At 42.9% G+C, this 57,671-nt stretch carries 56 protein-coding genes and 1 tRNA gene (2 of these 57 cut by a window edge); 44 read left to right on the forward strand and 13 right to left on the reverse strand.

The annotated features are described in order from the left end of the window. The 5 genes from ACYUCY_RS17055 to rne form a co-directional block, all read right to left on the reverse strand. Positions 1-62, reverse strand: the 5' portion of a protein-coding gene (locus ACYUCY_RS17055) for a hypothetical protein (RefSeq protein WP_460227737.1). The gene continues 265 nt to the left of window position 1, outside the view; the window shows 62 of its 327 coding nt (coding positions 1-62); it begins with the start codon at positions 60-62; its stop codon lies off the left edge, out of view. Between the two features lies 1 nt (position 63). Then, positions 64-441 (reverse strand): sulfurtransferase complex subunit TusD, encoded by a 378-nt coding sequence (tusD, locus tag ACYUCY_RS17060; protein WP_460227738.1) that lies wholly within the window; start codon positions 439-441, stop codon positions 64-66. 81 nt (positions 442-522) lie between these two features. Then, positions 523-1,185 carry a Bax inhibitor-1/YccA family protein gene (locus ACYUCY_RS17065; RefSeq protein ID WP_460227739.1) on the reverse strand — a complete coding sequence of 221 codons (663 nt, stop codon included), beginning with the start codon at positions 1,183-1,185 and terminating at the stop codon, positions 523-525. 265 nt (positions 1,186-1,450) lie between these two features. Then, positions 1,451-1,538 (reverse strand) — tRNA-Ser (locus ACYUCY_RS17070). 106 nt (positions 1,539-1,644) lie between these two features. Then, positions 1,645-4,563, reverse strand: coding sequence for a ribonuclease E (gene rne / locus ACYUCY_RS17075; protein WP_460227740.1), 2,919 nt, complete (start codon positions 4,561-4,563; stop codon positions 1,645-1,647). Between the two features lie 921 nt (positions 4,564-5,484). Here rne and rluC point away from each other — a divergent pair. The 15 genes from rluC (at position 5,485) to ACYUCY_RS17150 (ending at position 17,677) form a co-directional block, all read left to right on the forward strand. Further along, a complete protein-coding gene (rluC, locus tag ACYUCY_RS17080) occupies positions 5,485-6,462 on the forward strand; it encodes a 23S rRNA pseudouridine(955/2504/2580) synthase RluC (RefSeq protein WP_460227741.1) in 978 nt (325 codons plus the stop codon). A gap of 1 nt (position 6,463) precedes the next feature. Beyond that, on the forward strand, positions 6,464-7,099 hold the full coding sequence (locus ACYUCY_RS17085) for an HAD family hydrolase (RefSeq protein WP_460227742.1): 636 nt from the start codon (positions 6,464-6,466) through the stop codon (positions 7,097-7,099). Positions 7,100-7,248: 149 nt separating this feature from the next. After that, entirely contained in the window at positions 7,249-7,788 is a 540-nt protein-coding gene (locus tag ACYUCY_RS17090; protein WP_460227743.1) for a YceD family protein, read from the forward strand. Between the two features lie 84 nt (positions 7,789-7,872). After that, entirely contained in the window at positions 7,873-8,052 is a 180-nt protein-coding gene (rpmF, locus tag ACYUCY_RS17095) for a 50S ribosomal protein L32 (RefSeq protein WP_460227744.1), read from the forward strand. A 2-nt stretch (positions 8,053-8,054) separates the two neighbouring features. Continuing rightward, entirely contained in the window at positions 8,055-9,071 is a 1,017-nt protein-coding gene (plsX, locus tag ACYUCY_RS17100) for a phosphate acyltransferase PlsX (protein WP_460227745.1), read from the forward strand. 32 nt (positions 9,072-9,103) lie between these two features. Further along, positions 9,104-9,535, forward strand: a complete 432-nt coding sequence (locus tag ACYUCY_RS17105) for a PaaI family thioesterase (protein ID WP_460227746.1) — start codon at positions 9,104-9,106, stop codon at positions 9,533-9,535. Positions 9,536-9,641: 106 nt separating this feature from the next. Beyond that, positions 9,642-10,385: a 3-oxoacyl-ACP reductase FabG gene (fabG, locus tag ACYUCY_RS17110; protein WP_460227747.1), complete on the forward strand. Its 744-nt coding sequence runs from the start codon at positions 9,642-9,644 to the stop codon at positions 10,383-10,385. A gap of 185 nt (positions 10,386-10,570) precedes the next feature. Then, positions 10,571-10,807, forward strand: a complete 237-nt coding sequence (gene acpP, locus ACYUCY_RS17115; protein ID WP_460227748.1) for an acyl carrier protein — start codon at positions 10,571-10,573, stop codon at positions 10,805-10,807. A gap of 397 nt (positions 10,808-11,204) precedes the next feature. Continuing rightward, the gene (gene fabF / locus ACYUCY_RS17120; RefSeq protein WP_460227749.1) at positions 11,205-12,443 is read left to right on the forward strand and encodes a beta-ketoacyl-ACP synthase II; all 1,239 of its coding nucleotides are present in this window, start codon (positions 11,205-11,207) and stop codon (positions 12,441-12,443) included. Between the two features lie 195 nt (positions 12,444-12,638). After that, complete coding sequence (pabC, locus tag ACYUCY_RS17125) at positions 12,639-13,508, forward strand: aminodeoxychorismate lyase (protein WP_460227750.1); 870 nt, start codon at positions 12,639-12,641, stop codon at positions 13,506-13,508. Then, on the forward strand, positions 13,498-14,532 hold the full coding sequence (gene mltG, locus ACYUCY_RS17130; RefSeq protein ID WP_460227751.1) for an endolytic transglycosylase MltG: 1,035 nt from the start codon (positions 13,498-13,500) through the stop codon (positions 14,530-14,532). Before pabC ends, mltG begins: the two co-directional genes overlap by 11 nt. Before the next feature lies 1 nt (position 14,533). After that, positions 14,534-15,169, forward strand: coding sequence for a dTMP kinase (gene tmk / locus ACYUCY_RS17135; protein ID WP_460227752.1), 636 nt, complete (start codon positions 14,534-14,536; stop codon positions 15,167-15,169). Positions 15,170-15,190: 21 nt separating this feature from the next. Then, positions 15,191-16,216 (forward strand): DNA polymerase III subunit delta', encoded by a 1,026-nt coding sequence (locus ACYUCY_RS17140; RefSeq protein WP_460227753.1) that lies wholly within the window; start codon positions 15,191-15,193, stop codon positions 16,214-16,216. Positions 16,217-16,387: 171 nt separating this feature from the next. Then, the gene (locus ACYUCY_RS17145) at positions 16,388-16,741 is read left to right on the forward strand and encodes a PilZ domain-containing protein (RefSeq protein ID WP_460227754.1); all 354 of its coding nucleotides are present in this window, start codon (positions 16,388-16,390) and stop codon (positions 16,739-16,741) included. A gap of 144 nt (positions 16,742-16,885) precedes the next feature. Next, entirely contained in the window at positions 16,886-17,677 is a 792-nt protein-coding gene (locus ACYUCY_RS17150) for a TatD family hydrolase (RefSeq protein ID WP_460227755.1), read from the forward strand. 2 nt (positions 17,678-17,679) lie between these two features. On the opposite strand, the gene ACYUCY_RS17155 is transcribed toward ACYUCY_RS17150, so the two are convergent. Further along, complete coding sequence (locus ACYUCY_RS17155) at positions 17,680-18,765, reverse strand: MJ1255/VC2487 family glycosyltransferase (protein ID WP_460227756.1); 1,086 nt, start codon at positions 18,763-18,765, stop codon at positions 17,680-17,682. A gap of 67 nt (positions 18,766-18,832) precedes the next feature. Further along, on the reverse strand, positions 18,833-19,348 hold the full coding sequence (locus ACYUCY_RS17160; RefSeq protein WP_460227757.1) for a phosphatase PAP2 family protein: 516 nt from the start codon (positions 19,346-19,348) through the stop codon (positions 18,833-18,835). 150 nt (positions 19,349-19,498) lie between these two features. Between ACYUCY_RS17160 and ACYUCY_RS17165 the strand changes: the two genes are divergently transcribed. The 9 genes from ACYUCY_RS17165 to ACYUCY_RS17205 all read left to right on the forward strand — a co-directional run bounded on the left by ACYUCY_RS17165 (position 19,499) and on the right by ACYUCY_RS17205 (position 28,120). Next, complete coding sequence (locus ACYUCY_RS17165; RefSeq protein ID WP_460227758.1) at positions 19,499-20,125, forward strand: dUTP diphosphatase; 627 nt, start codon at positions 19,499-19,501, stop codon at positions 20,123-20,125. A 256-nt stretch (positions 20,126-20,381) separates the two neighbouring features. Continuing rightward, entirely contained in the window at positions 20,382-21,365 is a 984-nt protein-coding gene (locus ACYUCY_RS17170) for a malate dehydrogenase (RefSeq protein WP_460227759.1), read from the forward strand. A gap of 114 nt (positions 21,366-21,479) precedes the next feature. Then, positions 21,480-21,953 carry a thioredoxin-dependent thiol peroxidase gene (gene bcp, locus ACYUCY_RS17175; RefSeq protein ID WP_460227760.1) on the forward strand — a complete coding sequence of 158 codons (474 nt, stop codon included), beginning with the start codon at positions 21,480-21,482 and terminating at the stop codon, positions 21,951-21,953. A 391-nt stretch (positions 21,954-22,344) separates the two neighbouring features. Next, positions 22,345-23,331, forward strand: a complete 987-nt coding sequence (locus tag ACYUCY_RS17180) for a helix-turn-helix domain-containing protein (protein ID WP_460227761.1) — start codon at positions 22,345-22,347, stop codon at positions 23,329-23,331. Positions 23,332-23,591: 260 nt separating this feature from the next. After that, positions 23,592-23,930: a preprotein translocase subunit YajC gene (gene yajC, locus ACYUCY_RS17185; RefSeq protein ID WP_460227762.1), complete on the forward strand. Its 339-nt coding sequence runs from the start codon at positions 23,592-23,594 to the stop codon at positions 23,928-23,930. A gap of 174 nt (positions 23,931-24,104) precedes the next feature. After that, on the forward strand, positions 24,105-25,109 hold the full coding sequence (locus tag ACYUCY_RS17190) for a 1-aminocyclopropane-1-carboxylate deaminase/D-cysteine desulfhydrase (protein WP_460227763.1): 1,005 nt from the start codon (positions 24,105-24,107) through the stop codon (positions 25,107-25,109). A 15-nt stretch (positions 25,110-25,124) separates the two neighbouring features. Then, a complete protein-coding gene (locus ACYUCY_RS17195) occupies positions 25,125-26,495 on the forward strand; it encodes an alanine/glycine:cation symporter family protein (RefSeq protein ID WP_460227764.1) in 1,371 nt (456 codons plus the stop codon). A 23-nt stretch (positions 26,496-26,518) separates the two neighbouring features. Continuing rightward, positions 26,519-27,439 (forward strand): 5'-nucleotidase, encoded by a 921-nt coding sequence (locus tag ACYUCY_RS17200; RefSeq protein WP_460227765.1) that lies wholly within the window; start codon positions 26,519-26,521, stop codon positions 27,437-27,439. A gap of 147 nt (positions 27,440-27,586) precedes the next feature. Further along, complete coding sequence (locus ACYUCY_RS17205; protein WP_460227766.1) at positions 27,587-28,120, forward strand: universal stress protein; 534 nt, start codon at positions 27,587-27,589, stop codon at positions 28,118-28,120. Positions 28,121-28,139: 19 nt separating this feature from the next. Here ACYUCY_RS17205 and ACYUCY_RS17210 read toward each other — a convergent pair whose 3' ends face one another. Then, positions 28,140-28,925, reverse strand: a complete 786-nt coding sequence (locus ACYUCY_RS17210; RefSeq protein WP_460227767.1) for a sulfite exporter TauE/SafE family protein — start codon at positions 28,923-28,925, stop codon at positions 28,140-28,142. Positions 28,926-29,088: 163 nt separating this feature from the next. Between ACYUCY_RS17210 and cysB the strand changes: the two genes are divergently transcribed. Continuing rightward, on the forward strand, positions 29,089-30,063 hold the full coding sequence (gene cysB / locus ACYUCY_RS17215) for an HTH-type transcriptional regulator CysB (protein WP_460227768.1): 975 nt from the start codon (positions 29,089-29,091) through the stop codon (positions 30,061-30,063). Positions 30,064-30,154: 91 nt separating this feature from the next. On the opposite strand, the gene ACYUCY_RS17220 is transcribed toward cysB, so the two are convergent. Further along, positions 30,155-30,490 (reverse strand): hypothetical protein, encoded by a 336-nt coding sequence (locus ACYUCY_RS17220; protein WP_460227769.1) that lies wholly within the window; start codon positions 30,488-30,490, stop codon positions 30,155-30,157. A gap of 42 nt (positions 30,491-30,532) precedes the next feature. Next, positions 30,533-31,261 carry a phosphoadenylyl-sulfate reductase gene (locus ACYUCY_RS17225; protein ID WP_460227770.1) on the reverse strand — a complete coding sequence of 243 codons (729 nt, stop codon included), beginning with the start codon at positions 31,259-31,261 and terminating at the stop codon, positions 30,533-30,535. Between the two features lie 480 nt (positions 31,262-31,741). On the opposite strand from ACYUCY_RS17225, the gene thrH reads away from it, so the two are divergent. Further along, on the forward strand, positions 31,742-32,359 hold the full coding sequence (gene thrH / locus ACYUCY_RS17230) for a bifunctional phosphoserine phosphatase/homoserine phosphotransferase ThrH (RefSeq protein ID WP_460227771.1): 618 nt from the start codon (positions 31,742-31,744) through the stop codon (positions 32,357-32,359). A gap of 14 nt (positions 32,360-32,373) precedes the next feature. Here thrH and pabB read toward each other — a convergent pair whose 3' ends face one another. After that, the gene (gene pabB / locus ACYUCY_RS17235; protein WP_460227772.1) at positions 32,374-33,840 is read right to left on the reverse strand and encodes an aminodeoxychorismate synthase component I; all 1,467 of its coding nucleotides are present in this window, start codon (positions 33,838-33,840) and stop codon (positions 32,374-32,376) included. 217 nt (positions 33,841-34,057) lie between these two features. Here pabB and ACYUCY_RS17240 point away from each other — a divergent pair, with 217 nt between their 5' ends. The 5 genes from ACYUCY_RS17240 to ACYUCY_RS17260 all read left to right on the forward strand — a co-directional run bounded on the left by ACYUCY_RS17240 (position 34,058) and on the right by ACYUCY_RS17260 (position 39,847). Then, entirely contained in the window at positions 34,058-34,360 is a 303-nt protein-coding gene (locus tag ACYUCY_RS17240) for a Rieske (2Fe-2S) protein (RefSeq protein ID WP_460227773.1), read from the forward strand. A 148-nt stretch (positions 34,361-34,508) separates the two neighbouring features. Next, entirely contained in the window at positions 34,509-35,999 is a 1,491-nt protein-coding gene (locus ACYUCY_RS17245) for an efflux RND transporter periplasmic adaptor subunit (RefSeq protein WP_460227774.1), read from the forward strand. Positions 36,000-36,053: 54 nt separating this feature from the next. Further along, positions 36,054-36,851, forward strand: a complete 798-nt coding sequence (locus ACYUCY_RS17250; protein ID WP_460227775.1) for an ABC transporter ATP-binding protein — start codon at positions 36,054-36,056, stop codon at positions 36,849-36,851. Then, on the forward strand, positions 36,851-38,083 hold the full coding sequence (locus tag ACYUCY_RS17255; protein WP_460227776.1) for an ABC transporter permease: 1,233 nt from the start codon (positions 36,851-36,853) through the stop codon (positions 38,081-38,083). Before ACYUCY_RS17250 ends, ACYUCY_RS17255 begins: the two co-directional genes overlap by 1 nt. Before the next feature lie 288 nt (positions 38,084-38,371). Then, positions 38,372-39,847: a sodium:solute symporter family protein gene (locus tag ACYUCY_RS17260; protein ID WP_460227777.1), complete on the forward strand. Its 1,476-nt coding sequence runs from the start codon at positions 38,372-38,374 to the stop codon at positions 39,845-39,847. Positions 39,848-39,880: 33 nt separating this feature from the next. On the opposite strand, the gene ACYUCY_RS17265 is transcribed toward ACYUCY_RS17260, so the two are convergent. Next, positions 39,881-40,159 carry an EscU/YscU/HrcU family type III secretion system export apparatus switch protein gene (locus tag ACYUCY_RS17265; RefSeq protein WP_460227778.1) on the reverse strand — a complete coding sequence of 93 codons (279 nt, stop codon included), beginning with the start codon at positions 40,157-40,159 and terminating at the stop codon, positions 39,881-39,883. Further along, complete coding sequence (gene fliK, locus ACYUCY_RS17270; protein ID WP_460227779.1) at positions 40,156-42,183, reverse strand: flagellar hook-length control protein FliK; 2,028 nt, start codon at positions 42,181-42,183, stop codon at positions 40,156-40,158. The genes ACYUCY_RS17265 and fliK overlap by 4 nt, the downstream gene beginning before the upstream one ends. A gap of 220 nt (positions 42,184-42,403) precedes the next feature. Between fliK and ccmA the strand changes: the two genes are divergently transcribed. The 13 genes from ccmA to ACYUCY_RS17335 form a co-directional block, all read left to right on the forward strand. Further along, a complete protein-coding gene (gene ccmA / locus ACYUCY_RS17275) occupies positions 42,404-43,054 on the forward strand; it encodes a cytochrome c biogenesis heme-transporting ATPase CcmA (protein WP_460227780.1) in 651 nt (216 codons plus the stop codon). Then, a complete protein-coding gene (ccmB, locus tag ACYUCY_RS17280) occupies positions 43,051-43,791 on the forward strand; it encodes a heme exporter protein CcmB (RefSeq protein WP_460227781.1) in 741 nt (246 codons plus the stop codon). The genes ccmA and ccmB overlap by 4 nt, the downstream gene beginning before the upstream one ends. 10 nt (positions 43,792-43,801) lie before the next feature. After that, positions 43,802-44,548 (forward strand): heme ABC transporter permease CcmC, encoded by a 747-nt coding sequence (gene ccmC / locus ACYUCY_RS17285; protein WP_460227782.1) that lies wholly within the window; start codon positions 43,802-43,804, stop codon positions 44,546-44,548. Between the two features lie 69 nt (positions 44,549-44,617). Further along, positions 44,618-44,806, forward strand: a complete 189-nt coding sequence (gene ccmD / locus ACYUCY_RS17290; RefSeq protein ID WP_460227783.1) for a heme exporter protein CcmD — start codon at positions 44,618-44,620, stop codon at positions 44,804-44,806. A 48-nt stretch (positions 44,807-44,854) separates the two neighbouring features. Then, the gene (locus tag ACYUCY_RS17295) at positions 44,855-45,319 is read left to right on the forward strand and encodes a cytochrome c maturation protein CcmE (RefSeq protein ID WP_460227784.1); all 465 of its coding nucleotides are present in this window, start codon (positions 44,855-44,857) and stop codon (positions 45,317-45,319) included. Beyond that, entirely contained in the window at positions 45,309-47,366 is a 2,058-nt protein-coding gene (locus ACYUCY_RS17300) for a heme lyase CcmF/NrfE family subunit (RefSeq protein WP_460227785.1), read from the forward strand. Before ACYUCY_RS17295 ends, ACYUCY_RS17300 begins: the two co-directional genes overlap by 11 nt. Positions 47,367-47,374: 8 nt before the next feature. Beyond that, entirely contained in the window at positions 47,375-47,899 is a 525-nt protein-coding gene (locus ACYUCY_RS17305) for a DsbE family thiol:disulfide interchange protein (protein WP_460227786.1), read from the forward strand. Then, complete coding sequence (locus ACYUCY_RS17310; protein ID WP_460227787.1) at positions 47,860-48,315, forward strand: cytochrome c-type biogenesis protein; 456 nt, start codon at positions 47,860-47,862, stop codon at positions 48,313-48,315. Before ACYUCY_RS17305 ends, ACYUCY_RS17310 begins: the two co-directional genes overlap by 40 nt. Positions 48,316-48,375: 60 nt before the next feature. After that, entirely contained in the window at positions 48,376-49,659 is a 1,284-nt protein-coding gene (gene ccmI, locus ACYUCY_RS17315) for a c-type cytochrome biogenesis protein CcmI (RefSeq protein ID WP_460227788.1), read from the forward strand. Between the two features lie 204 nt (positions 49,660-49,863). Then, positions 49,864-53,373: a chromosome segregation protein SMC gene (gene smc, locus ACYUCY_RS17320; RefSeq protein WP_460227789.1), complete on the forward strand. Its 3,510-nt coding sequence runs from the start codon at positions 49,864-49,866 to the stop codon at positions 53,371-53,373. Between the two features lie 105 nt (positions 53,374-53,478). After that, positions 53,479-54,810, forward strand: a complete 1,332-nt coding sequence (gene zipA / locus ACYUCY_RS17325) for a cell division protein ZipA (RefSeq protein WP_460227790.1) — start codon at positions 53,479-53,481, stop codon at positions 54,808-54,810. Positions 54,811-54,909: 99 nt separating this feature from the next. Further along, on the forward strand, positions 54,910-56,967 hold the full coding sequence (gene ligA, locus ACYUCY_RS17330) for an NAD-dependent DNA ligase LigA (RefSeq protein ID WP_460227791.1): 2,058 nt from the start codon (positions 54,910-54,912) through the stop codon (positions 56,965-56,967). A 49-nt stretch (positions 56,968-57,016) separates the two neighbouring features. Beyond that, on the forward strand, positions 57,017-57,671 hold the 5' portion of the coding sequence (locus tag ACYUCY_RS17335) for a transglycosylase SLT domain-containing protein (RefSeq protein ID WP_460227792.1). Its footprint extends 14 nt past the window's final position; only the first 655 of its 669 coding nucleotides appear in the window; its start codon is at positions 57,017-57,019; the stop codon falls past the right edge of the window.

Below are 57,671 nucleotides of genomic sequence, written 5' to 3' on the forward strand. Positions count from 1 at the left end.
ATAGCTTCTAGGGCGAGTGGTTTTTGCGGGGCTTGCGAGAGTACGAAAAGCAGTGGTTCCATTTTAATTCCCAAAGCTGATGATGCGATCGGAATGAATACTGGCGTCGATCAATTGGCCGAGTCCGCCAATTTGAAAGCCTGGCATTAATACTTTTTCTCTTGCTAGCGAGTCTGAATCGGCTTCTAAGGCCGCTTGAGTGACGCCGTGTTTGTCCGCAGAGGCTACACAAACGATCGCGTCAATATCGTTTGCCGTAATTAATTCTTGCCAGCGAAGCGATAGTGGTGAAACGTTAGCAGCATTCAGGACACCTTCCGAGAAGAAAAACAAACGATAAATACTATGGCCTTGGGAGATAATCGTTTGCGCGAAACGAAACCCTGTTTCAGATTTTTCGCTATCCAAAGGTGAGCAATATATCGCTATTGTGAATTTCATCGTAAGGATTGTTTGAAGTAAAAAACAAAAAGCCCCGCAAAAGCGAGGCTAAAAATTGTTGAATCAGTATTTTACGATGATCTAATCGTTAGTAAAACTTAAAATTAGGTGTAGCAAGCTGGTGAAAACATTGTACAGGGCAACGAATAGCATAACTGTCGCTGTAATGTAATTAGTTTCTCCACCGTGAATAATTTTGCTTGTGTACCAAGCGATCACGCCAGAAGATAGCAGTAAAAACATGCTACTAACCGCTAAAGACAGACCTTGTACTTGGAAAAAGACGTTTGCAATACCAGCGACGAAAGCCACCAATAAGCCAGTCATTAAAAACCCACCCATGAATGAAAGATCTTTGCGGCTAACCAATACATAACCCGACAAGCCGAAAAATATAACGGCGGTACCGCCAAGAGCCATAAGGATTGGTTGCATTCCTGCGCTAGCAGCTACCAAGCTTAAAACCGGGCCGATTGTGAAACCAAGCCAGCCGGTTAAAGCGAAGACCCAAAAAATACCCATTACGCTATTTTTCGTTTTCTCAACCATCCATAAACAGATGAAATAAGGTAGCAACATCCAGAGTCCCATGAATGGGGCGCCAATTACGGCTGATATCCATGCAGTCAGCGCGCTAAAAGCAAATGTGGCAGAAAGAAGGATGTACGTATTACGTAGAACCTTGCTAATTTCAAGGGATCTAACACCACCCGTAGCTTGTGATTCTGAGTAAAGTTCCTGCATTGCTATTTTCTCCGGTATGTATCAAATAAAAAGTATCAAACAGTGTGTAACAACTATCAGCAAAATTGATTTCGCCCATCATACAAAGCTCCCACCCAAAATCAAGTGAATTGAGAGGCGCTAGGTCGAGAGGTGAATTGTTAAGGGTTAGATGGGGTTTAAGTGATTTGGTTTCAATGGTGTAACAAAGAAAATAGTTTTACTAACCCGACAAAATGTATGGTTGTTTGAGAGTAAGGGAGGGTTATTTAATTGCAGGGTTAAATGGCGGTGGGGCAGGGATTCGAACCCTGGGAGCTATTACACTCAACGGTTTTCAAGACCGCCGCTTTCGGCCACTCAGCCACCCCACCGGAAGAGGCGCAGATTATACAGCGCTTAACTAGACTAGCAAGCGCTGAAATCCAACTTATTTTGAACAAATTTTCTCTTTTAGATCAAAGCAAAATTGTTTTTTATTTAACCAGTTTGTTGCGGGTTTTGATCGATGTCTTTGGTCTCCATAGAGACATTTTGCCCAGTTGATTTAGCTTTGTTAGCACGAGGATCATTGCTTGGTCGAGTAATTTCTCGAGGCTTATGTTCCACAGCCGCTAGCGTAGATGTATCCAAAGGTTTCCCCGTTTGAAGCGGTCTCGCTTCAGTAACTATCTTGATCGCCTGGACTGGCTTTGGATTGCTGCGAGGATCATTTGAAGCGCGCACGCCGGATGAAGCGGTTTGTCTGACGTCGCGTTCTTCGTTCACTTCCTGAGTAAGGTCTGCGTTTGAGGCAACTTCATTTTCCTGTGTAATGGAATTGCTATCGGGTTCTGATTGTTTTAACGCTGAATGAATAGCTTCTTTCGTCTCGACAATTTGTTCGATTTCAGAAGCGCTGATGACGGTTTCGTTAACAATAGCCTGCGAGTCTTCTTCAACTGGGCTCGAGATTTCGTTAGTACTATCAGCTACACCCTCTACTTCCGGTGTTGCTACCGCCGCAGCAATATTTTCCGATTCGGTCTGGGTCTCGATATTAACTTCTCTCGCGACGGGAGAAATTTCGGGACTTTGTTCAACGTTAGTTGCTTCAGTGCTTGTAACTTCAGAGTTTGTCAGTTCAGGCTTTGTTGCTTCGGAGTTCTTAGCTGTTGGCTTTGAGTCCTGAGAAGCCGGCGATTTCTCTGGGGGGTCGTTAACGATCATGCTGTCTAGAATTGGATCGACTTCCTGAGTAACCGAAAGTGGTACCGTGTCGTTGGTTTTATTTTCAACGGGTGGTTTGTCGCCTTGTTTCGCTTGCGAATTGTCAGGTCGAGGTGCTTTGTTCTCCGACTGCTGACCTGTGTTTTCCGTTAGGTCTTCACGGCGTCCGCGACGACGAGGTTGTGAGCGACCTCGTTTTTCAGCAGGCCTTTTCGCTGGTCGATTCGCATTGTTATTTTCTTTGTTATTACTGTTGTTGGAATTATTAGAGCCGTTGTTGTTCGAGTTTTCACCAGAATTTGGTTGCTCATCTTTCGCATTGGCATTTTGTTGATTACGGCCGCCACGGTTGTCTTGACGATTTCTGTTGTCGTTTTGACGGTTTCGATTTCGGTTGCGGTTTCGATTTTGCGAGCGATTGTTGTTTCTGTTGCCATCGCGGTTGTTATTACGCCCGGATTGATTGGGTTTATTCTGACTCTTAGTTTTATTTTCCGGCTCTTTGTCAGAACTGAATAGCTCACTAAGTGATTTTAGTATTTTGCTTATCAACCCAGGTTCTTCAGGCTTGGCGCGAACTGGCGCAGGCTGCTCAGGTGCAACTTGTTGTACGGCTGGCCGTGATATTTTTTGCGGGCTTGCTGTAGGAGGCGTTTCTGGTTCAGAATCATCGGCCGCACCGGAAATTTTGTAACTTGTTTCTAAGGTGTCACTGTCATCATCACGCAATCGTTGGACTTCGAAATGAGGTGTGACCATGTCTTCTTTAGGAACAATAACCACGCGAATATTATTTCGATTCTCAATCATCGAAATGGTTTTTCGTTTTTCATTTAATAGATAAGTTGCGACGGAAACCGGTGTTAAAGCGCGAATTTCAGCACTACGATCTTTCTGCGCTTCTTCTTCGACGAGGCGAAGTATTGAAAGCGCAATAGATTTTGTTGATCGAATGGTGCCTTGCCCGCTACAACGAGGACAAACTTTAGAGGTTGTTTCACCTAAAGAGGGGCGTAGACGTTGCCTAGACATTTCTAATAGGCCGAATCGGGAGATTTTCCCAACCTGAACTCTGGCTCGGTCCATTTCGAGGGCGGCTTTAATTCTATTCTCAACTTCACGTTGGTTACGAGTTGCTTGCATATCAATGAAGTCGATTACGACTAAACCACCCATATCACGCAAGCGCAATTGTCGGGCAATCTCGTCAGCAGCTTCGAGATTGGTCTGCAAGGCAGTGTCTTCGATGTTCGCGCCTTTGGTCGCACGGGAGGAATTGATGTCGATTGAAATTAACGCTTCGGTGACGTCGATAACAATTGATCCGCCCGAGGGGAGTTTAACTTCGCGCTGGTAAGCAGTTTCGATTTGCCCTTCAATTTGGTAACGGTTGAAGAGGGGAACGTCGTCTGAATAGAGTTTTACTCGGTTTTTAAAGTCAGGCATGACCTGATGGATAAATGCCGATGCAAGGTTTAAGGCATCTTGCTGGTCAATCATGACTTCGCCAATGTCTTCGCGAAGATAATCACGAATAGCTCGAATCACGACATTGCTTTCTTGGAATAAGAAATGCGGTGGTTTCGAATTAGAGGCTTCTTTTTTAATTTCTTCCCAGATTCGAACCAGCCAATCTAAGTCATATTGCAATTCTTCGGTACTACGGCCAACGCCTGCGGTACGAATAATAGCTCCCATGCCGTTAGGTACTTTAATACCATTAAAGGCTTCTTTAAGCTCAGAGCGATCATCACCTTCGATTCTGCGAGATATGCCACCAGCTCGTGGGTTATTCGGCATTAAAACCAAATAACGGCCTGCAAGACTGGCGAAAGTGGTTAAGGCAGCGCCTTTATTGCCGCGTTCTTCTTTGTCGACCTGGACGATAACTTCCATGCCTTCCTTAATGACATCTTTAATCTTAAAGCGACCTTCGATGTCTTTAGGCTGTTTAACGAAGTATTCGCGAGAAATTTCTTTTAAGGGAAGGAAGCCGTGACGCTCAGCGCCGTAGTCGACAAATGCTGCTTCTAGGCTAGGTTCAACACGTGTGATTTTGCCAAGATAAATGTTGGCTTTTTTCTGTTCACGAGTTCTATTTTCGATATCAAGGTCGTAAAGCCATTGGCCGTCGACTAGGGCAACTCTCAATTCTTCGGGTTGAGTTGCATTTATTAACATTCTTTTCATGTGCTACTAATACTCTTGAGGCACAACTGAAAACAGAAAATAAAATAAATGTTAGGGCAATTGAATGCCAACTAGTCAAAAACAATTGAGAGAATTTTCAGGAGGGTGTGGACTTTAAGTATAAAAGCGGACTTCTGTGAAGTGAGAATCAATTAATTAGTATCAGCAATTTGATAAATTCGCAGTTATGTTGATGTGCGAAATTATCTGCTCTTATTCATAAAGCCGCGTTAATGCCTAGTATTCTAGCATTGGGCAGCCGACTCGCCCGTATACTGGGCTGTCTAAGAGCGATAGATTGATAACTTGATTCTTTCACTAAGCAATAATACCTTGCTCGCTTTTATTGAGTACTTTGGTCAATAAATCTAAATTACGAAAATAATATGAATAACTAAATTAGCTCGTAATTTGAATTTTATTTAAATCTGATAACCAGTCCAATTAAACTTCGATCAATTTTCGAATGGATCAAAGTGTTGTTTTGAAAATTTTCTTCGTTTTAAATTCTATTTAATTTTTCGTTTACGCTGTGCATTTTAAAATTACAGTTTGCTTAGACAATTTATAAATACAGCAAACCGGTGTGTTTAACTTTTCATGGGAAATCTACATTTGAAATTCCCTTGCATGTTACGCACTAGTTTGGGTTCTTAACTTCATCCAGTAAGTGTCAGGATCTATATTCAGTTGGGCCATTGTTATTCACAAAACCAGCCAAATTATAAACCTGTACCGGGAAGTCTAATTCGATGACTCAATGCATCTATCCAAAAAGTACGGGTAACAGCGCCGGTAACTATAGCAGCAAAAGCTAAGTTGTTCAATTTCAAGGATTTAGCGGGGTCAATCTAAAAACAAAGAGATCGCCTCGGTGCTGATTCGGCTGCTAAGGGATAGCCATGCTGTTATTATGCCGCGATGGAAACAACTAGCTCTTCAGTACAATTGGTCACGATAGATTCTGACCAAGATGGCCAAAGAATCGATAATTTTTTAATTGCGAGACTGAAAGGCGTTCCGAGATCCCGTATCTATCGAATCTTGCGCAAGGGAGAGGTTAGGGTTAACAAGGGTCGCATAAAGGCGGAGTATAAAGTTTGTGCAGGAGATATCGTAAGGATTCCGCCCATTCGGATGGCTCAGAGTGATACGAAACCTAAGCCATCGGAAAAATTACTCCTAACAATCGCAAATTCCATCATTTTCGAAAATGATGATTTAGTCGTCGTCAACAAAGCGTCTGGCATCGCTGTGCATGGTGGGAGCGGGATAAGCTTAGGGCTGATTGAATTGCTGCGTTTTCATTTTCAGAATCAGCGCCTAGAGCTGGTTCATCGTATTGATCGAGAGACCTCTGGTTGTGTCTTGATCGCGAAACGACGCAAAGTTCTAACCGAATTGCAGAATCAATTTAGAGAGAAAACCATTGAAAAGCATTATTTGGCATTGGTTTCCGGCAAGTGGCCAAATACAACACGCCAGATTGATGCTCCTTTATTAAAGAATCAATTAGAAAGCGGGGAAAGGATTGTAAAAATTAGTGGTGAAGGGAAAGCCTCTTTGACTGAATTTCGAGTGCTTAAGCGTTTTAAAAAAGCCACACTCGTCGATGCAAAACCAATAACTGGCCGAACCCATCAAATCAGAGTTCATTGCCGATTTGCTAAACATCCGATTATTGCAGATGAGAAATATGCCAATGAAGAAAGTGATAAAAACACCAAGTTATTAGCGATAAAGCGCTTGTTCCTACACGCAGCGACGCTTGAATTTACTTTACCTGGAGGTTCTGAACGCTTAAAAATAGAAGCGCCTCTTCCTGCAGATTTACAAAATGCTTTGGACCGTATCGAACTAAACGAAAACGCCTCGAAGCTTCACAATGGATTAACTTGAAATGCTTTACATCTTTGATTGGGATGGCACGTTGTGTGATTCTCTCGATAAAATTGTTGCCTGTACCTTGGCGGCGGCGGATGAGATTAATATCCAGCGGCCGAGTGAAGATGCTGTGCGAAATATTATTGGATTAAGCCTGCATAACGCCATTAGCCAAATTTTCCCTAATATCACTTCAAAACAACTCACGCTTTTGCTGGAGAGCTATTCGCGGCATTTCGTGTCAGATTCATTCACTAAAACAGAGTTTTATCCCGGTGTTGAACAAACTTTGGATCGACTACTGAACGATGGCCATCATTTGGCCATTGCGACGGGTAAGTCGCGAAAGGGCTTGGATCGGATATTAAAGGAAATGGGGTTGATAGAATTTTTTCACGGTAGCCGCTGCGCTGATGAGACCAGCTCCAAGCCTGATCCTCATATGCTCGAAGAGCTTTTGGAGGAGTTTAAGGTAGGGCCTGAACAGGCCGTAATGATAGGCGATACCGAATATGATATGGCGATGGCGCAACAGCTCGGGATGCCTCGAATAGCGGTAAGTTATGGCGCACACCATATCGATAGATTGAAGGTCTATGAGCCGGTACTTTGTGTTGATCAAATTGATGAGTTGTTGGTTTGGCAAAATTGAGGTGTTTATATAAATTATGGCAAAAAAGTCTATTAAAACCTTAAATTGGGCGATGAGAACCGCCATTTCGACGCATATCAAAGAAATTAGCCAAGAATCAACCAATTATCTTTGACAGCTAATAATCATCTCCCTATCATTGCGCCGCTATGTCTGGGCCCCCTAAAAACAACCGTATTCCTCGCTGGGTAGATCCTAAAAAGTTCGCTCAACAAGATGTTGTTTTAGAAGGTGATATTCCGCCAGACGCGATGCCTAGATTGGCCGAAGTGATCATCGATTTTGAATCCCCAATCTACGCTAAGCTTACATTTGAGCTTGATGAGAGCAGAAGGCGGATACTAACGGGAAGCTTGTCAGGTACTGTGAATGTTAAGTGCCAGCGTTGTTTAGAAGCTATGCCCCTGGCTATCAAAACCGATTTAAATTTAGCGGTGGTCATCAATGATGATCAAGCGAAGCAGCTGCCAAGGCAGCTTGAGCCTTGGCTAATCGATAAAGACGCCAGTGAAGTTGATTTGCATAGCGTGCTAGAAGACGAGCTTTTACTTTGTGTGCCTATGGTGGCTTACCACGAAGAGGCCTGTATAGAGAGTGCGTTATATTCGAGTCATTCGAATAGTGAAGAGATGCCAAGTAAAAAGCCTAGCCCTTTTGAAATGCTTGGCCAATTAAAGACAAAAAAATAGATTACTTAACGGTTATACATAGTGATCTACATCGAAACCAGTTTGTATTGAAATTTGTAAAAGATTTAATTTAAGGAGTCATTCATGGCCGTTCAGAAGTCCAAAAAAACTCGCTCTAAGCGTGGCATGCGCCGAGCTCACGATTCACTATCTGCTGCGACGTTATCTATCGATCCAACTAGTGGCGAAAAACATCTTCGTCACAACATTACTGCTGATGGTTTTTATCGCGGTAAGAAAGTCATTGAGACTAATGACGATTAGGTTTGTCTACCCCAATAAGAATTGCAATTGATACGATGGGTGGGGATCTTGGTCCTGACCCAATCGTTAGCGCCGCTTTACAACTTCTCGACTCCCTTTCTTCTATACATACCGTTCTTGTTGGTGATGAACAGCAAATCTCGCCATTACTAAAACCCCTCAAGCAAGAAACTTTAAATCGAATTGAGCTTGTTCATGCAAGTGACGTTGTTTCGATGTCTGATAAACCCTCGGTGGTGCTCAGGCACAAACAAAATTCCTCGATGTGGATTGCGCTTGATTTAGTGAAAGAGAAAAAAGTTGATGCTTGCGTTAGCGCTGGCAATACCGGTGCATTAATGGCGATGGGTAAATACTTGCTGAAAACATTTCCGGGTATTGAGCGACCCGCAATTTGTAAACCCGTGCCATCGAGCAAAGGACAATGTTATTTATTAGATTTGGGTGCGAATATAAATTGTACGGCGGAACAGCTGGTGCAATTTGCGTTCATGGGATCAGTACTAGCGATGGTTAGCGATTCAAATCCGAAGCCTAGTGTGGGTTTGTTAAATATTGGCGAAGAAAATATTAAGGGTATAGAGCAAGTGCGAGTTGCCGCCGATATATTAAACACAAGCGATCAAATAAATTACGCAGGATTTGTTGAAGGTAACGACATCTATACAGGTGATGTCGATGTTATTGTCTGCGACGGATTCGTTGGCAATATTGCATTAAAAGTCAGCGAAGGCGCGGCGAAATTTCTAGCGGAAAATATTAAGGCAGCATTTACAAAAAGTTGGTATGGGAGACTGGCGGGTTTATTTGCGTACCCCGTCGTTTCTAGCTGGCGAGAAAAATATAATCCTGTTCGCCATAACGGCGCTTGTTTTTTGGGCTTGCAAGGAACCGTGATCAAAAGCCATGGTGGAACTGATGCCTTAGGCTTTTACCATGCTTTGTTAATGGCCGTAAATCATGTCAAGAATCAAATTCCGGAAAAAATCAATTTACAATTCGAAGAGTTGTTTGTTTAATTTTGGACGGCTAATTTTAATAAAGAGTATTTATGAGTGAAGCTAATATTCCCAGTGACTATGTCCCGCTAAATCGAGAGAGCCCTTACATACAGATGATAGGGCCAGTTCATCAGATAGTTAAAGATGACGGATTTCAATTGGGATTGCGTGTACAGAAAAAGCATTGTAACGTGCGAGGCAATTTGCACGGTGGGGTAATCAGTGGTCTTGCAGATACCGCTATGGGATATAATCTCGCATATTCTGAATCGCCAACGATTTCTTCGGTTACAGTAAATTTGTCTGTCGACTATATCGGACGGGTTTGTGAAGGCGACTGGTTGGAAGCACATACAGAGATCCAAAAAAAGGGCAAGAGGATCGCATTTTTAGTTTGTTCGCTTTATGTTGGTGCAAATTTAGTGGCGCGTTCGAATGCGGTTTTTAATATTTTAACGAAAAACATTCAGCAATCCTTTTAGAGCTAATGAAAAATCAGGTGTTTTTCAGAAAGATTTTTTATTTAATCGGATTGATGAGAAAAAATGAATCATCCTCCAAATTTATAAACCTTTGAGAACCATGATCATGGATTTACAAGATAAAATTGTTGTAGTTACAGGTGCAAGCCGAGGAATTGGCGCAGCGATTGCAGATCAACTTGGATTGGCGGGTGCAAAAGTAATTGGAACCGCAACCACTCAAAGTGGTGCAGATAAAATATCTCAGCGTTTTACTGAAAAAAATATTAGTGGTGTTGGTAAGTGTTTGAATGTTGTAGAACCTTCGGCTATCGATACGTTTATAAAAGATGTTCAGACGGAATTTGGTGCACCACAAATATTGGTTAATAATGCTGGAATAACCCGAGACAATCTTCTTATGCGTATGAGCGAAGAGGAGTGGGGTGATGTTATTGATACCAACTTAAACGCGATTTTTAAACTGAGCAAGGCATGCTTAAGAGGGATGATGAAGGCGCGATGGGGGCGAGTAATCAATATTAGCTCCGTGGTCGGATCAATGGGGAATGCGGGCCAAACTAACTACGCGGCGACTAAAGCCGGGATAGAGGGCTTTTCTAGAGCCTTGGCAAAAGAAGTTGGTTCAAGGGGGATTACAGTAAATGCCGTTGCGCCAGGTTTTATCGGTACGGATATGACCCATGAACTGCCTGAAGCACAAAAAGAATTGATATTATCGCAGATCCCATTAGGCCGTTTAGGAGATCCAAAAGAAATCGCTAGTGTGGTTAGTTTCTTGGCAAGTGACGCTGGAGGCTATGTTAGTGGCGAGACTATTCATGTAAATGGTGGTATGTATATGTCGTAACTGTCTGATTTTTAAGTAAAAAATACCAAAGTTTCAAGTTTTTTGGTCAGATGCGTTACAACGGCATAAAAATAGATGTAAAATGCGCGCTCAAATTGGGCCGCCCTTCAATATAGTTTCAATTTGTATAATTTTAATACGAGGCGGTTTCGCCGGATTCTGTCGACTAGGAGTTGAAATACGTTATGAGCAGCATTGATGAACGAGTAAAAAAGATCGTTGCTGAGCAACTGGGTGTTAAAGAAGAAGATGTTAAGAATGAAGCGTCATTCGTTGAAGATCTTGGTGCTGATTCTTTAGACACGGTTGAGTTGGTAATGGCACTTGAAGAGGAATTCGAAACTGAAATTCCTGATGAAGAAGCAGAGAAAATCACCACTGTTCAACTCGCGATTGATTATATCAATAAGAATTTGGCGTAATTTTTAATTACCTAAATTCTATTGTTGCCAAAAAGCCGTATCTATCTTGAATAGTACGGCTTTTGCTTTTTGGTCTTTAATTAAATTATTTTTAATTTTGTAAAATTAAAAATAATGGCGCATATGTTCAGTTACCTTTGCTTAAAGCTCTGTAAAATGAGCTGAGTTTGTTTGGTGCTGCTTTAAAAATTTTAATAAAAATTGCTATCAAAGTTGTTGCCGAAGAAGATATCTGATACTTGTTTCTTTTTTATTTTTTTTGGGAAAATTCCGTTGGGAGTTTTCCAAAAGCTCGATAGCTTAGTTTTATATTTGGTTCATATTGAGGGCATAAAAAGACGCCCGTAAAGAATGGAAAAAAATACCAATATGTCGTGTAGATTCGTCGGAGGCTAACTTGTCAAAACGAAGGGTAGTAGTTACAGGCCTTGGAATGGTTTCTCCATTAGGTAACGATGTCCAGACTACTTGGGATGGCATTGTAAATGGCCGCAGTGGCGTTCTTCCAATTAGCAAATTTGATCCTTCAAAGTTTACTACGCACTTTAGCGCTTCGGTAAACGATCTGGATGTTGAAAAATACATTCCCCTTAAAGACGCCAAAAGAATGGATCCGTTCATTCAGTACGGTGTCGTTGCCGGCATTCAGGCAATGGAAGATTCCGGTTTAAGCATAACCCCAGAAAATGAAACCCGTATTGGCGCTGCTGTCGGAGCGGGTATCGGTGGTATAGGCTCGATCGAAGAGATGGCCCATGTCATTGAGAAAAGAGGGCCGCGGAAGCTGTCTCCGTTTTTTGTCCCGGGCGCGATAATCAATATGATCTCTGGGAATCTTTCAATTAAATACGGTTTTAAAGGCCCCAATATTGCCGTCGTTACTGCATGTACAACGGGTACACATAATATTGGTTTGGCAGCACGTATGATCCAATATGGTGAGGCAGATGCCATGCTAGCAGGTGGAGCGGAAATGGCTTGTACACTTGCAGGATTAGGAGGCTTCGCGGCTGCGAGAGCTCTGTCAACGCGTAACGATGATCCCCAATCCGCAAGTCGACCCTGGGACAAAGATCGAGATGGCTTTGTTTTAGGCGATGGCGCTGGCGTGTTGGTTTTGGAAGAGTATGAAGTGGCAAAAAAACGTGGTGCAAAAATCTACGCAGAACTTGTTGGCTTTGGTATGAGTGGTGACGCTTACCATATTACCTCGCCAGTTGAGACTGGAGATGGTGCTGCGTTATCAATGACCAACGCACTACGCGATGCGAACTTATCGGCGGACTCCATAGATTACGTCAATGCTCACGGGACATCGACCCAGCTGGGTGATTTGGCAGAGTGTAACGCGGTTAAAAGTGTCTTTGGTTCTAGTGTCGACAAGCTTGCGATAAGCTCAACCAAATCAATGATTGGGCATTTGCTAGGTGCTGCTGGTTCTGTAGAGGCGATTTTTAGTATTCTCGCGATTTGCGACAATGTTGCGCCGCCAACAATAAACCTCGATTCCCCTAGCGAAGGCTGTGATTTAAATTTCGTCGCAAATACCGCGCAAGAACGGGATATAAAGTTAAGTCTTTCAAATTCATTTGGGTTTGGTGGCACTAATGGCTCGTTAATTTTCAGCCGAGTATAGTGGTGTTTCCTAAAATTAACTTGGTTTGCCCTTTGAATAAAATCGACTTTTAATTCTAATTTAAAATATTTTTAAGACGATGCCCAAAATATCGCAAAAAGAATATTTGTCTCTTCCAAGAAATGCCGACCCAACTCGGCATTTTTTTCGCCAACTGATAAGGTATCCTCTTTTCTTTAGAGGTGGGCGAGAAACATGCTAGATTTCATTCCCGTTGTCTCAGTTAACGGACGGATAGATTCTTCGCTTGTAGCCCACGACAGAGGCCTAAGTTATGGTGATGGCCTGTTTGAAACCATGATCATGCAAAATTCTGTGTTGCCATTTATTGACATTCATTTGTCCCGCCTAAACGAGGGTGTTGCACGATTGCAAATCGACTTCGATCAGAAAACCTTAAGTCAGTATATATCTCACTTACTGGTGGTTGGAAAAGAGAGAGGAGTTGAAGAAGCTGTATTGAAAATTGTTGTTACTCGTGGTGTAGCGGGGAGAGGCTATCAGCCCAGTATCACAGTTCCCGCGACAATAATTTTAGGCTTATACCCAATACCCTTAATTCCTGAAAGTTTTTATTCGCAAGGCGTCAATGTATTTGTTTGTGATTATCGTTTGCCAAAAAATAAAAAATTAGCGGGCATAAAACATCTTAATAAACTAGATTATGTGTTAGCGAGTTTAGAGTGGCGCGATCAAGATTTTCAAGAAGGCTTGCTTTTTGATAGTGATAATAATTTAGTGGAGGCAAATAGCCGAAATGTATTTTTGTTGTCCGATGGAAAACTATTCACGCCTTCCTTGGAGAGTTCTGGAGTGGCGGGAACACTACGACGAATGGTTATAGAAAAGTACGCTAATTTTTTAAACATAGAAGTTATAGAAAAACAATTAAGTTTGGAGAGTTTGCTTACCGCGGATGAAGTTTTTTTATGTAACAGTGTTACTGGATTTTGGCCCGTCAAAGCAATAATGGGATCTGAAATTCAGCAAACGGGCATGGCTGCTCAATTACAACAATTATTTCAAGACGATATTCTCGCTAGGGTCGGCGCCAATGTTGCGTAAAATATTCCTTATTTCATTTGTTTTTCTGTTGTTAGCATCGGCAAGCGTTTTCTATCTAGGAAAGCAATGGCTAAATCAACCGATTGGATTTCCAGAGCAAGGTTTTAACTATTTTGTTGAGCCAGGGTCTTCGCTGACAAGCACGACACTAAATTTCAACGCCCAGGGCTATATTGATTTCCCCTTATTGCTAGCTCGATATGCGAGAATTGTTGACAAAACCGATATTCGCGCAGGTGAATATCGGTTTTCACAAGATGACACACCACTTAGTTTTTTGGAAAAATTAGTAAGAGGCGATGTTGTTGAGTATCAAGTAACGCTGGTAGAAGGGTGGACATTTAAGCAGGCACTTAAGCATTTGCATACGCAGGAAAAACTTGTCATTAAATTAATTGATGAAAATGCTCTAAATGATTTTTACACAAGCTTGGCCCTTGAAAAAGGACATCCAGAAGGATGGTTTTTTCCTGACACATACCAGTATATTGCGGGCATGTCGGACCTGCAAATCCTTGAGCAAGCGCATCTTCGCATGCGTGATGTATTGGCGACAGAGTGGGCTAATAGGCTTGGCGAATTACCTTATAAGTCATCATACGAAGCTTTAATAATGGCATCGATAGTAGAGCGAGAAACCGGCGTTCCTTCAGAACGTGAGCAAATAGCTGGGGTATTTGTCCGTCGTCTAGAAAATAATATGCGCTTGCAAACGGATCCTACGGTTATCTATGGCTTGGGCGATCAGTTTTCTGGCAATATTCGCCGTCAACATTTAACCCAAGCAACTCCCTATAACACCTATGTAATAAAAGGTTTGCCGCCGACTCCAATCGCATTGCCGGGGAAGGAATCAATTTACGCGGCGCTTCATCCAGATAATGGCAACGCACTCTATTTTGTTGCCAAGGGTGATGGTAGTCATCAGTTTTCATCAACCTTAGAAGAGCACAATCGAGCGGTAAGAGAATTCCAGATTCTTCGCCGTGCTAAAAATTATCAATCAAGGCCCGAAAATAATTAGAATGAAGAACGGAAGGTTTATTACTCTCGAAGGCACTGAAGGCGTCGGTAAGTCAACGAACTTACAGTACGTTACCGAATGCTTGCGCAAAAAAAATATTGACGTTGTATTGACGAGAGAGCCGGGAGGAACGCCAATCGCAGAATTAATTCGGGAATTGATTCTTGCCAAGCACGACGAAAAAATGTGTGACATGAGTGAATTACTATTGGTTTTTGCCGCAAGAGCGCAACATTTAAATCAAGTTATATTACCGGCTTTGCAGCGTGGCGCTTGGGTGTTAAGTGATAGATTTACCGATGCAACCTATGCGTATCAAGGTTATGGCCGCGGCTTATCGATGGATGTAATCCAGCAGTTGGAAAATTTAGTTCAAAACACAATAAGGCCCGATCTAACAATATTATTAGATATTGATGTTGAAACCGGTTTGCAGCGTGCAAGTGAAAGAAGCGAACCAGATCGTATTGAACTTGAAGAACGACAGTTTTTTGAAGCGGTTCGTCATGGCTATCTTGAATTAGCAAAGAAAAATCCGAAGCGTTACGTGATCATCGATGCGAGTAAAGAGCTTGTAGAGGTTCAAAAATCTATTCATGAAAAGCTTGTTTCTTTTGTCGACCGCAGTCAGCAATAATTACTTAAAAGGTTGCTCTTCTTGACTTCATCATCACTCGCAGAAACATATCTACCTTGGCAAAAAAATCTTTGGGATTCACTTTTTGCGCAAGTTGATGCGAGTAGATTACCTCACGCCCTATTATTCTCTGGTGTGGCTGGACTTGGCAAAAGGCAATTGGCTATTGCTTTTGTACAAGCTTTATTGTGCAAAGACAAAAGCCAGACGATTGCTTGCGGAAATTGTAAGAGCTGCTTGTTATTTCAGTCAGATACTCATCCGGATTTTCTTTTGCTGGAACCTGAAGGAACAAGTAAAGCAATTAAAGTTGATCAGATCCGTGATGTTGTGAATTTAATAGGCAAGACAGCTCAGCAGGGCGGATATAAATGTGTCGTGATTCATCCCGCCGAAGCGATGAACAATAACGCATATAATGCCTTGCTGAAATCCTTGGAGGAGCCGCAAGGAGATGCTTACATAATTTTGGTTTCCGCCTCTCCCAGTCGCCTACCGGCAACCGTAAGAAGTCGGTGTCAGAATATAAACTTTACCAAGCCCGATGAGTCAATTGCTCTCAAGTGGCTACAATCACAGATTGAAGGAGATCCCAAAGCACTCCTTGATGAGTTTGCTGGCGCTCCTTGCGCGGCCTTACTGGCTCACCGCGAAGGTAAGCTCGCCCTCAAACAAAGTTTGGCGGACACCTTGGCTCGCATTATTTCGGGGTCAATGTCAGGCTCCGAAGCGAGTAAGTCATTAGCGGCTATGGAGGTGATCGATATATTCGATAACGTCCTTGCGTGGATAGGCGAAGTACTGGCTTTTCAGCTAGCAGGGCAGGCCGCGCGACACCCGTCCTCCAAGACCCTGCTACCGAGCCTAGCCATGGTGAATAGCGATTGGCTGTTTCGGTTTCGTGACAAGCTTCTAGAGACTAAGCGGCTTTTGGAAAGCAACGCGAACCCAAATAAACAATTAGTGATTGATGAGTTATTGATGGATTTACAAGCAATGACCGCACGCAGATCGGGCCGAAATGTTTCAGCTCGTCGCTCGCTTTGACACTTCGGGCATTTTGGGTGTGACTAAAGGAAATAAATGCCATAATTTCGGCGCTGTATCACAAATATTCTGGGGGCATCTAATAGCGCTTACCGAATATCAGCGGCTATACTTACTGAAATATCCACTAATCTAGTTTCATTCATATAAATATCGAGCGAAAACACGAAAATGAAAGGTCTTGGAGGCGGTGCCAGAAACGGCATTCTATCACTGACAATTAAAGACAAGGCGGTGCTTTACGCCGCGTTTATGCCATTCCTTAAAAATGGTGGGCTTTTTATTCCCACGAGTAAGAATTATAAGCTCGGCGATGAAGTTTTCATGTTGCTGAATTTAATGGATGAGGCAGAGAAAATCCCAGTGGCTGGAAAGGTTGTGTGGGTGACACCCAAAGGTGCTCAAGGTAATCGTGCTGCTGGAATTGGCGTGCAATTTAGCGATCAAGAAAATACCGCAACGGATAAAATTGAAACCTATCTCGCAGGCTCATTGGATTCCGATCGACCTACCCATACTATGTAAATCCGCGTTTCAACGCCTTCTATTTTTTATCTTCGAGTTAACTAGATCCCGAACTAATTATCGATTTTAATGTTTGCTTCAAGTACATTCTTGTGCAGCTATGCCGACCCAAATATTCCTTCATTACGATAAAAACTAATTTTTATGCTCATAGACTCCCATTGCCATCTGGACCGCCTCAATCTTGATGCTCACGGTGGAAAACTATCCAACATTATTGATTCAGCCAGTGCGCGGGGCGTTGAAGGAATGTTGTGTGTTGCGATTAGTTTAGAAAACAGAGAAAACGTCGTAAAAATTGCAGAGCAAAATAAACACGTAGTGGCTTCTGTTGGTGTTCATCCATTGGATATTGAGAAAGGTCTTGCGACCTGCGATCAGTTAATAGAATGGAGTAAACACGAGAAAATTGTTGCGCTCGGTGAAACAGGCTTAGATTATTATTACTCTGATGAGAGTAAAGTGTCGCAACAAGAAAGCTTTGTAATTCATTTGAATGCCGCCTCGAAATCCCAATTGCCAGTTATAGTACATACGCGTTCCGCTAAAGAAGATACCTTGGCATTGATAAGAGAACACGGAAATGTAGAAAGCGCGGGCGTCTTGCATTGCTTCACTGAAGATTGGGAGATGGCTAAACGGGCGTTAGATCTGAATTATTTTATTTCGATCTCAGGTATTGTTACTTTTAAAAATGCGGAAGAATTGCGAGATGTCGTTAGGAAGACACCAATCGATCGATTGTTAGTTGAAACTGATTCTCCGTACTTGGCTCCAGTACCTTATCGAGGAAAACCAAACCAACCTGCATATGTGCGTGAAGTGGCGGAATACGTAGCCGAGCTAAAAAATATGAGCTATGAAGACTTGATTCGTATAACAGCGGAAAATTTCTTTGCGTTATTTCCAAAATCTGTATCGTGGCTGAAAAAATAAAATTAAACGTTGCGCGCCATTAATAAGCTTTGCTTTTTGTAGGGTTGGAATGTTTTAAGATTCCCGCTATCAGTTTCGCTCCACAGCTTTTCGATTAAATCATCCATTTTGTCTAGTTCACCAGAAACGATCCATTTTGCGATTTCCTTCGCAACGTTGGGGTATTCGACTTTCCTTCCTTCAAATTCCATTAACCACTTGTCTACAAGCCTTGCGCTTAGTTTGTTGGCGGCGATTCCTAATTCTAATTTCTCTAGTGCGAAGGCGTTGGATGTTTGCTCCATCTGCCCATGCAATGGTTTCACTAACAATTTTTTGCCAAGAGATATTGCTTCGCTGGCGAGTTCGAAGCCAGCGTTGCTGATAACGCCATTTGATTTTGCCAGATCGATTTGAAAATTTTCTTTAGAGATAGGATTCAGCTGAATATTGCCTATTATTTTCTTTTCTTCAAAGTCACCATAGTAGCTAAATGTAAAATTCTCAAAGTTCTGAAAAAGCGCGATGATATCGCTGGGGTTCTCAAAGGGTAAATAAACTACCATAGAATTTTTTTGAGTTTCGACAGATTCCCTCCAAGTTTCCACTATTGGCGGTAAGATGGGTTGTTGAAAGTGATACCAGTGAAGCCCTACACTGATGTTGGTAGGTGCAAATTTTCTCATAATATAGCGTGTTAAAATGTTGTCACCTTTTTTGGGAATAGGGAAGTCGAATGCATATTGATGCCCTAGACCAAGACACCTTATGTTTTTTCGTCGTGCAGCCCAGGCGGACACCGGTTCAAAATCTGAAATAACTAAATCGTAATCTTCGACAGGGAGTGAACGGATGTCACGCAGTAGTTGAATGGGTTTAGCGTTGAATATGGTTTGGATAGGTTTAACTTTTCCTTTCACGATAACAAAAGTTAGGCCATCAAGGCATTTCCAATTACCAAAATCTCCCATCGAAAAATATTTTTCGGCCTGCCTGCCACTAAACACATAGTCGACTCGCACGCCTAAGATTCGGAGCTGTTTGCTCATCGCCCTAGCTCGGGTTAGGTGTCCATTGCCAGTACCTTGCACGCCATATAGGATTTTCAAAGTGTCACATACCTCGTTGAATCGGTTTATAAAATTTCATTTTTGCGATTCGAGGAATCCAAGGTCGTTATGCAAGCTGAACACAAACAAAAATCGCGATTGAGCTGCCGAGTACTGCGCCGGCTACCGTATCCGTAGGGAAGTGAACGCCCAACATAACGCGGGACCATGCAACACTGCAGGCCCACGGATAAAGAAATATGCCAGCGAGGGGAAAATATAAAGTACACAGGGTACTCATTAAAAATGCCGCCGAGGTGTGGCCGGAAGGAAAGCTAAATTTATCGGATGCTTGTATGATGCTTTTGAAACCGGGGATTACCTCCGGCGGGCGATTGCGACGAACGCGGTTTTTTAAAAAAAAGTAAATAGCTCGCTCAGTTGTAAATGCTACAAATGCAATCGTGAAAAATGTCTGGTAACCCAAATAGAGCATGAGCAAACCAAATACAACATAAAGGTAACCATCGGCAGTGTGAGATATACTTCGACTAATTGGTACGAGCAGTTTTCGACTACGTCTTTGTTGGCACCAGTCGAAACTGAAGTAATCGAATTGTATTGCGCTATCTATTAAGCTCATAGGGCGACCTCCATTTAAGTCATGATCCCTTAGCCTGATGAAACATTTGTGATAATATCGTTTCAATTCGATGACACTTAAGAATAAAAATATATAACCAAAACCCAATTCTACGAAAATCTAATCCTATAAAAACAATCGAGTCGTTATATGCAGCAGAAAATTCAAATCATGCTAGATCTTCAAGATTCAATGAATAGCAAAGTTAATCCCGATTGGCGGACTAAGAACTTTGAGTGGTATCGGGCGATTTGGATTGAGTGTGCCGAGATGCTTGATCACTACGGTTGGAAATGGTGGAAAAAACAGGATCCGGATATCGATCAGGTTATTTTGGAACTCATTGATATTTGGCACTTTGGGTTGAGTATTTTACTGCTTGAAGGTAAGGACGCTTTGGCAATAAAGGAAGAGGTTGAACAGTCATTGTCCCGGAAAACTAAAACTAACGCGAAAGAGTTTCCAGTTGAATTAGAAGCGTTTGTTTTAAGTACATTAGAAAGTAAATCATTTAATGTCGATGCCTTCATCAAAGTGATGAATACAATTACCTTAAGTTTCGATCAGCTTTATGCCGGTTATGTTGGCAAAAATGTGTTGAATTTCTTTCGCCAAGACAACGGTTATAAAGATGGAAGTTATAGAAAAGTTTGGGCAGGAAGGGAAGACAACGAACACCTAGTTGAATTACTGTCTGAACTAGATGTTGCGCAAGCAGATTTCAAAGATCGTTTGTATTCTGGGCTCGAAGCCAGGTACTTAAAATTTAAGCGTTAATAGGTGAGGTTTTAAAGGCTCATAAATCTGCTGGAGCTGTTTTAGAAGCCGTTGACGGCTTGTCAGTGGTAAGACTTGATTCGACAGAAAGTTATCTTGGGTAGTGAAATTTCTGGCTAATTCCCTATAATGCCCACCGCGTTAGTCAAGCGTGATGAGCCCCACATAGCCTTCAAGCGGGGCTGCGGTTTTGATCAGTTAATCAGACGTCAGTTTTAACAGACTTCCTTCCTACATCTCAAAATGGAGAACCATTGTGAAAGCACCCGTTCGTGTAGCCGTCACCGGAGCGGCAGGCCAAATAAGTTATTCGCTTCTATTCAGAATCGCCGCCGGCGATATGCTTGGCAAAGATCAGCCTGTCATTTTACAAATGTTAGAAATAACGCCTGCTCTAGGTGCGCTTAAAGGTGTCGCTATGGAGCTCGATGATTGTGCATTTCCTTTGCTAGCTGGAATAGTGTGTACTGATGATCCCAATGTCGCATTTAAAGACGCAGATTTCGCTTTGTTAGTGGGTGCTCGTCCTAGAGGGCCTGGTATGGAGCGTAAGGATTTGCTAGCAGCTAATGCAGCAATTTTCTCTGTTCAAGGTAAAGCGATCAACGACAATGCGTCGCGTGACATTAAGGTGTTAGTAGTTGGTAATCCCGCAAACACCAATGCGCTAATCACCCAAAGAAATGCTCCCGACATCGACCCAAGACAATTCACAGCGATGACACGATTAGACCACAATCGTGCTTTGACGCAGCTCGCTCAAAAAACGAGTACTTCGATCAATGACATCACCAAGCTAACGATTTGGGGTAATCATTCTTCTACTCAGTATCCAGACATCCATCAAACTAACGTGGATGGTAAGCCTGCGATGGGTTTGGTCGATCAAACATGGTATGAAAATGACTTCATTCCAACTGTACAGCAGCGCGGCGCAGCAATTATCGACGCAAGAGGCGCATCAAGTGCTGCTTCAGCCGCCAATGCTGCGATTTTCCATGTTCGCGACTGGGCACTGGGTTCGCCCGCAAATGATTGGGTGAGCATGGGGATATACAGTGATGGCAGTTATGGGATCACTGAAGGGCTCATTTATTCTTTTCCTTGCACCTGTAAGGATGGCAAGTGGGAAATCGTTCAGGGCTTAGAAATTAATGATTTTTCACGTAAGAAAATGGAAGCAACGGAACAAGAATTGAAAGAAGAGCGAGACGCAGTGAGCGATTTACTTCCCAAGTAATCGTTCGTATTAATAGGCATTGCTCAAACACCCATAACGCGCCAACCACAATTGGCGCGTGTTAAACAGAGCCCTGATAACTCGGGGAATTAAAGTAAGAAGCTGAGATTGGTCATGACGGTAGTGAAGGTAGGAAATCTTGCTCCAGCATTTAATTTGCTCAATCAAGACGGCAAGAAAGTGCAACTGAAAGACTTCAGAGGTAAAAAAAATGTTGTGCTTTATTTTTACCCTAAAGCCTTAACTCCCGGCTGTACCACGCAAGCCTGCGGGATTAGAGACAGCAAGAAGGAACTTGCGAAACGGAACTGCGTTGCGTTTGGGATCAGTCCTGATCCAGTTGACAAGTTAGCTAAGTTCGCCGAAAAGTATTCGCTAAATTTCGATTTACTTGCCGACGATGGCCACAAAATCGCTGAGAAATATGGCGTTTGGGGTGATAAGAAGTTCATGGGGCGCGAATACGTCGGCTTAATTCGGACCACCTTCATCATTTCTAAGCAAGGCAAGACCATTAGAATTCTCGATAAATTCAAGACTAAAACGCATCACGAAGATGTACTTCAAGCCCTGGATGAGTTGAGCTAATTCTTTTCAAATTACCTTTCTAAATTAACAACCCTAGTTTTTATTCCTTTATATTTTCTCCAGAAAACTCCGAAAATTTGACATCTAAAAATCGAGTGCTATAACTTTTTATTATAAAAATAGAAGAGTTATTCAAAAGACTTGATTCATAAATACCACGTTTACACAAAATCAAAGCCTCAGCGGCTACGACGTTTAGGTTCAAGGGTTAGTGCATATTTCGAGTCAGGAATCCCAAGCTAAAAGTATTGTCATCGAATACAACATCCTGGCGCCCGCAAGACTGGTTAACGGAGCCTATAACGAATAGTTTAGGCATCAAATAAAAACGATAAATTTTATTGATAGGTAGCGCACTACGCATGTTTGTGGGGCGTATGGGTTGCGGGTTATGGAGTATAGATTTTCTTCTTTAGTTGCCATGGATCAACCGAGTCATAAACAACAAATAGAACTAGAGCTAGAGAAATATAATTTTAGTCAGTTTTCCGATCGTTTGAAATTTCTACATAGTCAGTTAATTTCTCCTCAAAGTGAAACAGCGACCCAATCCGAATTGTATTTAAAAGCGGGTTGCAGGATGTTTGCGGTTGAAACAGGCTTCATAGCTTACGCAATGGGTGCTGCGGCCAGAAAAACCATGGTTTTTAGGCAAAATAAGCGCTTGATTGACGACAATTTGAATGATGCAGAGGAAAAGATTTTTGATAGCTTGATTGAACGCGATCACGTTTTGACCAGTTCGCTGACGAATACCGGTGTAGAGGGGGGCGCGTTGACGTATAATGCATCACCAACTCGACACTATATTGGAGCTCCGATCTCAGTTGTCGGGACAAAATATGGGGTTTTATGCTTTTTAAGTACGCTGAGTACCTCGTTCACTACTCAAGATATTGAAACAGTACAATTAATGGCTGAAGGAGTCGCACGAATGATCGAGCTTCAAAATGCGCCAGAAAAAAATAAAGTAGAAGAAATTCGTGGGTTTGCGACGGCGGGCGTTAAATCGCTTGATCAATACGTCCGACAAGCTCGTATCCCTGAGGCTTATGGCGTGTCAGGTCGGGTAGTAGAAGTACTGCAACGGAGAATAGGCAAGCAGCCATTGGCAATAGATTTTATTGCGGAAGAGCTGACTTTATCTAAGCGCACCTTGCAACGCCGCTTGCAACAACAGCAAGTGAATTTTGCACAATTGCGAGATCAAGTTCGATTTCACTATTCAATTGATTATCTGATTCATCAAACCTTGAGCATTGATGGTATTTCTGCGGCGCTGGATTTCTCTGATAGAACCAGTTTTACTAATGCTTTCAAGCGTTGGACGTCCTTATCGCCAAGTACTTTTAGAAAGTTGTTTCGCGATTACGCGTAAGTTTCAAGTATTCTCTCCAGGTTGTTAGTATCTTCTTCAAAAAGCACTTAGCGTTCTAAGTGCTTTTGTCATTTCTGCGTTTCCCAGCTAACTCATCCAGTATCGAAGTTCAGTGGCTTTGGGGCCCATCCCTAGAGAGCCATACGACTGCAATCTGATCGTTGCCCGGTCGGGATAAAACAAGTAGAGTATGCCGCCTTGAAACATGTGATCAAAAGCATGGAAATTGGCCCTTACAATCTTACAGAGGTATTTTCTTGATGGATTTTTTTATCCCAGCGGCGATGGCGCAGGCCCAAACCGGCGGACAGGCAGCACAAAGCACCTGGTTTATGCCAGTAATGATGGTTGGTTTGTTCGGATTTATGTATCTATTTATGATCCGACCACAGCAAAAGCGTCAAAAAGAGCACAAAGAACTTATTTCTGCTGTCGGAAAGGGCGATGAAGTTTTGTTAAATAGCGGTTTAATTGGCAAGGTCACGAAAGTCGAGGGTGATTATATCGTTCTGCAAGTCAGTGATAATACCGAATTGAAATTCCAAAAAATTGCGGTACACGCTGTTTTACCGAAAGGCACTTTAAAGTCTATTTCTTAATAATAGAGAAAGCATGAGCCTGGCCGAGCTAGGCGTGTTTCTTCTCCAATATTCCTTAATAAGCCGCGCTTACTTTTAGTTAGTGCGGCTTTTTGATTTTTAAATCTTAACAATTCCCCAGTAAGGCTTTATTCTTGATGGCTAATTTTTAGCGTTCTAATTTGAGGCTATTCCATGTTTGAGTATCCGAGTCGAATAAGACTTGCCCAAACGCCGACCCCCCTGCAAGCACTTGATCGAATTTCGGAACAATTAGGCGGTCCGCGAATTTGGATAAAGAGAGATGATTTAACCGGTTCCGCATTGAGTGGAAATAAAATACGGAAGTTGGAATTCGTCGTTGCTCAAGCCTTGGAAGAGGGTTGCGATACTTTGATTACTTGCGGAGGTTTGCAATCCAATCACTGTAGAGCGACTGCAATCGTAGGTGCACAATTAGGTTTGAATGTGTGCTTGATACTGAGGGAGGAAGGGAGCGCCGAGCCAGATGGTAATCTCTTGTTGGATCATTTGGTTGGCGCAAATATAAAAGTTATCCCCAGGCGAAATTATTTTAAAAACTTAAATCAATACTTTGAGCAATATTCTCAAGAATATATGGCGGAGGGAAGTAAACCTTTTTCAATTCCGACTGGTGCTAGTGATGAAATTGGGATTTGGGGATACATTGCAGCCTGTGAAGAATTAAAAAAAGATTTTTCTGATAATAATATCTCGCCGCGATTTATTGTGTGCGCCTCTGGATCAGGAGGTACACAAGCTGGTTTAACCGCAGGTGCCGCGATGCAAAAATTGGGTTCTGAGGTGATCGGATTTGCCGTTTGCGACGACGAAAATTATTTTATCAAAAAAGTAAATGAGGATTTATCAGCATGGTATCAGCGTTATGGTCTTAATAATAAAATTGATTGTGATATTAATAAACTAAAAATAAGTGTCAACGATAATTACATTGGCCCCGGGTATGCACAAGCGGAGCAAGAAATCTTTAATACGATAAATTATGTTGCCAAAACAGAAGGTATTTTCTTAGACCCTGTTTATACCGGAAAAGCTTTTTATGGTTTGATGTCTGAAATAAAAGCGGGGAATTTTAGCAACCAATCAGATGTTGTTTTTGTGCACACCGGTGGCGTTTTTGGTTTATTTCCACAGCGAAAAAATTTTTCCTTCTACTAATTTTTTGGAGTACTCATGGCAACATTCGAAAGTGTATTAGGCATGCTAAACGGTTTTGCATGGGGCCCCTGGATGCTTGCACTCATTCTAGGTACTGGGTGTGTGTTAATGGTTTTGCTTAAGGCGATACCTTTACGCAAAATTTTCTATGGTTTCAAACAGCTTGCTCTAGGAGGAAAATCGCGGGGTGAAGGCGATATAACTCCTTTTCAGGCACTCATGACCTCATTGTCGGCAACTATTGGTACGGGCAATATCGCTGGAGTTGCAACAGCTATTGGTCTTGGAGGCCCTGGTGCTTTGTTTTGGATGTGGTGCAGTGCCTTGGTTGGGATGGCAACCAAATATTCAGAAGCCGTTTGCGCAGTTCATTTTCGCGAGACTGACGAAGATGGGATGCATATCGGTGGGCCCATGTACTACATCAAAAATGGACTAGGAAAAAATTGGATTTGGTTAGGAACTCTTTTTGCGGTCTTTGGGTCGCTTGCCGGTTTTGGCATCGGGAATGCGGTTCAAGCACACTCAGTTGCCGAGGCGATGGGCGTTGCTTTTGGTATTCCAAAAGTTGTTGTTGGTTTTGTGCTGGCGATTTTGGTGGGTTTAGTTTTAATTGGTGGCATAAAAAGTATAGCGAAAGTTGCATCAAAAATAGTTCCATTGATGGGAATCACTTACGTTTTTATTGGCTTAGTTGTATTGGGCATGAATATCACTGAAATTCCGAGTGCAGTCCAATTAGTTGTTCACAGTGCGTTTAATCCTGTTGCGGCACAAGGTGGCTTTGCTGGCGCGGCGGTGATGTTGGCGATTCGATACGGTGTTGCTCGCGGTGTTTTTTCAAATGAAGCGGGCTTGGGGAGTGCACCTATCGCTCATGCAGCGGCAAAAACGGATAGCCCGGTAAGGCAAGGCGTGATCGCAATGCTGGGCACATTTATCGATACCCTAATAATTTGTTCTATTACCGGTTTAGCAATCATCGTCACTGGGGTTTGGTCCGGCGATGCAAAAGGCGTGGAGATGTCGCAAGCCGCATTTTTGGCTGTGATTCCTCATGGAGACAAGATCGTTTCCCTTAGTTTGGCCGTTTTTGCTTTTACAACAATTTTAGGTTGGAGTTACTACGGCGAGCGTTGTGCCCAATTTCTATTCGGCACGAAAATCGAATTGCCTTATAGAATTTTATGGGTGTCAATGATTCCTGTAGGCGCAATCGTATTACATCTGGATTTAGTTTGGACGATTGCCGATACCTTGAATGGTTTTATGGCGATACCAAATCTAATCGCGTTGTTGTTGCTGTCCGGTGTTGTTGTTCGTTTAACAAAGGAATATTTTAAAAATAGTGATCATTCTCAAAAAAGCAGTGAAATGACGGAATAAACTTCATAAGTTGGAGAACGATTATGCCCAGTAATTTTGGAAGTAAACTTGTTATCGCGATTTCTTCACGCGCGCTTTTTGATCTAAATGAAAGCAACGACGTTTATGAGAAACAAGGCCTTGATGCTTATTCAAAATATCAGATCGAGCATGAGAACGAAATTCTAGCTCCTGGCGATGCTTTTCCGCTGGTGCAAAAATTGTTGCGAATTAATGAGCGTCTTGGTGGTGAACCTCGTGTTGAAGTTATTTTGTTGTCTCGGAATAGTGCCGATACGGGTTTAAGAATTTTTAATTCGATCGAACATTATAATTTAACCATATCGCGTGCGGTTTTTTGCAGCGGTGAAAGTCCTTATCGTTATGTTCATCCCTTTGGCTGCCATTTGTTTTTGTCCACGCACGGTGAAGACGTTCGCAGCGCACTTGATCACGGGATTGCGGCGGCTACTTTATTCGCTTCGAAGAATAGATCCGATCATGGTGAACAGCTACGTTTCGCTTTTGATGGCGATGCTGTTTTATTTTCGGATGAGGCAGAACAAATATTTAAGCGTGAGGGCTTAAAAGCGTTTACTACGAGCGAAAAGGCCGCTGCAAAAAATCCTTTACTCGGTGGTCCTTTTAAAGATTTCTTGTCAGCCTTGCATGGATTACAAGCAGAGTTTAGTCGTGATGAAGCGCCAATTCGGACGGCGCTCGTAACGGCCAGGTCTGCACCAGCTCATGAGCGTGTGGTTAGAACTTTGAGAGATTGGAATATCCGAATAGATGAATCTTTATTCTTAGGCGGCTTGGAAAAAGGCCCTTTTTTAAGAGCTTATGGAGCTGACGTGTTTTTCGATGATCAGCGTCAGCACTGTAATTCTGCTAGTGAGCATGTGGCCACTGGTCATGTGCCTCATGGGATTGCCAATGAACAGTTTGTTGAAAAAGATCGATAGATTGAGTCCAAAATTATCTATCAATAAGGCAACGTTGTTTTGAGTCAGTGCTATGCTTTTTAAGATATAGAGCTATATACGGTGACAGAATTGCTGAAAATATTTCACCGGCTCAATATATATTTTTTGCGCTGGTAAAGTTTCATTATGATTCAAACAATTATATTCGCAACGGACCTTTGCGCGTTTACACCTTATCTCGTTGAACACGTGATCGCCTTGGCGACACGTTGTAATGCACGGATTATTGTCGTTCATGCTGTCGAACCAATGGGCAGTCTCGCTACCGCCATGGTTCAGACATATTTTCCAGGAGATATTGTCAAAGAATTAACGGAAGAGGGGTCAGATGTAATTCTTTCATCCATTAAATCGCAGTTGATTGACATCCTCGCTGATGAATTTGTTGAGAATGATGAACAATTTGATCAATATGTAGAAGTGATTGTCGAGGCTGGTAAACCTGCTGACGTTATTTTGAAATATATAAATGATAAAAATGCTGATTTAGTAATTGTAGGAAGCCACAGCCCTGAGTCACTTACCAATTACAATGTTGGCTCAGTCACTAATAAAATTCTTCAAATGACAAAGGTACCGGTTTATATGGTGCCTTTGACCTCTCAATGCCTAGATTTGCAGGCAAAAATTAATGCTCCACTAAAACCTAAGTTACTTTAGATTTCTAAAGTTTACACTTTTAAAAAAACGCAAACTTAGCTCCTATACCTAATAAAATTGTCGCGAGAACTGGATGCAAAATATTTTTAGGAATATTGGCTCCGAGTTTGGTGCCGAGGTGAATCGCGGGAAGTGAACCAATTAGTAAGCATCCTAATAAGCGCAAATCAACGTTATTTAATAACAGTAGATGACCCAAGCCCGCGATAAGGGTTAAAGGAACAGCATGTGCGATGTCAGTGCCTACTACTTGTTGAGGCGTTAATCGTGGAAACAACATTAATAGTAGGGCGGCACATAAGGCACCGGCACCAACTGACGAAAGAGTCACGAATACACCCAAAAATACCCCGGAAGCAAACATCACAGGACTAGAATGCCTTTTTATCCAACTCGGTTGGGCAGATTCGCTTTCCATTTGCGATTTTTGAAGATACGGGCGAAAAAACAGTACCAGCGATGTCAAAATCAACATGACACCAAGAGCGGAAGTGAGAATCGGTTTGTATTCATCAGCGTCCACGAAACCCAGGTTTAAAACGAAAATTGTGATTAAGGAAGCGGGGATGCTACCGGCGCCTAATAACAATACGAGGCGCCAATTAATCGATTTATGCCGATGGTGAGAAATAACTCCGCTCGATTTAGTGATGGCTGCGTAAAGTAAATCTGTGCCGATAGCCACGTTGTACGGAAAGCCGAATAAGATGAGGAGAGGGGTCATCAATGAGCCACCTCCAACGCCAGTAAGGCCTACGGCGAGTCCAACGGCGGCACCTGCCAAAATATAAAGCGCAATATCCATACGAAAATAGTCTAGAGTTATATTTATCGGTGCTAAGACGACAAATTTTAAAATGAAGCTGGTAAATATAGGGATTTGTTACTATTCTTCAAAAGAATATTTTTTTATATTTTTATAGCGAAAAGAACACTCAACAATTACTGCTCGGCCAATTGGAGGGCATATGAAACTGCAGCAGTTACGATATATCTGGGAAGTGGCACATCACGATTTAAACGTGTCCGCGACCGCACAAAGTTTGTACACATCACAACCGGGGATTAGTAAGCAAATTCGCTTGCTAGAAGATGAGCTTGGGGTCGAAGTGTTTTCTCGAAGTGGGAAGCATTTAACTCGAATAACTCCCGCTGGCGAAGCTATTTTGAAGACGGCTGGGGAGATTCTGCGCAAAGTAGAGAGCATCAAGCAAGTTGCGCAAGAGTATAGCAACGAACGGAAAGGTAGCCTGTCTATTGCGACAACGCACACTCAAGCCCGCTACGCACTTCCTCGAGTTATCGAAAAATTTATCAATCAATACCCTGATGTTTCCCTCCATATGCATCAAGGTACGCCGATGCAAATATCCGAGATGGCGGCAGACGGCACGGTTGATTTCGCAATTGCCACCGAAGCATTGGAATTGTTTAGTGATTTGGTGATGATGCCTTGTTATCGCTGGAACCGATGCATCGTTGTGCCTAAGAATCATCCTTTGTGTCAGGTTTCTACGTTAACGCTAGAGGAGGTTGCCAAACACCCGATAGTGACTTATGTATTTGGCTTTACGGGTCGCTCAAAACTGGATGAAGCGTTTATAGATAGAGGCTTAGCGCCGAAAGTCGTTTTTACTGCCGCTGATGCTGACGTCATTAAAACCTATGTTCGCTTAGGCTTGGGAATCGGTATTATTGCGAAGATGGCCTATAACGAAGAAATTGATTCGGATTTAGTTGCCTTAGACGCAAGTCATTTATTTAAAACCAGCGTAACGAAAATTGGTTTTAGGCGCGGTACCTTCTTGCGTGGATTTATGTATGAATTCATCGAAGAGTTTGCGCCGCACTTAACCAAAGAAATCGTGTGTGAAGCCTACGACCGTCATTCGCGAGCCGAGCTTGAAGAGTTATTTCAAAATATCGAATTGCCGACATACTAAAAAGCACTTTATTTCAACACATGTATAAATAAAACAGGGAGCTTAAAGCTCCCTATTTTTTTGTAACTGCCCGACTAAAAACTGATTTATATCATAAAAAATCTAAATCATCGCTGTTAGCTAGAATCTCTTTCGCTTCGTCGACGGCAGAACTTTCTTGATTAAGCACTTCTTTTACGAACTTCAAATACACCGTATAAACCAATGGTTCGGAATTATCTTTTTCGACGACAAAAAAAGGTGCTCTTTCAACATTGAGAGACTTGGCGATTTTCATTCCAGGGCTATTTTCATCTCTTTCATCGGCAATAATTACAGAGTCAATAAATTTCATTTGATCTGCTTGTTCTAGTTTTTGGACAACGTCAGCACATTTTTTACACGGCGAGCCATCTGCCAATATTTTTTTTACAAACGTAATTTTCATGTTATTTCCAATGTTGTAACGGAAACTCTTGGTGGTTAAGAGCTATGACTTTAAGTTTTCGTTGTGAAGACCGCATTCTTTTTTCGTGGCTTCTTCCCACCACCAGCGACCTTCTCTTTCGTGTTGGTTGGGACCTAGAGGGCGCGTACAGGGCTCGCAACCAATCGAGATATAACCTTGATCATGCAGTTCGTTGTAGGGAACGTTATTTTGCCTAATATAATCCCACACCTGCTGAGAACTCCAGTTCGCAAGGGGGTTAAATTTGATTAGGGTTTCCCCCGGTCTTGAGAAAGCGCGATCCTCTTGAATCACTGGCAGGTGCGCTCTGGTTCCCGGACTTTGGTCTCTACGTTGGCCTGTTACCCAGGCGTCAAGGCTAAGCAGCTTGTTTTTGAGCGGAAGCACCTTACGAATACCGCAGCACTCCTGGTGGTTGTCTTCGTAAAAGCTATATAGGCCTTTCTCTTTGACTAGCTGATTGACTGCATCTGCATTTGGGAACTGAATATCAATGGCTATTTTGTAATGCTTACGTACGCGCTCAATAAATCGATAGGTCTCGCTATGCAGGCGTCCGGTGTCTAACGAAAACACGTCAATATTAGGTTTAATTTTCGTTGCCATATCAATGAGAACGACATCTTCAGCGCCGCTAAAGGAGAGGGCAATATTGTCGAACTGGCTAATAGCGTGTTCAAGAACAGCCTGTGGTGTTTCGGTTTGTAGACGTGCGTCCAGATCCACGATGGGAATAGAGGTGTCACTCATTGTAAATATCCTAAAAAAGCCAGTCTGTATAAATCAGCGTGCGAAGAATAGCAGACCCGAATTCATCAAAAAAATAATTTGCGAGTATAGCGATATAACCAAATCTATAGCTAGTGATCTGTTAAGTACACGATCAAAAATAGCGTGAAACATTGATCTAAAGTAAGCCAAACTGGCTGCAGAATAAACGACATGTGGGCCATGAACAAACACTAACATACAAGATGTAGTTCTATGCCCTGTATTTATTGGGGGTTTCGACGGTTTTTAGTTGCCCGGAATATTTTAAGTTAGCCTCAATAGTTAAAGTAAAATGTTAAGTGTTTCACGTGAAAACCTAGTGCTGTTTTCGTGCGCATGGACAATATCTTGTCCACTGATTCAACAACTGCTTAATTTAGTCGATTCTGAAATTGCTGTTTTGCAGTGAAGAGGGTAGATTAGCCGCCCTGAAATTTTGCTAATTAGAGGTGTTTGGCTGTGGAAATCGCATGTTTGGATCTGGAGGGGGTGCTGGTACCTGAAATTTGGATAGCTTTTGCGGAGCACACCGGGATCGATGAGCTCAAAGCGACGACTCGTGATATTCCCGATTACGACGTGTTAATGACCCAGCGATTACAAATACTAGCAAAGCATGGCTTGGGGATAGCTGAAATACAGGCTGTTATCGCCGAGTTAAAGCCGCTCGAAGGTGCCCGTGAATTTGTAGATTGGCTTCGCGAACGTTTCCAGGTGATCATCCTATCCGATACTTTTTACGAGTTCTCCCAGCCCTTAATGCGACAATTGGGCTGGCCGACATTACTTTGCCACCGACTAAACATCGATTCAGCAGGTAAGGTCGCTGGATATACCCTGAGACAGAAAGACCCCAAGCGGCAATCTGTGCTGGCCTTAAAGGGGCTTTATTATCGGATAGTCGCAGCTGGCGATTCCTATAACGACACAACGATGCTTTCAGAAGCTGATGCGGGAATACTATTCAAAGCCCCTGATAACGTGATTGCTGAATTCCCACAGTTTCCCGCAGTGCATCAATACGAAGATTTGAAGCAAGAGTTTATTAAAGCGAGTAATCGAGCCCTAAGCCTGTAAGTCTTAAGGTCAAATCAGGCTATTTTTCTTTGCTTAAGGGTATCAAGCAAGATTTGGATTTTATCTAGGCTCTCTTGGTACTCAGCACTGGCGGTTGAATCGGCGACGATGCCGCCGCCGCCCCAGCAATAGATCGTTTCTCGGTCGCAAACCAGGGTGCGAATGGTGATACTCGAATCCATTTGGTTATTAGCGCTTATATACGCGATGCTGCCGCAGTAAACCGACCGATCCACCGTCTCCAGTTCTTGAATAATCGCCATTGCGCGTGTTTTTGGCGCGCCAGTGACTGAGCCGCCAGGGAAGCAATCCCTAAACAATTCAATTGCGGAGCTCGATGCCTTCAGCTCTCCTTCAATTGTGCTCACAAGGTGATGAACGTTAGCGTAGCTCTTGAGTTCAAACAGCGACTTGGCGGTAACGCTGCCGGACCGGCAGTTCTTCCCTAAATCATTCCGCATTAAATCCACGATCATCAAATTTTCCGAGCGATCCTTGGTGCTCGCCTGCAATTTCGAGGCGCTCTCCTTGTCGAGGGCTGGGTTATTGTGGCGTCTACTAGTCCCTTTTATGGGTTGAGTTCTTACGTGTTGATTCTGGACTTTTAAAAACTGCTCAGGTGAGTGACTAAGGATGGCGCCGTCTTTTAAGCCCAGAAAAGACGAGTAGGGGGCGGGCAAAACCTCTCTGAGTCGTAAGTAGGCATCGCTTGGATCACCTTGGTATTTCGCTTCGAAGCGCTGCGCAAAATTAACCTGGTAGCAGTCACCAGCGGCCAGATAGTCTTGGATCTTCATGAAAGCGGAATTGTAAGAATTAACATCAAAATTACTTTTTAACTCATTGATATTGAAGGTATTAGCGTGACTTTCGATTACTGAAGACGTTTGTTCCGCAAAGAATTTTGCTTCCAGTTCTAAGATTTCCGGGCAGTCAGGGTGGATGGCTAGAAACGAGCGCTTTTGTTCGTGATCTTGAATAAAACTCCACAGGTAAAGGCCGACATGCATGTCGGGAATTGACTCAATACTTGCTTCTCGCGCTGGCAGGAAGTCCAGGTAATTGCTCAGCGTGTAAGCAAAGTAGCCGATCAATCCGCCAGTGAAAGGGATGTCTTGGTTGTCAATTACCGTAATCGAGTCCATCGATTCACGAAGGATATTAAAGGGGCTGTCGCTGTTGCTGTCGAATACTTGTTGTTTGGTTTTCGCCTCAATAAGGGGTGCCGTATTTTCAGGGTCGGGGTCTGGCGCTTTATCGTCTTTACCCGACTGTGTAAATTCAAAATCAGTGACTTCAGTCGAGTTGTTGCTTGAAACGAACAATATACTTGGTCGTGCAGTAATGATGTCGAAGCGACCAAATTCGGCTTTCGGTCGTCCGCTATCCAGCCATACCGGGTAGGGCAGGTGTTTTATAAGATTGAAATAATGTTGACCATTTTTGTAAAACGGGATTTCTATGAGCTTGAGAGCTGCCATTGGCAAGATAACGCTTAGATAAAATTAACAATTCGGAGAGGCTGGGTTAACAAGTGTTAGGGGGTCAACGGAACGTAGATTGACACGTTGGCATTGTAAAGAGAAAAGTCTTTGCCTGCACCTATTGTATAGGTTTGATAAGTTGCCAATAGCGATTAGTATTTGGCAGACGCCTTTAGTTGGCTGGAAACTGCGTTGGTGCGAAAGGGGGCTTGATTTGGCATTACATATACTCGAGAAGCTTCACCGTCTTCATGACGGGTATTTAAAACCTGTGACTGTAGGCGGTCACAGTTTACTGTTGCTGCAGGTGGAAGGGCGAGTACATTTGATTGCGAACAGTTGCCCTCATTTACAAGCGCCGCTGACACACGCTTCAATTGAAGGAAGCACTATTCGTTGTCCTGCACACGGTATCGAGTTTGATCTGATATCGGGTTGTCCGCTCAAGGGGCAGGCGGGAAAACTCAAAAAGTATTCGCTGGCCTATCAAGGAAGCAGTATTGGCGTCGAGTTATAGGCAGTAATACTGACTGTTTGAGCATTCTATTTCGAGCGTCGAATGCTAGTGTTATAAATTGTAAATCATAAAAATTTAAAGAGTATGCGAACAGGGTGCTGCGTATAATCGCGCGAATTTAAAGGGCTAACGTTAAGGCGGGCTAGTTGTGAAAACATCTTTGGTACTAAAAGTTTTTGCTGTCATTCTGGTAGTGGCGGGCGCGGGGTATTACTTTTTTCCGGCGACCAATCCAGAGGGTAAACTCGAATACACAACCGCTGAAGTGTCGCGTGGAGATATTCAAAATTTAGTCGTTACTTCGGGAACGGTAAAAGCGGTGGGCACGGTTGAAATTGGATCACAAATTTCTGGTCAAATTTCTGAGCTTTATGTCGATTTTAATTCTGAAGTTAAAAAAGGCGACTTGCTTGCGCAAATCGACCCAAGAACTTACGAAGGCCGCGTTAAACAATCCGAAGCATCGCTTGAAATCGCAAAAGCAAATGTAATGCAGCAAGACGCCAGTTTAATGCGCGCGCGTGCCGATTTAGGTGAAGCAGAAAGATTGTTGGAGCGACAAAAAAAATTAGGCCAAGCTGGACACATATCTGAATCTGAAATTGATCGCCTAACAACGGCATTAGAATCAGCACGCGCACAAGTAACAATCTCTCAAGCTCAAGTGAGCAATGCAAAGGCTTCGGTAATTCAGGCAGAAGCATCATTGTTTCAAGCGAATATTGATTTAGAGCGCTGCACAATTCGATCGCCGGTAGATGGCATCGTTATTAATCGTGCCATTGAGTTAGGTCAAACTGTCGCAGCAAGTATGTCAGCACCGATTCTTTTTACCTTGGCCCAAGACCTTTCAGAAATGCAAGTAGAAGCAAGTGTTGATGAAGCTGATATTGGTAAAATCAAAATGGATCAAGTCGCCACTTTTACTGTTGACGCCTTTCCTGATAAAAAGATTGAAGGAAAAATTAAACAAGTTCGCAAGGCAGCAAATGAAGTTTCAAATGTTGTTACCTACACCGTGATTATAAGCGCAGAAAATAGAGATAATAGTTTGCTTCCCGGTATGACGGCTACTGTTTCAGTTATCACTGGCAAAAAAACCAATGTGCTTCGTGTTCCTAACACGGCTCTGCGATTTCAACCCCCGGGAATAGAGCGAGATGATAGCAACCCCCGTGCTGCGTTTATGGAAACGCGCATTCAAGAAATGAAGCAACAATTGAGTTTGTCCGCGGAGCAAGAAAAAGCCATTAGAAAAGTTTTCGAAGATCAAATGGCGCAATTTTCTGGTGCTAATAGGCGAGCACCAGGAGGGTTCGGACCTCCTGGCGGACGTCGCGACGGTCCATCTGGCGGTAACGGGGGTGGTATGTTTAACAATGAAGAGATTCAGAAAATCCTTAGCGAACAGCAGTACCAAGAGTTTCGACGAATTGCTCGTGAAGGTGGGAGCTCACGGCGACAAATGGGCGGCGAGCGACCTAAACCAGGACAGCTTTGGTTACTGTTGGGTAAAAATGAATTAGAAAAAAGGCCCGTATTAACTGGTTTGGCTGGTGATGAGTTTACCGAGATAGTTAATGCCGATGGCCTTGAAGGCTCAACTGTAGTCTTGCGTGCTCGTCGTATCAATGAGTAAAGTTTTCGTGTTTAAAATAACAAATATTATTTTGCAGTTTACTTGGTGAGTTTAATGTCTGAGATTTCAGAATCGACAATAAGTGAAAACACTTCAAAAAGCCAAAGTGATGCAGATGATATTTTGGTTTGTGAAAATCTTACCAAGCATTACATTATGGGCGACCAAACTGTACACGCTTTGAAGGGTGTGTCTTTTAAAATTAAACGCGGCGAGTTTGTTGCCGTGCTGGGTCCCTCCGGTTCTGGAAAATCAACCTGTATGAATTTGATGGGATGTTTGGATACTCCCTCAAGTGGAAAGATGATTTTGGACGGTGGTGATGTTTCAAAATTAAATCGAGATCAGTTGGCCGACATTCGCAGTAGAAAAATTGGTTTCGTATTTCAACAATTTAATTTACTCGCGCGCACTAGTGCTGTAGATAACGTCATACTGCCTCTGCTATATACACAAGTGCCCAAGCAAGAGCATGTGCCTCGCGCAAAAAAATGTTTAGAAAAAGTAAAGCTAGGTGATCGAGGTGATCATCATCCATCACAACTTTCTGGTGGCCAGCAACAACGTGTAGCAATCGCTCGGGCCTTGGTCAATGATCCTGTGATTATTTTAGCGGATGAGCCAACTGGCGCATTGGATACGCGAACCAGTATCGAAATCATGGCCTTGTTTCAAGAGCTAAATAAAAAAGGCATCACGATAATATTGGTTACTCACGAACCAGAAATTGCAGACGCGGCGAAAAGACAGCTATATTTTCGTGATGGCTTGTTGCAGCAAGATACGATCAATCCTTCTCCCACCGATATGATTGCTGAGGCAAAGGCCTTAGCTCAGGAAGACGCAGCTTAATGGATCTACTCACTTGTTTTCAGGTTGCACTTGTCGCCTTGCGCATTAATGTTATGCGTAGCATCTTAACAATGCTTGGAATCATTATTGGTGTGTCTGCTGTTATAACAATGGTCGGTGTTGGTGCCGGTGCACAGCAAGAAGTTGATGCACAAATTAATTCTATTGGCGCCAACATGCTCACGGTAATGGGGCCCGATCGACGTCGTGGTGGAGTGAGTCAAGGGCGAGGCAGCGAAGCGCGTTTATCATTAGACGATGTTGGTTATTTAAAAGAAAATATTCCAGAAATTGCCGGGGCGTCGGCGCGAGTTTCTGGCCGAGTTCAAGTGATTTTCGGAAATTTAAATTGGAATACTTCCGTTGAAGGTGCAAACGAAGATTCAATGATTACTGGAAATTGGGTTCTAGACGAGGGTAGAGAGTTTTCATCTCGTGAGGTAGTCGCCGGTTCTAAAGTAGCGATTATCGGTAGCACGGTAAAAAAAGAGTTGTTCGGTGCACAGGATCCAATCGGGCAGACAATCCGCATCAATAAAATACCAGCGCAAGTTATCGGCACCTTAAAACCAAAGGGCGAAAATACATGGGGGCGAGATCAAGACGATTTCGTAATGATGCCAGTCAACGCCGTTAAGACTCGGGTGTTGGGCAATACCACGGCATCGAATCCAAATAGTGTTAGTCAAATCATGGTATCCGTTTCCGACAGTTCGATGATGGCGCAAGTCGAAGAGGATATTAAATATATGTTGAATGCTCGCTATCGTATGGATGATGACGCTAGCGGGTTTATGGTGCGCAATATCACTGAGGCGATGGAAGCGAGAGCGGAGACGCGCAGCATTTTTAATACCTTGCTGGCGGCAATCGCGTCGGTTTCCTTAGTGGTTGGCGGAATAGGCATTATGAACATTATGCTCGTCTCAGTAACTGAACGAACTCGAGAGATTGGTCTTCGTTTAGCTGTTGGTGCTAGAGAAAAGAACATAATGCAGCAATTTTTAGTTGAAGCCATTACTTTATGTATGATTGGCGGTTTGATTGGAATCTTACTTGCGATTATAGTATCGGCCATTGCTTCATCAATATCGGGCTGGCCGATAGTTATACAGCCATCAATAATGTTGGGTAGTTTTTTGTTTTCAGGCTTTGTAGGCGTCTTTTTCGGGTATTACCCCGCTAAAAAAGCGTCGCGGCTGAACCCGATCGACGCTCTACATTTCGAATAGAGGGTATTTCGAGTGATTCGGATTTTATTGCTTGCTTGAAAAGATGAGCGCTAAAAAATATCGAGTGCATAATAACGACGAAGTTCGAAGAGAAAGTTCCACACATATAATAATTTGATCTGCCTGATTCAAAAATTGAATTCCCTTCTGTTTTTAAATCGAAAATCTAAATCAAATTTTCATTTCAATAAAAACTATGTAGGTTTTTATTTTTTTATGCAGATAATTAATGTTATCGAATTGACCATTTTTCAAAATAACTGAATTAAAAAAAGCTAAGGGTAAAACATGAATGCATCAACCTGGACAATATTGGGGTACTTAAGTGTTGTCACTATCATTGGCGCGTTATTGGCGCGACGAAATAAAAGTTCTGCCGATTGGGCAACAGGTGGTGGCGGTATGGGTATTTTGCTCATTGCCGCGGGAATTGCAGGTACACGGATTGGTGGTGCTGGTTCTTATGGTGTTGCTGGTGACGTAATGAATACCGGTATATGGAATGTGTGGTACGGCATTACCACCTTTCTCGCGTTGGCTTTGGTGGGGATATTTTTTGCGGTTCCTTACCGTCGCCTCGGTTTGACGACAATTGGTGAGTTATTCGTTAAGCGCTTCGGTCGCTCACGCTCTAGTGTGTTGACCAGTTTATGTGTTCAAACAGAATATTTGGTTGTGAACGTGATCGAACCTTTATTAATTGGTGTGATTATTAGCAATATTACTGGCATCCCGCTGGGAGTAGGAATTCTAATCGGTGCGGTAGTCATTATTTCTTCAACTGCATTCTCTGGACTAAAAGGGACTGCGTTAACGAATGTCATTCACTGTTTTGTAATTATTTTTGGTTTGGCGAGCGTAGGTATCGTTGCAATGGGCCAGCTCGGCGGTTGGGATTCAGTTGTTGAAAAAGCCAATGCGGCACTAATTAAAGATGGAAAAGATTCGGCGAGTTGGTGGAGTATTATCGGCCTAGGTTGGTTTCCGATTATTGCGATGTTTTTCTCGGCAACCATCCATACTCCTGCCGCTTCCGTTTACGTGAACTATTCTAGTTCCGCGAAACGAGAAAATATTTTGTTACCCGCGTTTTTGTTGGCAGGTGTTATCGCCGCAATCATGCCTTTTTTGGCGGCCTTAATCGGTATAGAAGCGTTGGCGAAATACGGTACCGCGGAAGGTATTAGTAGTTATAACAGCATTACAAAAATTGCGACGGACACTGGTGCTTTATTTGGTGGTCTGGCTTTAGCGGCAGTTTTGGCAGCATTGATTTCTTCCGGCGGTCCTATCTTATTGGCAAGCTCTACTATGTTTGTGAATGATTGGATTCCCGGTTCGAAAGATTACACTCCCAATCGCAAGTTAAAATCTTATCGAATAACGGCAGTTATTTACGGTTTAATCGCCGCTGGAATCGCCTATATTTTTGGAACCTATATTGGAACGGCGTCAGTTCTTGATTGGTTGTTACTCGGCTACGCGATGGTAGTTCCTCCAGCTATTGCGATCACCTATATCTTCTATATGCGATCGACAACGGAACAAGCTGTGTATTGGGGTATCGCATCAGGTTATGCGCTTGGATTAATTTCTTGGATTATAAATCAACTGTTTATCAGTTCAGAAACCGATATTCCTGCATACTTCACTACTTTAGTGCCGATTTTTGTGATTCCAATCGTATCGAAACTAACCAAACCTGCTGCTATTGAAGGCGAGTTAGCAGACGATTTTTATCGTAAGTTAAAAACGCCTGCATAATTTATGAAAAACCCTTAGAGCGATAAAAATTCTCTAAGGGTTTTTTCCATCTAGTTTATAAGCGAACGCAATAATATACGCGATACTAAGGTAAAGTGATTCAGGAATAGAATCACCCAATTCCAGGTTCATCAGCAAGTCTACCAACTCGGGATTATCGCAAATCGGCACGTTATGTTCCTGAGCAACTCTAATAATCTCTTCTGCTACAGAGTAATCTCCTTTTGCGCTAACCGTTGGTGCATTTTCTCCATCATAAAATAGAGCGACAGCTTGCCTTATTTCTTGGTTAGTAAGTTCTGTAAGATTCATGTTCTTACGTCCACAAGGGAATAATTCAGTTTTGTCTTTGTATTCGGTGGTTTTCCCGTAACGCATTGTATCTCTTCGACTTTTACCCCTTGTGCCGATAAATCGTTATAAAGATGTGCGATATCTTTTTTTGCTAGATCTAGTGTTTCGGTTTTATCCGCCCAAAATTGAACGGAAACAGTCTCTTCAATAACGCGAAGCTTCGCGTAAAATTCCCCTTTGTTAGGAAGTTTAAAACTTAACATCACGGTCCATCGTTTAGTTTTCGATTCCTCTTCAGGCGATCCACCTTCGGGTAACCAATCTTCTTCTATATCTATACCCACTTGATGCACAGCATTTTGATATTGCACAGGTATTTCAATTTGAATTTGTGGTGTATTCGGTAGGTTTGTATCTGCGCCTGTTGCTTTCGTCATTAACGATTGTGCTTGCAGAACCTGAATTCTGGCGAGGGTATTGCTGACATTACTTCTAAGTTGCGCTAACAGTTGTTGTTGAAGAGTCTGATCAGTTCTATTGCCTGAGTTTTCTTTGTTGGTTTTTTCGAGAGTGTCAGTATTCAAGATGTTTTGTAAGAAAGGTTTAAGCATCTTTTCTAGACTTGAACTGTTGGCGGCGCTAATGATTTGGCTATGATTTTTTAGTGTCGCGTTATCTAATGTAATTGGTAAGCCGGAAAAAATCTCCTTTGCCAATAATGACAAACCTTTTATATCTTCGTTTATATTTTTTTGCTGGGGAATTGATTGCGGACTTGACGGTAACTTTTCAACGTGGGTATGTTTGTTGTTGGTGGTTATTCTGGAGACGTCGACAGATATGTTGACCTGCGTATTTTTATGAATAATGTTTTTGTGTTTAATAACGCGGTCTATTTGGTTGGGCTGTACATTTTTTCTCAAAGGATTGTTCTCGACACCTGGTTGTCGATTCGAATGTATGTGAGATTTATTTTGACCTCTATTATTCTCTGGATCTAAACCAAAAGGCTTTATCAGTGTGTTATTCGATTTTAAAGAATTGGTAGAGGTAAAACCGGAGGTCTCATTTTTCCTGGTCGCGGGGATTAAATTTTTTTCGTTTAGCAAAGGGCTTGAGATAACTTTCTGATTAATTTTGTTCTCTAAAAAAACGCCGCTATTATTGATCGCCTGTTTTAATGTCTGAGGGTTTTTGAGTTCAGTAGGTGTTCGTGCTAAACGACCCAGCTCTGCTAAAATACTTTTTTGCTGACTGTTGAATAATTTGTCTAGAACGGATTTGGGTTGAGCATTCAATGTTTTGGCTAACTCGATAAGTTGACTCGAAGAGGACTGTTTGGGTAGTGCTTCCCTAAGCGAGCCGACAATATTGCCAATTTGTTTTTGCGTAAAAAAATCTTTTAGCTCGATGTCTTTATTCTGCGAACTACGGGGCTTATTTAACTCTTTCGTTAGATTGTTGTGCGCAGCTTTGTCGACAATCTGCAAATGATTGTTAGCCGCTCGTTTAACGCTGACAAATTCGCCTGCTTTTAATGCTTTGTTTGTTATCACGAGCTGTCGAATGTTTTTTAATTCGAGTTCAGCCAAATACAACTTAGTTGTGGTCGCTAAAGTTTTAAGATCGGTGCTTATAAAATCGTTGTTTATAGGGTTGTTATTTGTAGACTTGTTATTTATAGGGTTGTTGCTGAAAAGCTTCGCTTCTGTGTTGGGTCGCCCATTGCTATTAGGGCCTTCGGTATTGAATATAATTTTGCGTTGATGCGAGGTCAGCGGTGCAACTTGCTTGATTAACGCATCCACTGTGCCTTGGATACGAATTCCTGCTTCAACCTTCAAGCTAGCGAGCTGAGCGTCCCGCTGGGAGCTTAATAATTTACTGGGCTGGGGGAAGGTTGAGGAGGGAGGGTCAATGGCCATGTCTTTTGAAGTCGTAATCCCAGGAAAGTGAATAACTAAGTAGTCTTGCAGATTCGAGAATTTTTGCAGTTTTGCTGGTTTGTTGACCTCACGCCTTTGAGCAATGATGGGTGCCATAGGCGCAAGTGTATTTTTTAGCCTGCCACTTGGCTGGATTCCAAACCGATTAACTTTAGGCCTTGAATTTACATGTCTTTTCGCGACTTTGGTGGTGAACTTAGCACTCTGGTCTCTGTATAATCGCCCGTTATTTACTATAACGGCCACAGCCTTGATTACTTTGATCAGTGTCTATGCTTTTCTCCATTTAATGTTGATATTGGAAGCGGAATAATTTTTGAACAATTTGGCGCTTAAATTAGAAAATGTCAGCTGCGAGAGGGGCGACAGACAGCTGTTTAGTGATCTCAGTATCGAGATAGAGGCTGGCGATATAATCCAGGTACAGGGCCCCAATGGCTCTGGAAAAACGAGCTTATTAAAAATTCTCACTGGAATTTCATCTGATTACGAAGGAAGTATCAGCTGGAAGAATCAGAACCTCCAAACCGTGCTCTTCGATTTTCGCAATAATCTTCTCTTTATTGGCCATTTACCTGCAGTAAAGCGCTCGCTAACGCCGACCGAAAACCTCGATTGGTTTATCGGTATGTCAGGCGGCATTGTTAGTGGCTCCAAACCTGCAGTTATCAGAGATGCCTTAGCGTCCGTTTCATTGCAAGGATACGAAGATGTCCCTTGCTACACACTATCTGCAGGGCAGATGCGGAGAGTTGCTCTGGCTCGACTTTACTTAAGTCGAGCGCCTGTTTGGATATTGGATGAACCCTTTACTGCTATTGATATCGCTGGTGTGGAAAGTTTGCGCTCAAGAATGTTAGAGCATGTGAGGGGAGGAGGAGTGATTATCCTTACTACTCATCAAGATCTCGGAATAGATCAGGTTAAGTTGCTGAATTTGTTGGACTTTATGGGTGCGGGTAAATGAGCGCTTCGCCTGTATACGCAAGTTCTGATAAACAGATATCAGCTGAAGTGGACACTTCTCCGAGTTTGAGTTCCGCTTTTGCTGCCACGGTACGTAGAGATTTGCTCATTGCCTATCGTCATCTTGGCGAAATGTGTAATCCGCTGATTTTCTTCTTAATCGCTATCGCCCTGATACCTTTGGGTGTCACCCCTGACCCCGACATTCTGTCTCGTTTGGCCCCAGGCATGATCTGGGTTATGGCGCTACTAGCCACTTTGTTGTCGATGGATACGCTGTTCCGGAGTGATTACGACGATGGTACTTTGGAGCAATTGCTTGTCAGCCCTCAACCGCTGTATTTACTTGTTTTTGGCAAGGTGTTTATTCATTGGTTAACGACAGGCCTACCGCTAACCTTGCTATCTCCACTTTTGGGGATGTGGTTATCCTTGCCCGCAGAGGGCTATTTACCTCTAGTGCTTTCGCTGCTTATTGGCACCATTACTTTAAGTATGATTGGTGGTATTGGTGCCGGGCTAACAGTCGCGTTACGTAAGGGTGGCGTGTTAATCTCGCTCATCATCATGCCTATGTATATACCCGTGTTAATTTTCGGCACCGGAGCGGTTACTAACGCTATACAGGGCTTACCTTTTGGTGGCTTGTTAGCGATTTTGGGTGCTTTTACAGCTCTTTCGATGGGCCTTGCACCGTTAGCGACTGCTAGCGCAATCAAAATTAGTATTAACGGTTAGGAGAGTTTGAATGGCTTGGCAATGGTTTCATCGCCTGGGCTCACCACGATGGTTTTATGAGAAAAGCCTTAAGTGGACACCGTGGTTGGGATTTATTTCCTTTATCTTGATCGCGGTAGGAGTGATATGGGGGCTAGGTTTTGCGCCGATGGATGCAAAGCAGGGGAATTCTTTCCGAGCGATTTATATACATGTACCAACGGCTGCCTTATCCATGGCCGGTTACTACGTGATGGCAATTGGCGGCGCGATTGGACTGATTTGGAAAATGAAGTTATCGGATATGGTGGTGAAATGTGCTGCGCCTATTGGTGCTACCTTGGCTTTTTTGGCCTTGTTTACCGGCGCAGTGTGGGGGCGACCCACATGGGGGACTTGGTGGGAATGGCGTGATCCGAGAGTGCTTTCTACGCTTATATTGCTGTTTCTATATTTGGGCGTTATTGCTATTCAAAATAGCTACCAAAACCAAAAGATGGCTGATCGCTTTAGTACCATTTTGTCTCTGGTAGGAATGGTGAACATCCCTATCATTTATTGGTCTGTAGATTGGTGGAATTCACTCCATCAACCAGCAACCTTAAAGTTAACTTCAGAATCGTCAATGCATTCTTCGATGCTTTACCCCCTGTTGATTATGATTGCCGGTTTTTATGTTTTTTATGTTTGGTTATTAATTAAATCTTTGCGAGTAGAAATTTTACATCGGGAACGAAAAACACAGTGGGTTAATGAAATTGTTAGCGCAAGCAATTAGAGTCCAGTTTGAAGAAAGCGTAATTAAAACAAGTACAGTAAAAATATTACACGTAGAGATTGATTAAAAATGAAATTTCAATTTGATTCCTTACAAGATTTTTTAGCCATGGGTGATCATGGCTTTTATGTTTGGCTTTGTTATGGCGTTAGTTTCGTAGTGTTGTTTTTGCTAGCGATGGCGCCAACGATTGGGAAGAAAAGAATTATCGCAAAGCTAAAACGCATCCAGTTATTGAATCAATCTAGAAATTCTTAGTGTGCCGCGCACTAGAAATTAAATGTTCTGCATTTAGAGGTTTAGCACATGCATCCGGTTAGAAAACAAAGGCTCATATTCGTATTGTTTATTGTATTGTTTGCAGGCAGCGCTGCAGGCCTTGTTACTTACGCATTACGTGACAACATCAGTTTGTTCTATGCGCCTTCGAAAATTGTAGGTGCGGAAATTCCAACGGATAGAATTATTCGCGCAGGTGGGTGCGTCGTTCCTGGCTCGTTGGTTCGAACGCCAAACAGCTTCCATAAACGATTTACTATTACCGATGGCATAGCGAATCTAATTGTTGATACCGAAGAAACCTTACCCGACTTGTTCGCCGAAGGTGAAGACGTTGTGCTTACCGGAAAAATGAACGACTCCGGACATTTGGTGGCGACTGAGGTGCTGGCAAAACACGATGAAAATTATACGCCGCCGGAGATTGCTGACACTGTTCAGAGCGAAGGGAAATACCAAAAGGTTTGTGAGGGTTTAGATTATGGTTCCTGAGCTAGGACATTTTTCTTTAATAATTGCGTTGTGCCTATCTGTCGGGGTAGTCGTTCTGCCGATGCTGGGTAGCTACACCAATAATCAGACCTTGATGTTGTCCGGCCGCTCGATGTCTGCGGGCGTTTTTGTTTTTACAGGCGTTGCTCTAGCAACGCTCATCTGGTCATTTGTTCAAGATGATTTTTCCGTAGCCTATGTTGCGAACCATTCAAATACTTTACTACCCTTACATTACAAGTTAACGGCGACCTGGGGTGGTCACGAAGGCTCACTCATGCTGTGGCTTTTTTATCTTTCCTGCTGGATGTTTGCCGTTAGTATTTTTGCGCGCAGCTTGCCGCTAATTATTCATGCGCGCGTGCTGTCAATCGTGGCTTTGTTAGCGGTGGGCATTCAATTATTAACGCTGTTGACTTCAAATCCTTTTGATAGAATTTTGCCCGGTAGCCCCCTCGAAGGCAGCGATTTAAATCCGCTTTTGCAAGATATTGGTTTTATCATGCATCCGCCTTTGTTGTATTTAGGTTTTAGTGGTTTTTCTGTTGCCTTTGCTTTTGCGATTACCGCCTTGTTGTCTGGAAAAATGGATAGTGCGTGGGCTCGTTGGTGTCGACCTTGGACGAATGTCTCCTGGGCTTTTTTGACCGTAGGAATCGGCATGGGAAGTTGGTGGGCGTATTATGAATTAGGTTGGGGGTTTTGGTGGGGCTGGGATCCAACGGAAAATGCTTCTTTGTTTCCGTGGCTTTCGGGTACCGCGCTGCTGCATTCTTTAGCAGTGACGGAGAAGCGCGGACTTTTTAAAACTTGGACTATATTGCTAGCCATTTGCACTTTTAGTTTAGTGTTGCTGGCGACTTTTATTACTCGCTCGGGCGTGGTGTCATCGATTCACGCATTTGGTTACGATCCAGAGCGTGGTAATTTTTTATTAATGTATATCGGCTTTGTAATCGGCGGATCATTACTTCTTTACGCGATACGTGCGCCAAATGTCGCCAGTCTATCTGCTTTTAAAGTGTCAGCCCGCGAAACGTTTATGTTAGCGAATAATATCCTTTTTAGTTTGCTGCTAGCCGTTGTGTTAATTGGTACCTTATATCCAATCATCGCCACCGCATTTGATTGGGGGAAACCTTCAATTGGTGCGCCGTATTTTAATCGTTTCTGGACTTTATTAACGGTGCCTTTGTGTTTGTTGATGGCTGTAGCGTCTTTAACACAATGGCGACAAACCCGTGCTGAAGTATTTAAAAAATATTTGTTCCATCCGGTGGTGATTAGTTTAGTTATTGCGGTGGTATTCCCATTGTTTTACGGCGATAAATATAGCTTCGGTGGCGCGTTGACGATTTTTGTTGCGGCTTGGATTGTAAGCGTATCTATTTACAGCGTGAAAAAGCAGATTCGAAATGCGCCGACAGTCTGGCAAGGTTTACGCAGTTTGAAAACCAGCTATTACAGTATGATCATTGCGCATATCGGCGTCGCGATAGTATTTATGTCTGCTGGTTTAACGTCAATTTATGATGTCGAGCGACGCATCATTTTGAAGCCTAACTCAAGCCAAGAGTTGTTTGGGCACCGTTATCAGTTTAATGGCGTCGAAGAAGTACGTGGGCCAAATTACATCGCTATGAAAGCCACGATCTTCGTGTATGAAGATGAAAAATTAATAGCAACACTTCATCCTGAAAAACGCCGTTATCTCGCCACAGGCACACCTACAACTGAAGCGGCGCTGGAGGCAAATTTATTTCGCGACCTTTATGTCGCGCTGAATGAGGCGATTGAGCCTTTTGATGAGGGCGCTTGGTCTTTAACGGTATATGTAAAACCCTTTATGCAATTAATGTGGCTGGGTTTTTTGATTACTGCGCTGGGCGGATTTATGTCTTTGGTAGATAAGCGGTATCGGATTAAAAAGATTCGGCAAGAAAAAATCCTATCAACAGCGCAGCAAGGCAAAGCAGATTCTTTGGTAGGGGATCTCGCGAAAATATCAAACACACGTTCAACAGTTTCTCCGCAGTCTAAAGCGTAACGTTCCTCATGAATCGATTAAAACTTTTTATACCATTAATTATCTTTGTCGGCTTTGCTGTCATGGTGTGGCAGGTACGTGGTACCGATCCAGAAGCGTTCCCTTCGGCATTGTTGGGTAAAAGCGTACCCGCATTTAGTTTGCCCGCCGTCGCAGATACAGAGCGTATGATTACTAATAATGATATTGAAACCCCAGACTATGCTCTTATTAACGTATGGGCTACTTGGTGCGGGCCTTGTCGTATTGAACATCCTTATTTAGTTAGTTTAGCCGAAAGCGGCGTTAAAATATTCGGCATCAATGGCAAAGACGACCTTGAAGCGGCAAGAAAATGGCTGTCGGAAAAGGGAGATCCCTATCAGTTCAGTGTTTTTGATGAGGAAGGGCGCCTTGCCCTTGATCTGGGTGTGACGGGTTATCCAGAAACCTTTTTGATTGATAAAAACGGCACCATAATTCATAAGCGCGTCAGCGTTATGGATGAACGTGTATGGAAAAAAGAATTTTTACCGCTGATAGAAAATTTATGAATCCAATAAAATTCATTTCATTAAAAGTGCTGTTAATTTTAGTGGTAGCAGTAGCTCAGGCTGCAAGCGCCGAAGATTATTATCCGTTCGATAATGATGATGATCGAGAACGTTTTATCCGCTTTAGCCATGATCTTCGATGTCCCCAATGTGTGAGTCAAAACCTGGCGGGTTCTGATGCCGATGTGGCGGAGGATCTTAAACGCGAGCTTCATCGCTTGATCACTGAAGACAAAACAGATCAAGAGATTATAGAGTTTATGGTGAGTCGGTACGGCGAGTTCGTACTATATAAGCCTCAATTTAAAGCCACTACCTATTTGCTTTGGTTGGGTCCTGTTGCGTTGTTTTTAATTGCGTTGCTTGTCTTTATAAGCGTTTTGTTAAAGCGCCAACCAGATGATGATGACGAATAAAATTTCGTAGGTTTTATTTTTTTAGATTTTTAATTTCCTAGTGGTTTGTGGAATATTTTTATGACCGATTTTAATTGGTGGTTTGCGGCAATTTCTTTAGTTGCAATCCTATTTGTCATATGGCCTTTACTGTCTCACTCAAAAAGTAAAGATAAGCAATATGCCAGTGATGCGAATAGGGTGGAGCTTAACCTCAATTTGTATAATGAGCATTTAGACGATATCCAAAAAGACTTGGATAGCGGTGCAATTACTCCACAGCATTACGAGAAGCTTAAAAAAGAATACACCCTGCAATTTGAGCAGGATAATCTCGAAAACGCTGTTGATATTGAAGTCAAAAAATCTTCTAGTCGCTGGTCAATTATCGCTGTGTCTATAAGTTTGCCAATCGCAGCCTTGGCGATATATTGGATGTTGGGTTTTGAAGCGGACATAGAAATCGAACGCTTAAATGAAAAGTATCAACGTTCAGTACAATCAAGTGGCGGAGAGTCTCGAGATATAGCGACGGCCATTGAGCTGAAAACAAAATTGGAAAAACGCTTACAGCAACGCCCTGAAAATTTTAATAACCAATTCCTGTTGGCAAGGGTGGCGTTTGAGTTGGAAGACTACCGACTCGCAATCGCTTCATATCAAAAAATATTAGAACAGCATCCTGAATCTCCGCAAGTACTTGCAGAAATGGCCCAAGTTTTATACGTCGCTGTTGGTCGGCAATTTACACCTGAAGTTAGACAATTATTTGATCGTGCCATTGAGGTTGATCCAGAAAACACAACAGTGATTGGTTTTGCCGGAATCACCGCATTTCAGTCGAGCGAATTTCAGCTAGCAATCGATTATTGGCAAAATGGTATGCCTTACCTGGCGGCGACTGATCAAAGAAGACAAAGCTGGCAAGGTGCAATTGACGAGGCAAAACGACAAATGATAGCGGCGGGGCTTGCCGTCGCTGAGCAGCCTTCTTCAAGCGATAATGTTGAACCGAAAATAATCGTGAACATATCAGTTAAGCTGGCGGAAAACGTCGACGCCAAGCCCTCGGAAACCGTTTTCATTTATGCTCGAGCCTGGCAAAAAACGGGAATGCCGCCGCTCGCGGTCAAGCGTTTAACTGTTGCGGATTTGCCAGCGATTGTTCAGCTAGATGAAACTCAAGTGATGGCGCCTGGGATGCCCAGCCTAGCTGATTTTGATGAGGTTGGAATCAGCGTACTGGTGTCAAAAGCAGGCGTCGCTCAGGCTCGTTCTGGCGATTGGCGGAAAATAGAAGGCCCTATTAATCCAAAAACACATTCGACGACTATAGAGCTGCTCGTCGATTCTCAAGTCCCTTAAAACTTCCCTTTGCATTGAGAACTCGCGTTCTATTTAGGCGTGTAATAGCGCCTGCAACCGTGTAAAATTCTGCCCCTTATTAGGCAAGCCTAGGCTTGCTCTTTTGGGGCTGCTAGTGTCTACTAACAAGTTTTAAGACCAGTCTAGACCAGAATATAAAAATCATTATAATCATATAGTTATCATATTAAGTGAAAGTAGTTTATGCGGCTAAAATCGATAAAGCTTGCGGGCTTTAAATCCTTCGTAGATCCAACCAATGTAACCTTCCCGAGTAATCTCTGCGCCGTTGTCGGTCCGAATGGTTGTGGAAAGTCCAATATTATTGATGCAGTTCGCTGGGTAATGGGTGAGTCATCAGCAAAAAACCTTCGTGGCGAGTCAATGACCGATGTCATTTTCAACGGTTCAGGTGGCAGAAAGCCTGTCGGACAGGCATCCATTGAACTGATCTTCGACAATAATGAAGGGCGACTCGTGGGTGAATATGCGGGCTACTCTGAGATTTCAATTAAGCGTAAGGTTACTCGAGACAGTCAGAATTCTTATTATTTGAATGGCACTAAATGTCGTCGAAAAGACATTACCGATATCTTTCTAGGAACTGGTTTGGGGCCAAGAAGCTACGCGATTATTGAGCAAGGCATGATCTCGAAATTGATCGACGCCAAGCCCGATGAGTTGCGAGTAACAATTGAGGAAGCTGCGGGTATTTCAAAGTATAAAGAGCGCCGCCGCGAAACTGAAAACCGAATTAAAAGAACATTAGAAAACCTTGAGCGTTTAACCGATATTCGAGAAGAGTTGGAACGCCAGTTAAGTCGTTTAGAACGACAATCTAAAGCCGCTGAAAAATATTCTGAATACAAGAAAGAAGAGCGCTGGTTGAAAGCGCAAAAATTGGCGTTACAAATTCAACAGCTTGATGATCAAGCAAAAAACAACAAAGAAAATATTACTGATTTAGAATTAAAAATTGAAGCGTTGGTAACTGAGCAAGTTGGTAAAGATTCTGGAATAGAAAAGCTAAGGGCTCAATACACTGAGTTGAACGATACTTTCAACGAAGTCCAAGGCAGATACTACGCTGCTGGTGGTGACATCGCACGCATCGAACAAAGTATTCAGCATGCCCAAGAACGCGATCAACAATTGCGACAAGATTTGGAGCACACGAGCAGAGATTCTCGTGAGGCGGAAGAAAATTTAGCTGCAGATAAAAATAAGGCAGAGGCTTGGCAGGCGGAACTGTTAGAAATTGAACCAGAATTAAATGATATTAAAACCGAAGAGCTCAGTTCGACAGAAATATTGCTTAACGCTGAGACCGCTATGCAAACCTGGCAAGCAGAGTGGGACGAGTTTAATGAGTCGGCTGCTAAACCACAGCAAGCTGCCGAAGTTCAACAGTCGCGTATTCAGCATATTGAACAGGTGCAAGTACGGTTACTCGAAAGAATTGAAAAGTTAAAGCAAGAACAAGGTGAGCTCCAAGATACAGAAGACGATAACTCCACTGAAGCACTTGAAGAAGATTTGGCGAAGCTTGAATTAGTCGTTGAAGATAAGCAGCAAGAACTTGATGCCCTCACAATAAAAATTGATGAAACCCGACAGCAATTCCAAAATAATCAACGCAGTCTTGACGAAAAGCGAAGCCGTTTACAGCAAATGCGCGGTCGTTATGCGTCTTTGGAAGCGTTGCAACAAGCTGCCATGGGTGAGTCTAGCAAGACAGTTACCGAGTGGTTAGAAAAGCAAGGTATCGCCAACAGCCCCCGTCTTGCGGAAACGGTTAGCGCGGCGGAAGGTTGGGAAGTTGCGCTAGAAACCGTCTTGGGCGATACGCTGCAAGCGGTTTGCGTAAATGGAATCGATCCACTTTCGAATGCTATCGGAGAGTTGGAAAAAGGTGGCTTGTTTTTGCTGGACACACAACAGCAAGGACAGCACGCCGAACATCAGAAATTTTCTCGATTAATCGATAAGGTCACGTGCTCTTGGGATTTGCAGAGTATTTTAGGTGCGGTTTATGTTGCCGATGATTTAGCATCTGCATTGCGAATTCGTGGGCAATTGGAGGCGGGAGAGTCGATCGTTACCCGCGAAGGTTTGTGGATTGGTTCTAACTGGTTACGTGTTGCTAAATCAAAAGATGCTTCCTTTGGCGTGCTCGAGCGTAAACAAGAGCTCGAAAATTTGGCCGAAGATATTTCGACAACGGAGTCGGCGATCGAAGAATTGGGTGTGGAAAGTGAATCGTTGCGCGATTCGCAAAAACACATTGAGCAGCAACAACATTTTCAGCGTCAAGAAATTGATGGTGAAAACAAGCGCATTAGCGAAGTCCGTTCAGAATTGTCTGCACAACGTGTGCGTATTGAAGAATCTCGTAATCGTAAACTTCGCGCTGATAGTGACATTAATGATGCGAATGAGCAGCTGAGCCAAGAAAATGAAAACTTGGGCATTGCACGTAGTGTGCTCGCAGAATCCATTGAACAAATGGAATCGAATAGCGGCGAACGTGAACGCTTGATGAATCAGCGCGACCAATTCCGTAGCACCCTTGATAAAGCACGACAAAAAGCCCGGCATGATAAAGATAAAAGTCATGAGCTGGCGATGCGTTACCAATCTGTTAGCACGCAATTAGAATCCATTCGTCAAGGTATTTCGCGTTTAGAGCAGCAAACTGAGCGCTTACATGAACGAAAAGAAACTTTACAGATTAGTATTGAAGAACTGATCGAGCCCTTAGAAAGCAATAAAGAAGAATTAGCGACCTTATTAGAAAAACGTTTAACCATCGAAGCTGAATTATCTACTGCGCGCCAATCCATGGAGACAGTAGAGCATGAGTTACGCGGCGCCGAGCAGCAACGTAGTGAAATCGAGCAACAAGTTCAATCTGTTCGAACGGTCTTAGAGCAGGCGCGAATTGAAGCGCAAACCTATCATGTTCAACGTGAAAACAATGCGCAGCAGTTGTCGCAAGAAGAATACAGTTACGAGCAAGTGCTGGCCGATATGCCTGAAGGTGTGCTGGCTGAGCAAGTTGTTGAAGAGTTGGAAAAAATGGCGAATCGCATCACGCGTTTGGGACCAATTAATTTGGCAGCGATCGACGAGTATAAAGTTGAGTCAGAAAGAAAGACCTATCTGGATACTCAGAATGCGGATTTACAAGAAGCACTTGAGACCTTAGAAAATGCAATTCGTAAAATCGATCATGAAACAAGAAATCGATTCAAAGAAACTTTCGAACAGGTCAATTCAGGTTTGCAGGAGTTATTCCCTAAAGTCTTCGGTGGCGGTAGTGCTTCGCTTGAATTAACCGGAGATGATTTGTTAGATACCGGTATCGCGATCATGGCGCGACCACCGGGTAAGCGTAACAGTACCATTCACCTGTTATCCGGTGGTGAAAAAGCGTTAACGGCTATCGCATTAGTGTTCTCAATTTTCCGTTTGAATCCGGCACCATTTTGTATGCTGGACGAAGTCGACGCACCACTCGATGATATTAATGTTGGCCGCTACGCCAAATTGGTTGAAGAGATGTCTGCGAATGTTCAATTTATTTATATTACTCATAATAAAATTTCCATGGAAATTGCCAATCAGTTAATGGGTGTAACTATGCATGAGCCTGGTGTGTCTCGATTGGTTACTGTTGATGTTGATGAAGCTGCCCAACTTGCGGCGGTATAGTTTTGTAACACGCAAATTTGCTATAAAAATAAAAAGGTGAATAGTTAATTTCGTTTTCACCATAACTAAACTATTTGGAATACGACAAAGGACTTCGAAAAAGCTATGCGAGAGTGGTTAACTGCCATCATTGTTTTATTGATTGTTGCCGTTATTTTGGACGGTTTGCGACGTATGAGACAGCACCGGCGTTCCTCATTGCGAATGTCCTTGAGCATGCATCAAGGTACAAACAAAGAAGATCTGGAAGATTACGGCAGCGAATTACCCAGTGGTGGCGCGCGTGTCGTTGACGTCCGTGAAGAAAATGATGCTAAACAGTTAAACAGACAAATTCGTCAAAGCTCGAAAGATAAATTAAGTCGTCTCGGGCGACCATATAAAATACCCGAGCAAGTGACATTGAATTTAGATGAACAGGTTCCGATGTTGATGGAATCGATTCAAGAAACAAAGCCAGAAAAAAAATCGCCTTCGACGTCCAATACGAACGCGCGGCCCTCTAAAAATAAAAATCCGCAAATTGACTTAATCGATGATGTTGGTGAAGACGGTAGAATAGAGCCCCAATTTCAAGATATCGATATTGACGAGAGTGATTACGACGAGGAAACAAGCGAGCAGCCAGCAAAAGATGATGGTTTGGCTGCGTACTCAACAAGTCTTGAAAATCAGTACGAAGAGCCAGATGAGATAGAAGATGTTTTATTTGCGGAGAAGGTTTCCGGTAAAGAATATCTCGTTGAAGAAAACTCAAATCTAAACACTCATACTGATGAGAAAGCTAAAACAAAACTTGAACCAGAGGCCGTTCAAGAAGCATTAATGGAAGAACCGAGAAGAGGTTCGCAGAAGCAATTTGCTGCCGAAGCCCAAGAACAACATTCTCAACAACAAAACTATCAACACGAATCTAATCCGGAAGTATACGACGAGATTGAAGAAGAGATTGAAGATGAACTCGACGAGGAGCTTGAGGAATTAGAAGAGGAATATCGAGAGCCTGATCTGGTGTTGGTAATCAATGTTACTGCACCAAAAGGGAGTTATTTCCCAGGGCCAGATTTACTTGACACGGTTGTTGCGCAAGGCATGCGTTTTGGCGTGATGAATGTCTTTCATCATCATGCAGAAGCGAATGGCGAAGGCAGTATACTTTACAGTATGGCGAACATTGTGATGCCTGGTACTTTTGATCTTAACGAGATGGATTCCTTCGTTACTCCAGGAATCAGTTTATTTTTGGCGCTGCCCGTGGAGGGCGATAGCGGAAAAGCCTTTGAGACTATGCTGGGTACCGCGAGAGCAATCGCGCAAAACCTCGGTGGTGATTTAAAAGATGAAAATCGAAGTGTTTTAACTCAACAAACCATTGAGCACTATCGGAGCCGAATTAAAGAATATGAGAGAAAGCGTTTATCGCGAGGCCGAAACTAGGTCGAATTAAATATAAAGCGTTTTGTATAACAAGAATTGTCACGCCTTTTTTCAAATTTAATTGACCTTGAACTGTGATGGTGTAAAGCCTACTTGCGAATGAAGAAAGCAGCAGATAAAAATCCTTCTAAAAAAATATCCACGACAGACGAATCAAAAATTTTGTCTGAGATCCTATCCCTCAAAGAAACATTAAACGAACATAATTATCGCTATTACGTATTGGATGAGCCCGATCTGCCCGATTCGGAATACGATCGTTTGATGAAACAGTTGCAAACGCTAGAACGAAAACACCCCCAATTTATTTCTCCTGATTCACCCACCCAGCGTGTAGGAGGTGAGCCTCTTAGCGCCTTCGAACAAATAAAACATGAATTGCCAATGCTGTCTTTGGACAATGCTTTCTCTGATCAAGAGTTGGAGGATTTTGATCGGAGGATCAAAGAAAGGCTTAAATTTGAAGGCGATATTGAGTACGCCTGTGAGCCAAAATTAGACGGAATTGCCGTGAGTTTATTGTACGTAAATGGAATCTTAGAGCGCGGAGCGACACGGGGAGATGGTGAAACTGGCGAAGATATTACGCAGAATGTCAAAACTATCGCGTCTATCCCTTTAAAGATGCGCGGAAAAAACTTTCCGAAAGTGTTGGAAGTAAGAGGTGAAATCTATATGCCTCTTACGGTTTTTAATGAGATCAATGAAGCGGCAAAAAAAAATCAACAGAAAGTTTTTGTTAATCCTCGCAACGCGGCTGCTGGAAGTTTGCGACAGCTCGATTCTAAAATTACCGCAAGTAGGCGTTTGGAGATGTGTGCTTATAGTGTCGGTTTAGTAGAAGACGGCGAACTACCCGAAAAGCACAGTGATATTCTTGCAGCGTTGCAAACCTGGGGTTTTAAAATAAATGATAAGAGTCAGGTTGCTAAAAATATTGGTGCTTGCCTAAAATATTACCAAGATCTAGAAAAACAAAGAGCTAAACTCGGATACGATATCGATGGTATTGTTTATAAAGTTAATCAGATTGATAAACAAAAAAAACTGGGATTTGTATCAAAAGCACCGCGCTGGGCGATTGCTCGAAAATTTCCCGCGCAGGAAGAATTAACGACATTGTTGAATGTCGAGTTTCAAGTAGGCCGGACTGGTGCGATTACCCCGGTGGCTCGTCTTCAGCCAGTATTTGTTGGTGGAGTCACTGTGTCGAATGCAACTTTGCACAATCAAGATGAAATCAACCGCTTAGACATTCGTATCGGGGACTCAGTGATTATCAATAGAGCTGGAGATGTTATTCCGAAGGTTGTTTCTGTTGTAAAAACTAAACGCCCCAAAAATGCTCGCGTTGTAGAATTTCCAACTCATTGCCCGGTTTGTAATTCGCCGGTTGAGACTGTTCCTGGCGAAGCTGTAGCACGTTGTACCGGCGGACTAATATGTGAGGCGCAGCGCAAAGAAGCGATACGTCATTTTGCCTCACGTCGCGCAATGGATGTTGACGGCTTGGGAGACAAGATCGTTGAGCAGCTTGTCGACGAAAAATTAATTGGCTCAGTTGCTGATCTTTATAAGTTGGAGGTGGCGACGATTGCAGATTTGGAGCGAATGGGAGAAAAATCTGCAAAGAATCTTGTCGATGCTTTAGAGAAAAGCAAATCAACTACCTTGGCGCGCTTTCTATTTGCCTTGGGTATTAGAGAGGTAGGGGAAACAACTGCCAAGAATCTCGCCAATGCGCTTGGAAATTTGGATTCGATAATGGCCTCAGACGCGAATAAACTTCAAGAGATTAATGATATTGGCCCGGTGGTCGCGCATTTTATTGAAGAGTTTTTTCAACAAAATGAAAATATAGAAATTATAAATGAGTTACGGGCGGTGGGAGTTCATTGGGACGACATTGAGGTTGACGCAAGCTCGTTGCCCTTGCTCGGGCGAACGTATGTTATTACGGGTACTTTAGAGTCAATATCAAGAGATGAAGCTAAAGATAAATTGTTGACACTTGGCGCCAAGGTGTCCGGTAGCGTGTCGAGTAAAACCTATGCTTTAATTGCGGGAACCGGGGGCGGTTCAAAGCGCTCTAAGGCCGAAGCACTAGGTATTCCAGTTGTCGACGAGGCCGCATTGTTGGATTTGTTAGGGGAATAGCGATGTCTGACAAGTCCAAATAAATAATATTTTCGGATGCGAAGGGATAATGAGCGGGAACTTGAATTTAAAAAAGCCTATCTTAGTTGTTTCTTGCGTAAGCCGGAACCGACCTGGCTTTCGGTTTTTGTCATTCTTAGTTATCATTTTCTTGTTAAGCGCTTGTGCGAGTTCTCCTCCACGCACAATGAATAATCTTTGCCAAATATTTGAAGAAAAAAAGCATTGGTATAAAGCGGCTAAATCCGCAAATGATAATTGGGGTGCATCGATACCGGTGATGATGGCTTTTATTCATCAAGAATCTAGGTTCAAAGCGAAAGCGAAACCGCCGCGTCGTAAAATTTTATGGATTATTCCTGGACCAAGAGTGAGTTCTGCGTATGGTTATTCTCAGGCGAAGAGTACAACCTGGGATTGGTATAAAGATTCGAGTGGAAATCGCTGGGTGAGCCGAGACAACTTTGGCGATGCCATTGATTTTATTGGCTGGTACAATGCGCAAAGCAAAAAACAAAATAATATCGCGGCCAATGATGCCTACAATCTCTATTTGGCTTATCACGAAGGTCACGGCGGATTTCGAAGAAAAACATATAACAAAAAGGCCTGGTTAAAGACTGTTGCGAATAAGGTCTCCGGTAGGGCAAACAGCTACGCTTTACAGTTGCAAAGTTGCGAAAAAAAATTAGATAAGACTGGCT

It is taken from the genome of Aurantivibrio infirmus (genome assembly GCF_054767315.1).

What these genes read in the sequence shown, in the direction of transcription:
- ACYUCY_RS17165 (WP_460227758.1), top strand. Translation starts at nt 19,499, where the DNA reads ATGCAGCAGAAAATTCAAATCATGCTAGATCTTCAAGATTCAATGAAT.
- ACYUCY_RS17210 (WP_460227767.1), bottom strand. Translation starts at nt 28,925, where the DNA reads ATGGATATTGCGCTTTATATTTTGGCAGGTGCCGCCGTTGGACTCGCC.
- ACYUCY_RS17300 (WP_460227785.1), top strand. Translation starts at nt 45,309, where the DNA reads ATGGTTCCTGAGCTAGGACATTTTTCTTTAATAATTGCGTTGTGCCTA.
- yajC (WP_460227762.1), top strand. Translation starts at nt 23,592, where the DNA reads ATGGATTTTTTTATCCCAGCGGCGATGGCGCAGGCCCAAACCGGCGGA.
- ACYUCY_RS17190 (WP_460227763.1), top strand. Translation starts at nt 24,105, where the DNA reads ATGTTTGAGTATCCGAGTCGAATAAGACTTGCCCAAACGCCGACCCCC.
- ACYUCY_RS17305 (WP_460227786.1), top strand. Translation starts at nt 47,375, where the DNA reads ATGAATCGATTAAAACTTTTTATACCATTAATTATCTTTGTCGGCTTT.
- ccmB (WP_460227781.1), top strand. Translation starts at nt 43,051, where the DNA reads ATGAGCGCTTCGCCTGTATACGCAAGTTCTGATAAACAGATATCAGCT.
- rne (WP_460227740.1), bottom strand. Translation starts at nt 4,563, where the DNA reads ATGAAAAGAATGTTAATAAATGCAACTCAACCCGAAGAATTGAGAGTT.
- rluC (WP_460227741.1), top strand. Translation starts at nt 5,485, where the DNA reads ATGGAAACAACTAGCTCTTCAGTACAATTGGTCACGATAGATTCTGAC.
- ACYUCY_RS17160 (WP_460227757.1), bottom strand. Translation starts at nt 19,348, where the DNA reads ATGAGCTTAATAGATAGCGCAATACAATTCGATTACTTCAGTTTCGAC.
- ACYUCY_RS17085 (WP_460227742.1), top strand. Translation starts at nt 6,464, where the DNA reads ATGCTTTACATCTTTGATTGGGATGGCACGTTGTGTGATTCTCTCGAT.
- ACYUCY_RS17220 (WP_460227769.1), bottom strand. Translation starts at nt 30,490, where the DNA reads ATGAAAATTACGTTTGTAAAAAAAATATTGGCAGATGGCTCGCCGTGT.
- zipA (WP_460227790.1), top strand. Translation starts at nt 53,479, where the DNA reads ATGCGAGAGTGGTTAACTGCCATCATTGTTTTATTGATTGTTGCCGTT.
- tusD (WP_460227738.1), bottom strand. Translation starts at nt 441, where the DNA reads ATGAAATTCACAATAGCGATATATTGCTCACCTTTGGATAGCGAAAAA.
- ACYUCY_RS17205 (WP_460227766.1), top strand. Translation starts at nt 27,587, where the DNA reads ATGATTCAAACAATTATATTCGCAACGGACCTTTGCGCGTTTACACCT.
- ACYUCY_RS17180 (WP_460227761.1), top strand. Translation starts at nt 22,345, where the DNA reads ATGGAGTATAGATTTTCTTCTTTAGTTGCCATGGATCAACCGAGTCAT.
- ACYUCY_RS17295 (WP_460227784.1), top strand. Translation starts at nt 44,855, where the DNA reads ATGCATCCGGTTAGAAAACAAAGGCTCATATTCGTATTGTTTATTGTA.
- fliK (WP_460227779.1), bottom strand. Translation starts at nt 42,183, where the DNA reads ATGGCACCCATCATTGCTCAAAGGCGTGAGGTCAACAAACCAGCAAAA.
- pabC (WP_460227750.1), top strand. Translation starts at nt 12,639, where the DNA reads ATGCTAGATTTCATTCCCGTTGTCTCAGTTAACGGACGGATAGATTCT.
- fabG (WP_460227747.1), top strand. Translation starts at nt 9,642, where the DNA reads ATGGATTTACAAGATAAAATTGTTGTAGTTACAGGTGCAAGCCGAGGA.
- ligA (WP_460227791.1), top strand. Translation starts at nt 54,910, where the DNA reads ATGAAGAAAGCAGCAGATAAAAATCCTTCTAAAAAAATATCCACGACA.
- ACYUCY_RS17065 (WP_460227739.1), bottom strand. Translation starts at nt 1,185, where the DNA reads ATGCAGGAACTTTACTCAGAATCACAAGCTACGGGTGGTGTTAGATCC.
- pabB (WP_460227772.1), bottom strand. Translation starts at nt 33,840, where the DNA reads ATGGCAGCTCTCAAGCTCATAGAAATCCCGTTTTACAAAAATGGTCAA.
- ACYUCY_RS17250 (WP_460227775.1), top strand. Translation starts at nt 36,054, where the DNA reads ATGTCTGAGATTTCAGAATCGACAATAAGTGAAAACACTTCAAAAAGC.
- ccmI (WP_460227788.1), top strand. Translation starts at nt 48,376, where the DNA reads ATGACCGATTTTAATTGGTGGTTTGCGGCAATTTCTTTAGTTGCAATC.
- bcp (WP_460227760.1), top strand. Translation starts at nt 21,480, where the DNA reads ATGACGGTAGTGAAGGTAGGAAATCTTGCTCCAGCATTTAATTTGCTC.
- rpmF (WP_460227744.1), top strand. Translation starts at nt 7,873, where the DNA reads ATGGCCGTTCAGAAGTCCAAAAAAACTCGCTCTAAGCGTGGCATGCGC.
- ACYUCY_RS17255 (WP_460227776.1), top strand. Translation starts at nt 36,851, where the DNA reads ATGGATCTACTCACTTGTTTTCAGGTTGCACTTGTCGCCTTGCGCATT.
- cysB (WP_460227768.1), top strand. Translation starts at nt 29,089, where the DNA reads ATGAAACTGCAGCAGTTACGATATATCTGGGAAGTGGCACATCACGAT.
- ACYUCY_RS17150 (WP_460227755.1), top strand. Translation starts at nt 16,886, where the DNA reads ATGCTCATAGACTCCCATTGCCATCTGGACCGCCTCAATCTTGATGCT.
- ACYUCY_RS17260 (WP_460227777.1), top strand. Translation starts at nt 38,372, where the DNA reads ATGAATGCATCAACCTGGACAATATTGGGGTACTTAAGTGTTGTCACT.
- ccmD (WP_460227783.1), top strand. Translation starts at nt 44,618, where the DNA reads ATGAAATTTCAATTTGATTCCTTACAAGATTTTTTAGCCATGGGTGAT.
- mltG (WP_460227751.1), top strand. Translation starts at nt 13,498, where the DNA reads ATGTTGCGTAAAATATTCCTTATTTCATTTGTTTTTCTGTTGTTAGCA.
- tmk (WP_460227752.1), top strand. Translation starts at nt 14,534, where the DNA reads ATGAAGAACGGAAGGTTTATTACTCTCGAAGGCACTGAAGGCGTCGGT.
- ACYUCY_RS17145 (WP_460227754.1), top strand. Translation starts at nt 16,388, where the DNA reads ATGAAAGGTCTTGGAGGCGGTGCCAGAAACGGCATTCTATCACTGACA.
- ACYUCY_RS17200 (WP_460227765.1), top strand. Translation starts at nt 26,519, where the DNA reads ATGCCCAGTAATTTTGGAAGTAAACTTGTTATCGCGATTTCTTCACGC.
- ACYUCY_RS17090 (WP_460227743.1), top strand. Translation starts at nt 7,249, where the DNA reads ATGTCTGGGCCCCCTAAAAACAACCGTATTCCTCGCTGGGTAGATCCT.
- ACYUCY_RS17265 (WP_460227778.1), bottom strand. Translation starts at nt 40,159, where the DNA reads ATGAATCTTACAGAACTTACTAACCAAGAAATAAGGCAAGCTGTCGCT.
- ACYUCY_RS17225 (WP_460227770.1), bottom strand. Translation starts at nt 31,261, where the DNA reads ATGAGTGACACCTCTATTCCCATCGTGGATCTGGACGCACGTCTACAA.
- acpP (WP_460227748.1), top strand. Translation starts at nt 10,571, where the DNA reads ATGAGCAGCATTGATGAACGAGTAAAAAAGATCGTTGCTGAGCAACTG.
- ACYUCY_RS17105 (WP_460227746.1), top strand. Translation starts at nt 9,104, where the DNA reads ATGAGTGAAGCTAATATTCCCAGTGACTATGTCCCGCTAAATCGAGAG.
- ACYUCY_RS17195 (WP_460227764.1), top strand. Translation starts at nt 25,125, where the DNA reads ATGGCAACATTCGAAAGTGTATTAGGCATGCTAAACGGTTTTGCATGG.
- ACYUCY_RS17310 (WP_460227787.1), top strand. Translation starts at nt 47,860, where the DNA reads ATGGAAAAAAGAATTTTTACCGCTGATAGAAAATTTATGAATCCAATA.
- smc (WP_460227789.1), top strand. Translation starts at nt 49,864, where the DNA reads ATGCGGCTAAAATCGATAAAGCTTGCGGGCTTTAAATCCTTCGTAGAT.
- ccmC (WP_460227782.1), top strand. Translation starts at nt 43,802, where the DNA reads ATGGCTTGGCAATGGTTTCATCGCCTGGGCTCACCACGATGGTTTTAT.